50 protein-coding genes and 1 pseudogene are annotated in these 57,091 nt (G+C 71.6%); 33 read left to right on the top strand and 18 right to left on the bottom strand.

The genetic code is table 11. From position 1 onward, the window contains the following. Positions 1-33: 33 nt before the first annotated feature. Positions 34-315 carry a transposase gene (locus AC07AL_RS27335; protein WP_363581173.1) on the bottom strand — a complete coding sequence of 94 codons (282 nt, stop codon included), beginning with the start codon at positions 313-315 and terminating at the stop codon, positions 34-36. Between the two features lie 154 nt (positions 316-469). On the opposite strand from AC07AL_RS27335, the gene AC07AL_RS27330 reads away from it, so the two are divergent. Then, positions 470-1,174, top strand: a complete 705-nt coding sequence (locus AC07AL_RS27330) for a TetR/AcrR family transcriptional regulator (protein WP_363581175.1) — start codon at positions 470-472, stop codon at positions 1,172-1,174. A gap of 199 nt (positions 1,175-1,373) precedes the next feature. Here the strand turns inward: AC07AL_RS27330 and AC07AL_RS27325 are convergent, their stop codons facing one another. The 3 genes from AC07AL_RS27325 to mgtA form a co-directional block, all read right to left on the bottom strand. Beyond that, positions 1,374-3,011, bottom strand: a complete 1,638-nt coding sequence (locus AC07AL_RS27325; RefSeq protein WP_363630815.1) for an amidohydrolase — start codon at positions 3,009-3,011, stop codon at positions 1,374-1,376. Between the two features lie 36 nt (positions 3,012-3,047). Continuing rightward, entirely contained in the window at positions 3,048-4,466 is a 1,419-nt protein-coding gene (locus AC07AL_RS27320) for an APC family permease (RefSeq protein ID WP_363581308.1), read from the bottom strand. Between the two features lie 451 nt (positions 4,467-4,917). Then, complete coding sequence (gene mgtA / locus AC07AL_RS27315) at positions 4,918-7,548, bottom strand: magnesium-translocating P-type ATPase (RefSeq protein ID WP_478318514.1); 2,631 nt, start codon at positions 7,546-7,548, stop codon at positions 4,918-4,920. Between the two features lie 539 nt (positions 7,549-8,087). On the opposite strand from mgtA, the gene AC07AL_RS27310 reads away from it, so the two are divergent. The 3 genes from AC07AL_RS27310 to AC07AL_RS27300 all read left to right on the top strand — a co-directional run bounded on the left by AC07AL_RS27310 (position 8,088) and on the right by AC07AL_RS27300 (position 12,818). Next, on the top strand, positions 8,088-8,804 hold the full coding sequence (locus AC07AL_RS27310) for a VIT1/CCC1 transporter family protein (RefSeq protein ID WP_363581181.1): 717 nt from the start codon (positions 8,088-8,090) through the stop codon (positions 8,802-8,804). A gap of 556 nt (positions 8,805-9,360) precedes the next feature. Continuing rightward, entirely contained in the window at positions 9,361-10,422 is a 1,062-nt protein-coding gene (locus AC07AL_RS27305; RefSeq protein ID WP_363581183.1) for a carbamate kinase, read from the top strand. Continuing rightward, the gene (locus AC07AL_RS27300; RefSeq protein WP_478318512.1) at positions 10,419-12,818 is read left to right on the top strand and encodes a phosphoketolase family protein; all 2,400 of its coding nucleotides are present in this window, start codon (positions 10,419-10,421) and stop codon (positions 12,816-12,818) included. The genes AC07AL_RS27305 and AC07AL_RS27300 overlap by 4 nt, the downstream gene beginning before the upstream one ends. Positions 12,819-12,864: 46 nt before the next feature. Here AC07AL_RS27300 and AC07AL_RS27295 read toward each other — a convergent pair whose 3' ends face one another. Next, on the bottom strand, positions 12,865-13,662 hold the full coding sequence (locus AC07AL_RS27295) for a GAF and ANTAR domain-containing protein (RefSeq protein ID WP_363581187.1): 798 nt from the start codon (positions 13,660-13,662) through the stop codon (positions 12,865-12,867). A gap of 604 nt (positions 13,663-14,266) precedes the next feature. Between AC07AL_RS27295 and AC07AL_RS27290 the strand changes: the two genes are divergently transcribed. The 3 genes from AC07AL_RS27290 to AC07AL_RS27280 all read left to right on the top strand — a co-directional run bounded on the left by AC07AL_RS27290 (position 14,267) and on the right by AC07AL_RS27280 (position 16,846). Beyond that, positions 14,267-15,193, top strand: coding sequence for a slipin family protein (locus AC07AL_RS27290; RefSeq protein WP_363581189.1), 927 nt, complete (start codon positions 14,267-14,269; stop codon positions 15,191-15,193). A gap of 420 nt (positions 15,194-15,613) precedes the next feature. Continuing rightward, positions 15,614-15,775 carry a YqaE/Pmp3 family membrane protein gene (locus AC07AL_RS27285; protein ID WP_363581191.1) on the top strand — a complete coding sequence of 54 codons (162 nt, stop codon included), beginning with the start codon at positions 15,614-15,616 and terminating at the stop codon, positions 15,773-15,775. A gap of 39 nt (positions 15,776-15,814) precedes the next feature. After that, entirely contained in the window at positions 15,815-16,846 is a 1,032-nt protein-coding gene (locus AC07AL_RS27280) for a YihY/virulence factor BrkB family protein (RefSeq protein WP_363581193.1), read from the top strand. A 292-nt stretch (positions 16,847-17,138) separates the two neighbouring features. Here the strand turns inward: AC07AL_RS27280 and AC07AL_RS27275 are convergent, their stop codons facing one another. Together AC07AL_RS27275 and AC07AL_RS27270 are read right to left on the bottom strand one after the other, a co-directional pair. Then, positions 17,139-17,873 (bottom strand): Type 1 glutamine amidotransferase-like domain-containing protein, encoded by a 735-nt coding sequence (locus tag AC07AL_RS27275; RefSeq protein WP_363581195.1) that lies wholly within the window; start codon positions 17,871-17,873, stop codon positions 17,139-17,141. A gap of 390 nt (positions 17,874-18,263) precedes the next feature. Then, positions 18,264-18,911 (bottom strand): TetR/AcrR family transcriptional regulator, encoded by a 648-nt coding sequence (locus tag AC07AL_RS27270; RefSeq protein WP_400989133.1) that lies wholly within the window; start codon positions 18,909-18,911, stop codon positions 18,264-18,266. 109 nt (positions 18,912-19,020) lie between these two features. On the opposite strand from AC07AL_RS27270, the gene AC07AL_RS27265 reads away from it, so the two are divergent. Next, positions 19,021-19,548, top strand: a complete 528-nt coding sequence (locus AC07AL_RS27265; RefSeq protein ID WP_478318508.1) for a hypothetical protein — start codon at positions 19,021-19,023, stop codon at positions 19,546-19,548. 234 nt (positions 19,549-19,782) lie between these two features. Continuing rightward, positions 19,783-20,948, top strand: a pseudogene (locus tag AC07AL_RS27260) (nitric oxide synthase oxygenase). 442 nt (positions 20,949-21,390) lie between these two features. Here AC07AL_RS27260 and AC07AL_RS27255 read toward each other — a convergent pair. The 5 genes from AC07AL_RS27255 to AC07AL_RS27235 form a co-directional block, all read right to left on the bottom strand. After that, positions 21,391-22,428: a sugar ABC transporter substrate-binding protein gene (locus AC07AL_RS27255; protein ID WP_363581203.1), complete on the bottom strand. Its 1,038-nt coding sequence runs from the start codon at positions 22,426-22,428 to the stop codon at positions 21,391-21,393. Positions 22,429-22,508: 80 nt separating this feature from the next. Next, complete coding sequence (locus AC07AL_RS27250) at positions 22,509-23,222, bottom strand: FadR/GntR family transcriptional regulator (RefSeq protein ID WP_363581205.1); 714 nt, start codon at positions 23,220-23,222, stop codon at positions 22,509-22,511. A 135-nt stretch (positions 23,223-23,357) separates the two neighbouring features. Continuing rightward, the gene (locus tag AC07AL_RS27245; protein ID WP_363581207.1) at positions 23,358-24,389 is read right to left on the bottom strand and encodes an ABC transporter permease; all 1,032 of its coding nucleotides are present in this window, start codon (positions 24,387-24,389) and stop codon (positions 23,358-23,360) included. After that, positions 24,373-25,929 (bottom strand): sugar ABC transporter ATP-binding protein, encoded by a 1,557-nt coding sequence (locus AC07AL_RS27240; RefSeq protein ID WP_363581209.1) that lies wholly within the window; start codon positions 25,927-25,929, stop codon positions 24,373-24,375. The genes AC07AL_RS27245 and AC07AL_RS27240 overlap by 17 nt, the downstream gene beginning before the upstream one ends. Positions 25,930-26,054: 125 nt before the next feature. Next, positions 26,055-27,101, bottom strand: a complete 1,047-nt coding sequence (locus AC07AL_RS27235; protein ID WP_363581211.1) for a sugar ABC transporter substrate-binding protein — start codon at positions 27,099-27,101, stop codon at positions 26,055-26,057. Between the two features lie 516 nt (positions 27,102-27,617). Here AC07AL_RS27235 and AC07AL_RS27230 point away from each other — a divergent pair. The 10 genes from AC07AL_RS27230 (at position 27,618) to AC07AL_RS27185 (ending at position 36,384) form a co-directional block, all read left to right on the top strand. After that, entirely contained in the window at positions 27,618-28,469 is an 852-nt protein-coding gene (locus AC07AL_RS27230) for a fumarylacetoacetate hydrolase family protein (RefSeq protein ID WP_363581213.1), read from the top strand. Between the two features lie 11 nt (positions 28,470-28,480). Further along, complete coding sequence (locus tag AC07AL_RS27225; RefSeq protein ID WP_400809272.1) at positions 28,481-29,821, top strand: L-fuconate dehydratase; 1,341 nt, start codon at positions 28,481-28,483, stop codon at positions 29,819-29,821. After that, positions 29,818-30,579 (top strand): SDR family NAD(P)-dependent oxidoreductase, encoded by a 762-nt coding sequence (locus AC07AL_RS27220; RefSeq protein ID WP_363619843.1) that lies wholly within the window; start codon positions 29,818-29,820, stop codon positions 30,577-30,579. The genes AC07AL_RS27225 and AC07AL_RS27220 overlap by 4 nt, the downstream gene beginning before the upstream one ends. Beyond that, entirely contained in the window at positions 30,576-31,574 is a 999-nt protein-coding gene (locus AC07AL_RS27215) for an aldo/keto reductase (protein ID WP_400809269.1), read from the top strand. Before AC07AL_RS27220 ends, AC07AL_RS27215 begins: the two co-directional genes overlap by 4 nt. Then, on the top strand, positions 31,574-32,314 hold the full coding sequence (locus tag AC07AL_RS27210) for a (Fe-S)-binding protein (RefSeq protein ID WP_363581221.1): 741 nt from the start codon (positions 31,574-31,576) through the stop codon (positions 32,312-32,314). Before AC07AL_RS27215 ends, AC07AL_RS27210 begins: the two co-directional genes overlap by 1 nt. After that, entirely contained in the window at positions 32,311-33,762 is a 1,452-nt protein-coding gene (locus tag AC07AL_RS27205) for a LutB/LldF family L-lactate oxidation iron-sulfur protein (protein ID WP_363581223.1), read from the top strand. Before AC07AL_RS27210 ends, AC07AL_RS27205 begins: the two co-directional genes overlap by 4 nt. After that, entirely contained in the window at positions 33,759-34,412 is a 654-nt protein-coding gene (locus AC07AL_RS27200; RefSeq protein WP_400809266.1) for a LutC/YkgG family protein, read from the top strand. Before AC07AL_RS27205 ends, AC07AL_RS27200 begins: the two co-directional genes overlap by 4 nt. After that, entirely contained in the window at positions 34,409-34,720 is a 312-nt protein-coding gene (locus AC07AL_RS27195) for an L-rhamnose mutarotase (RefSeq protein WP_363581227.1), read from the top strand. The genes AC07AL_RS27200 and AC07AL_RS27195 overlap by 4 nt, the downstream gene beginning before the upstream one ends. After that, on the top strand, positions 34,717-35,610 hold the full coding sequence (locus AC07AL_RS27190) for an amidohydrolase family protein (RefSeq protein WP_363630790.1): 894 nt from the start codon (positions 34,717-34,719) through the stop codon (positions 35,608-35,610). The genes AC07AL_RS27195 and AC07AL_RS27190 overlap by 4 nt, the downstream gene beginning before the upstream one ends. 78 nt (positions 35,611-35,688) lie before the next feature. Then, positions 35,689-36,384 carry a FadR/GntR family transcriptional regulator gene (locus AC07AL_RS27185; RefSeq protein ID WP_363581231.1) on the top strand — a complete coding sequence of 232 codons (696 nt, stop codon included), beginning with the start codon at positions 35,689-35,691 and terminating at the stop codon, positions 36,382-36,384. Positions 36,385-36,442: 58 nt separating this feature from the next. Here the strand turns inward: AC07AL_RS27185 and AC07AL_RS27180 are convergent, their stop codons facing one another. Further along, complete coding sequence (locus AC07AL_RS27180) at positions 36,443-37,069, bottom strand: hypothetical protein (RefSeq protein WP_478318505.1); 627 nt, start codon at positions 37,067-37,069, stop codon at positions 36,443-36,445. Positions 37,070-38,030: 961 nt separating this feature from the next. Here AC07AL_RS27180 and AC07AL_RS27175 point away from each other — a divergent pair. Together AC07AL_RS27175 and AC07AL_RS27170 are read left to right on the top strand one after the other, a co-directional pair. Next, the gene (locus AC07AL_RS27175; RefSeq protein WP_363581235.1) at positions 38,031-38,507 is read left to right on the top strand and encodes a DUF5994 family protein; all 477 of its coding nucleotides are present in this window, start codon (positions 38,031-38,033) and stop codon (positions 38,505-38,507) included. A gap of 186 nt (positions 38,508-38,693) precedes the next feature. Continuing rightward, positions 38,694-39,725 (top strand): zinc-dependent alcohol dehydrogenase family protein, encoded by a 1,032-nt coding sequence (locus tag AC07AL_RS27170; RefSeq protein WP_478318503.1) that lies wholly within the window; start codon positions 38,694-38,696, stop codon positions 39,723-39,725. 233 nt (positions 39,726-39,958) lie between these two features. Here the strand turns inward: AC07AL_RS27170 and AC07AL_RS27165 are convergent, their stop codons facing one another. Genes AC07AL_RS27165 through AC07AL_RS27145 form a run of 5 tightly spaced genes read right to left on the bottom strand, consistent with a single transcriptional unit; the run spans position 39,959 to position 45,011 of the window. Further along, the gene (locus AC07AL_RS27165) at positions 39,959-41,503 is read right to left on the bottom strand and encodes an MFS transporter (protein WP_363581239.1); all 1,545 of its coding nucleotides are present in this window, start codon (positions 41,501-41,503) and stop codon (positions 39,959-39,961) included. Continuing rightward, positions 41,500-42,795 (bottom strand): ATP-grasp domain-containing protein, encoded by a 1,296-nt coding sequence (locus AC07AL_RS27160; RefSeq protein WP_400327603.1) that lies wholly within the window; start codon positions 42,793-42,795, stop codon positions 41,500-41,502. The genes AC07AL_RS27165 and AC07AL_RS27160 overlap by 4 nt, the downstream gene beginning before the upstream one ends. After that, positions 42,792-43,583 (bottom strand): creatininase family protein, encoded by a 792-nt coding sequence (locus AC07AL_RS27155; protein ID WP_478318501.1) that lies wholly within the window; start codon positions 43,581-43,583, stop codon positions 42,792-42,794. The genes AC07AL_RS27160 and AC07AL_RS27155 overlap by 4 nt, the downstream gene beginning before the upstream one ends. Next, complete coding sequence (locus AC07AL_RS27150; RefSeq protein ID WP_478318499.1) at positions 43,580-44,494, bottom strand: beta/alpha barrel domain-containing protein; 915 nt, start codon at positions 44,492-44,494, stop codon at positions 43,580-43,582. The genes AC07AL_RS27155 and AC07AL_RS27150 overlap by 4 nt, the downstream gene beginning before the upstream one ends. 1 nt (position 44,495) lies before the next feature. Next, positions 44,496-45,011, bottom strand: coding sequence for a hypothetical protein (locus AC07AL_RS27145; RefSeq protein ID WP_363581246.1), 516 nt, complete (start codon positions 45,009-45,011; stop codon positions 44,496-44,498). Positions 45,012-45,648: 637 nt separating this feature from the next. Between AC07AL_RS27145 and AC07AL_RS27140 the strand changes: the two genes are divergently transcribed. The 12 genes from AC07AL_RS27140 (at position 45,649) to AC07AL_RS27085 (ending at position 56,926) form a co-directional block, all read left to right on the top strand. Then, positions 45,649-45,918 (top strand): acyl carrier protein, encoded by a 270-nt coding sequence (locus AC07AL_RS27140; RefSeq protein ID WP_363630781.1) that lies wholly within the window; start codon positions 45,649-45,651, stop codon positions 45,916-45,918. Beyond that, positions 45,915-47,300: an aminotransferase class III-fold pyridoxal phosphate-dependent enzyme gene (locus AC07AL_RS27135; RefSeq protein ID WP_478318497.1), complete on the top strand. Its 1,386-nt coding sequence runs from the start codon at positions 45,915-45,917 to the stop codon at positions 47,298-47,300. Before AC07AL_RS27140 ends, AC07AL_RS27135 begins: the two co-directional genes overlap by 4 nt. Beyond that, positions 47,297-47,845, top strand: a complete 549-nt coding sequence (locus AC07AL_RS27130; protein ID WP_363581252.1) for an acyl-CoA thioesterase — start codon at positions 47,297-47,299, stop codon at positions 47,843-47,845. Before AC07AL_RS27135 ends, AC07AL_RS27130 begins: the two co-directional genes overlap by 4 nt. Before the next feature lie 7 nt (positions 47,846-47,852). Then, positions 47,853-48,236 carry a 3-hydroxyacyl-ACP dehydratase FabZ family protein gene (locus tag AC07AL_RS27125; protein WP_350876226.1) on the top strand — a complete coding sequence of 128 codons (384 nt, stop codon included), beginning with the start codon at positions 47,853-47,855 and terminating at the stop codon, positions 48,234-48,236. 5 nt (positions 48,237-48,241) lie between these two features. After that, complete coding sequence (locus tag AC07AL_RS27120; protein WP_363581254.1) at positions 48,242-49,339, top strand: beta-ketoacyl synthase N-terminal-like domain-containing protein; 1,098 nt, start codon at positions 48,242-48,244, stop codon at positions 49,337-49,339. After that, entirely contained in the window at positions 49,336-49,854 is a 519-nt protein-coding gene (locus AC07AL_RS27115; protein WP_363581256.1) for a beta-ketoacyl-[acyl-carrier-protein] synthase family protein, read from the top strand. Before AC07AL_RS27120 ends, AC07AL_RS27115 begins: the two co-directional genes overlap by 4 nt. Beyond that, a complete protein-coding gene (locus tag AC07AL_RS27110) occupies positions 49,851-51,209 on the top strand; it encodes a class I adenylate-forming enzyme family protein (RefSeq protein WP_478318494.1) in 1,359 nt (452 codons plus the stop codon). The genes AC07AL_RS27115 and AC07AL_RS27110 overlap by 4 nt, the downstream gene beginning before the upstream one ends. Next, positions 51,206-52,018 (top strand): TIGR03619 family F420-dependent LLM class oxidoreductase, encoded by an 813-nt coding sequence (locus tag AC07AL_RS27105; protein WP_363630776.1) that lies wholly within the window; start codon positions 51,206-51,208, stop codon positions 52,016-52,018. Before AC07AL_RS27110 ends, AC07AL_RS27105 begins: the two co-directional genes overlap by 4 nt. A gap of 439 nt (positions 52,019-52,457) precedes the next feature. Beyond that, on the top strand, positions 52,458-53,030 hold the full coding sequence (locus tag AC07AL_RS27100) for a hypothetical protein (protein ID WP_478318492.1): 573 nt from the start codon (positions 52,458-52,460) through the stop codon (positions 53,028-53,030). 277 nt (positions 53,031-53,307) lie between these two features. Beyond that, entirely contained in the window at positions 53,308-54,513 is a 1,206-nt protein-coding gene (locus tag AC07AL_RS27095; RefSeq protein ID WP_478318490.1) for a serine hydrolase domain-containing protein, read from the top strand. Between the two features lie 140 nt (positions 54,514-54,653). Then, positions 54,654-56,438 carry an FAD-binding oxidoreductase gene (locus AC07AL_RS27090; protein WP_478318488.1) on the top strand — a complete coding sequence of 595 codons (1,785 nt, stop codon included), beginning with the start codon at positions 54,654-54,656 and terminating at the stop codon, positions 56,436-56,438. Positions 56,439-56,563: 125 nt separating this feature from the next. Beyond that, entirely contained in the window at positions 56,564-56,926 is a 363-nt protein-coding gene (locus AC07AL_RS27085; protein WP_363581267.1) for a hypothetical protein, read from the top strand. Positions 56,927-57,091 lie beyond the last annotated feature (165 nt).

Genomic DNA, 57,091 nt, shown 5'->3' with positions numbered 1-57,091 from the left:
CCGCCAGTGGTCCGGTTGTGACAGAGCCGAGCATCAGAGTCTGGGAGGACTCGGACACTCAGCTCGTCGGGGACTACCAGGTGACGATGACGTACCCGTGGCCGCCCGCGACCCCCGTCGCTCCGCCATCACCGGCGGGACCCAGGACCGCAAGGCCTCCTTGTGGATGCCGAGATCGCGAGCCACATGGGCGACGGGGCGGCCGGTCGAGCGGACCTCGCGCACGGCGCGTTCACGGAGTTCATCGGGGTACTTGCGTGGTGCTGGCACTGCTCGTGGTTCTCCTTGCGCCTGGATCGTAACAAACCCAGACATCAGGGACTCCAAGAAGGCCGGAGCAGCTCAGTCGGGGGTGCCGGGGCAACCGGAGGGCGGCGGCCAGGACGCAGTCGGCGTGCTCGCGCCGGACCGGGCGGAAATGCGGGCCTTCCCTGGCCTAAGTCAAGCCTGTTGACCTACGCTGCCAGGCATGAGCGAACGGGTAGTCCCCGAGCCCCGGCGGCAGCGTCGGCGGCCCACCAAGCAAGGCGTCATCCTGTCGAGGGAACTGATCGTCGACACCGCGTTGCGGCTCATCGAGCAGCACGGCGCCGACGCGCTCACCGTACGGCGGCTCGGTACCGCGCTCGGCGCCGATCCGAGCGCTGTCTACCGCTACTTCCGCAGCACCGACGACCTGCTGCTCGCCGTCGCCGACGAGCTCATCGGCCGCGCCCAGCACGGTTGGCAGGCCACTGGTGACTGGCGCGCCGACCTGCGTGCCATCGGCCTGCGAATCCACGCCGCCTACCAGGCCCACCCCCAGGCCGCGCTGCTCGCCGCCCACCGCACCACCGGCCGAACCTACGAGATCGCCGCCGTCGAGGCCATCCTCGGCGTCCTGCGCGGGGCGGGCTTCCCCGACCGTGAGGCCGTCCGGATCTACCACGCCTTCGTCGACCAGAGCCTCGGCTTCGCCGCGCTCGACGCCGCCGCCCTCGCCCTGCCCGCCGCTGCCCAGGCCGCCGACCTGGAGGTCTGGCAGGCCTCCTACGCCCGGCTCGACGCCACCACGTACCCGCACATCGCCGCCACCGCCCGCCTCCTCACCAGCGACATGCGCCGCAGCGGCTATCCCTACGCCCTCGACCTCCTCCTCGACGCCGCCGAGGCCCGCCTCCCGGCCACGGGCTGAGTGCGGGCGACGGACTGAGCGCTGCCGGATCCGAAGCGGCCCTCGGAACCGGGCCGATCGCTCCTGGCCGCGTCGGCGACCGTCACGGTGCCGACGCAGCCCTCGGGCCTACGCGTTCCTGGGTACGTTTCATCACTTCGTGCGGGGGATCCTGGCAGTGCCCTGAGACCGCCGGGGCACCGACTCACCCCCGGGCGGCTCAGTCCGCCGCGTGGACGAGCCGGCCGCCGACGTAGGTGCGCAGGACGCGGGCGTCGGCGATCTCCTCGGCGGGGGCGGTGAAGAGGTCGCGGTCCAGGACGACGAGGTCGGCGAGGTGGCCCGTCGTGAGGGTGCCGGCGTCGTCATGGCCGTTGACGTGGGCGGTTCCGGCCGTGTACGCGGCGAGGGCGGAGGCCAGGTCGAGGCGCTGCTCGGGGAGGAAGACCCGGCCGTCGGTGGCCCCCGGCTCGCTCCGGTTGACGGCCACGTGGATGCCGGCGAGCGGGTCCGGGCTGCTCACCGGCCAGTCGCTGCCGGCCGCCAGGGTGGCGCCCGCGCGCTGGAGGGCGCCGAAGGGGTACTGCCAGGCGGCGCGCTCCGGGCCGAGGAACGGGATCGTCAGCTCGTCCATCTGAGGCTCGTGCGCGGCCCAGAGCGGCTGGATGTTGGCGATCGCGCCGAGCCGGGCGAAGCGGTCGAGGTCATCCGGGTGAACCACCTGGAGGTGGGCGAGGTGGTGGCGGGTGTCGCGTCGCCCGTTGGCGGCGCGGGCCGCCTCGACCGCGTCCAGCGCCTCGCGGACGGCCCGGTCGCCGAGGGCGTGGAAGTGCACCTGGAAGCCGAGCGCGTCCAGCTCGGTGACGTACCCGCGCAGCGCGGCCGGGTCGACGAAGCTGAGGCCGGAGTTGGCGGTGGCGCAGCCGCAGCCGTCCAGGTACGGGCTGGTCATAGCGGCGGTGAAGTTCTCGGCGATGCCGTCCTGCATGATCTTCACCGAGCCGGCCCGGAACCGCCCGTGGCTCAACCCTGCACGCCGCCCGACCAGTTCGGGGATCTGCTCGGCCCCTCGGTCGCGGTCCCACCAGAGCGCGCCGGTCACCCGGGCGGTCAGCGCGCCGGAGCGCGCGGCGGCCAGGTAGGCGTCGGACGGATCCGGCTGGCCGTTGAACTCGCCGAGCAGCGCGTCCTGCCAGCCGGTGATGCCGAGCGAGTGCAGCAGCCGCTGGGCGCGCAGCAGCCCGTCCAGCCGGTCGGCGGCGGTGGAGGGCGGGATCAGCCGGGCGACCAGGCCGGTGGCGCCCTCCTGGAGCGTGCCGCCCGGGGTGCCGTCCGGCTCGCGCTCGATCCGGCCGTCCGCCGGATCGGGGGTGTCCCGGGTGAGGCCGGCGAGCTCCAGGGCCCGGGTGTTGGCCCAGGCGCCGTGGTGGTCGCGGTTGGTCAGGTACACCGGGCGGTCCGGGACGACGGAGTCCAGCAGCTGCCGGGTCGGCAGCCCGCCCTCGAAGCTCTCCATCGACCAGCCGCTGCCGGTGATCCACGCCTGGCCGGGGTTGGCGTCGGCGTACGCGCGGATCCGCTCCAGGTAGTCGGCGACGCCGACCGTGCCGGTGAGGTCGCAGACCGCCAACTCGGTGCCGCCGAAGACCGCGTGGACGTGAGCGTCCTGGAATCCGGGCAGCAGCAGCTTGCCGGTGAGGTCCACGACCTCCGTCCCCGGCCCGATCAGCTCCCGGACCTCGTCGTGGCCGACGGCGGTGATCCGCTCGCCGGTCACGGCCAGGCTGGTCGCCCGGGTGCGGGCGGCGTCACCGGTGTGGACCGGGCCGCGGGTGAAGACCAGATCGGCCTCGGGCATGGGGGTGCTCCGTTCTCTCGTGGCTTCCACGGGCTGTCAGTCGGTGTCGGGTAGGAAGTAGGGCGAACGCCGCCGCCAGCGGGCCCAGGCGGCCGCAGGCAGTCCGGTGACGATCATCATCACCGTCACGGTCAGCTCGAACCACCCGTTGTCGGCGGCCAGTTCGAAGTGGTCGGCGGAGTCGTAGAACGACCAGGCGAGATAGCCGCCGACGGCGAGCAGCGCGGCCGCGCCCAGCAGCGGGCCGACCACCGCGCGCAGTCCCTCCAGCGGGTCGCTGCGCAGCAGGTGCCGGAACCGGACGGCCGCCGCGACGGCCGTCAGCGCGTAGTACAGCGCGACGATGATGCCGATCGCGTTGACGGAGGCGGAGATCAGGTCGTTGACGGTGGGGATGGCGATCGAGGCCAGCGCGAGGGCCATCGCGATGCCGGTGATCAGGAGCGTGCCGACGGCGGGCGTCGTGTGCTTCGGGTGCAGCCGGGTCCAGACCGGGCCGAGCACGCCGTCGCGCCCCATCGCGTACATTCCGCGCGCTGTCGGGATCACGGACGACTGCAGGGAGGCCACCGCGGAGAACATGAGCGCGATCAACGGCAGGGCGGCCAGCGGCTGGTGGGCGAGCGTCGTGCCGAAGTAGGCGAGCCCGTGCGCGCCGTTGTCGGCCAACTCGTCGATCGGCAGCACCCGTTGGAAGGCCGTGCCGGCGAGCAGGAAGAGCAGCAGCATCACCACCAGGGCGAGCATGCCGCCCCGCGAGGCGTCCCGGGGGCTGCGCACCTCCTCGCCGACGCTGAACACCGACTCGAAGCCCCAGTAGCAGAACACCGCCAGCACCATGCCCTGGGCGAGCGCGTCGAAGGACGGGATGTCGAACGGGTTGAACCACTGCAGCGAGAACGGCTGGTCGCCGGCGAACAGCCCGTAGCCGCAGAAGCCGAGCAGCACCGCGTACTCGAACACCAGCAGCGCCTTCTGCAGCCGGGCGGCCAGGTCCAGGCCGCGCACCGCCACCAGCGCCGCGCCGACCAGGACCACCAGGCCGAGCAGGGTGCACTGGACGGTCGAGTCGGCGTCGAGGCGGAGGCCCGCGACGCTGCGCACGTGGGCCAGGTCGAGGAGCTGGATGATGGAGGACCCGGTGACCGTGGTGGTGTAGGCCATGAAGACCACGGTGCCGACGGTGTTCACCCAGCCGGTGAGGAAGCCCAGCCAGGGGTTGAGTATTCGGCCCACCCAGCGATAGCTGCTGCCGGCGTCCGGCTCGACGGCGTTCAGTCGCCCGTACCCGCCCGCGATGGCGAGCACGGGCAGGAAGGCCAGCAGCATGATCGCGGGCAGGTGCAGGCCGACGACTCCGGCCATCAGGCCCAGGCCGATGCCGATGCTGCTGGTGGCCGCCGTACTGGAGGCGGCGATCGTCGCCCCGTCCAGCAGGCCGATGGACTTGTGCATGGTGACGTGGGGGCTGCTCGCGTCCGGTCTCGGAGCGTTGCCCGTGGCCTTCACCGTCGGTGTCAACGGATCACCGCCTTGCTCGTGTGGGGGAGGGGTGCGAGACATGAAACCGGTGGCGCCCTTACACGTCAATGCTGTTGTCATAAGAGCTGGGGCGTGGGAGTGGGAGTGGGGCGAGGCAGCCGCAGGGGCGGGTGCGGCGGGTGCGGCGGGTGCGGCGGGTGAGGGGCGGAGACGGGCCCTCCCCTCACCGGGGAGCGGCGGCTGCCCCCATGCGCGCCCGAGGGCATCGATTCGCGGCTCGCCAGGTGAGCGACCCTGCTGGTCGGGCAGGGTGCTGGAGCGTTCCGCGGACCCGGCCGGGTGGCAACTCGCCTGTGACGAAGAAGGTCGTCATCGAGCGGCTCCACGCGTGCTCGTCGATCCTCGACTCCGAGGGCCGGCAGTCCTACTGCGGCCGTCCCGGCGGCCGACTGCCCGCCGGCGGCGAGGACGGCGCGAAGCGCTGCGCGACGTTGCGCGGGGAAGCGGGTCGTGGCGTGCCGGACGCGGCCGCGCGCTGGCGGGCCGCGGTGCTGAAGTACGCGGCGCGCCGCCGCAGGTGGCGCAGGGCGCCGTAGCGCGGCGGGGCCGGGACGGTGCTGGCGGCTGCGCCGTAGAAGAGGCGTTTGCCGACCTCGATCAGGACGAGGTAGGCGATGATCATGCCGACCAGGGTGGCGAAGAACGCCCCTGGTAGCGGCTGGAAGCCGAGGGTGTCGGCCAGTGGCGTGGCGGGCAGCAGGGTGCCGACGGTGACGACGCCGAGGGCCGACAGCGTCAGTGGCAGGCTGGGGTGACTGCGGAAGAACGGGATGCGCCGGGTGCGGATCGCGAAGATCACCAGGGTCTGGGTGGCCAGCGACTCCACGAACCAGCCCGAGCGGAACTGCGCCGGGCCGGAATGGAAGACCCAGAGCATGACGCCGAAGGTGATGAAGTCGAAGACCGAGCTGAGCGGGCCGAAGCAGATCATGAAGCGCCGGATGAAGGCGATGTCCCAGTGCGAGGGCTTGTGCAGCTGTTCCTCGTCCACGTTGTCGGTGGGGATGGCCAGTTGGCTGGTGTCGTAGAGCAGGTTGTTCAGCAGGATCTGCGAGGGCAGCATCGGCAGAAACGACAGGAACAGCGAGGCGCTGGCCGCACTGAACATGTTGCCGAAGTTGCTGGAGGTGCCCATCAGCACGTACTTGATGGTGTTGGCGAAGATCCGCCGGCCTTCGGCCACGCCGTCGGCCAACACGTCCAGGTCCTTCTCCAGCAGGATCACGTCCGCGGCGTCCTTGGCGACGTCGGTGGCCGATTCGACGGAGATGCCCACGTCGGCCGCGTGCAGGGCCAGGGCGTCGTTGACGCCGTCGCCGAGGAACGAGACCCCACCGCCGCTGCGCCGCTGGGCGTGCACGATGCGGGCCTTGGCTTCGGGGCTGACCCGGGCGAAGACGGTGGTGCTCGTGATCGCCTCGGCCAGCCGGGTGTCGTCCAGGGCGTCCACCTCGGCGCCGGTCATGGCCTCGCCCCCACCCAGTCCGAGGTCGTGGCAGACCTTGGCGGCGACTGCGGCGTTGTCGCCGGTGACGACCTTCACGGAGATGCCTAGCGCGGCCAGCCTGCTGAGTGCGGCGGCCGCGTCCGGTTTGGGCGGGTCGAGGAAGACGAGCAGCCCGGCCAGCTGAAGACCGTTCTCGTCCGCCGGCCGGATCTGCCCCGATCCGGCGACGCCGGGCCGGGTGGCGACCGCGATCACCCGGTTGCCGGCGGCGAACTCCGCCGCCAGCGCGTCACGGGCTGCGGCGGGCACGTCGGCGCAGCGTTCCAGGATGCTTTCCGGAGCACCCTTGGTGACCAGGGTCGATACGCCGGCCGTGTCCCGCACGAGGACGGAGACCATGCGGCGCTCGTGGTCGAAGGGGAGCACCGCGAGCGAGGTGTAGCCCGCCAGCGCGGCCCGCTCGCCCGCGGCGGCGGGCGAGCGCCACAGGGCCTGGTCGAGCGGGTTCCCGCCCACGTCCTGCTCGTCCCGCGCCGCGTTCTCGGTGCACAGCAGCCCCCATCGCAGCACCGTGTCGGGACCGTCGGCGCCGACGGGCACGGCGCGCATGTAGTCGATCCGGCCGAGGGTGAGGGTGCCGGTCTTGTCGGTGAACAGGACGTCGACGTCGCCGAGGTCCTCGATGCAGACAAGCCGTTTGACCAGGACCTTGCGGCGGCTCATCCGCCGCGAGCCCGCGGCCAGGCTGGTGGAGACGACGGCGGGCAGCAGCTGCGGGGTGATGCCGACCGCGATGGCCAGCGAGAACAGCAGGGCATCGATGATCGGTTTGTGCAGCGCCACGTTGATCACGAAGATCGAGGTGGTCAGCGCGCCCGCGACGTAGACCAGCAGCAGGGAGAAGCGGCGCAGGCCGACCTGGAACTCGGTGTCGAGCTGGTGGGTGCCGAGCCCGGCGGCGATCTTGCCGAACTCGGTGCGGGCCCCGGTGGACACCACGACCCCCCGGGCGCCGCCGGTGCGCACCACCGTGCCCATCAGGGCGCAGCCGGACAGCTCGGCCAGCGGTGTCCCGGCCGGGACGGCGGCGGTGCCCTTGTCCACGGGCAGCGACTCGCCGGTCAGGAGCGACTCGTCGCACTCCAGTCCCGTGACCTCCAGCAGCCGCAGGTCGGCCGGGACGATGTCGCCCAGGTGCAGCTCGACCAGATCGCCGGGAACCAGCGCGGTGACATCCACCGACACCGCCCGTCCGTCGCGCACCGCCACCGTCGTGTGGCGGATCTGCGAGTGCAGCGCCTCGGCGGCCTTCTCGGCCCGGTACTCGTTGACGAAGCCCAGCCCCACGGACACCGCCACGATCACCCCGATGATCACGGCGTCACTGCGCTCGCCGACCAGGAACGATGCCACGGCGGCGCCCAACAGCAACCCGAGCAGTGGCGAGCGCAACTGGTGCCACAGCACGGGGAAGAACCGGGCCCGGTGCGAGGAGACCGCATTGGGCCCGAACCGGGCCCGGCGCCTGGCCGCTTCACCGGAGCTCAACCCCGCCTCGGCATTGACGTCGAGCCCGCGCAGAACCTGTTCCCCAAGCAGTGCCGCCGAGGCTGCCACCCCGTCCGCGGGCCCGGCCGACCGCACGGGAGCCGCGGCGCTCATCGCGGGTGGTCCCCGGTCCCGCCCGTCACCGTTCTCGGCATGCGACGGCACGCCGACAGGATGCGGGGGAGTGGTGCTGTGTCATACGGATCGCCGCCTCTGGGCACGTGCCACGCCCGGCGAGGGCACGGAGTCCGAACAGACCCGGGCGCGCTACGTTTCTCCAGGGTCGCATGGGTCGATCGCTTCTTCCCTCCGGTGCCTGGCTCGGCGCTCACCGGGACGCCTCCTCGGCGCGGCCTCTGGTGGCCGACGCGTCGCTGCGGGACCAGAGTGGAGCAGACGGGGTTCGCGAGGGTTCTCCGCACACGGGGCGGGCGATCCCGGAGCCCGGTGGGACCGTTCCGCCGACGGCGCGGTGCCGGCTCGCGTCGAGGCCGCGCCCGGGTCGGCCGGTGCCGCCGGCGCGGGAGGAGGTACCGACGGTGGCAGGACAGGCCGGCAAGCAGGACGAGCCGCACGGTCGTGCCCTGGGACGCCGTCTGAACTGGCTGCGGGCCGGGGTGCTCGGAGCCAACGACGGGGTCGTCTCCACGGCGGGCCTCGTGATCGGTGTGGCCGGTGCGACCACCTCCCACATCGCGCTGCTGACGGCCGGGCTGGCCGGGCTGCTGGCGGGATCGATGTCGATGGCGGTGGGCGAGTACGTTTCGGTCAGCAGCCAGCGGGACTCCGAACGGGCCGCGCTGCTGGTGGAGCAGGGTGAACTGGCGGAGGCGCCGGAGGCGGAACTGGACGAGTTGACCGGTCTCTACGAAGCCAAGGGGCTGCCTCCGGCACTGGCGCGGGATGTGGCCGAGCAGCTGACCGAGAGAGACCCGCTGGCCGCGCACGCGGACGCGGAGCTGAAGCTCGATCCGGACGCCTTGACGAGCGCCTGGCAGGCGGCAGGAGCGAGCTTCGTGTCCTTCACCGCCGGCTCGCTGCTGCCTCTGCTGGTCATCCTGCTGCTGCCGGTGTCGTCCCGGGTCCCGGTCACGGCTGCTGCCGTCCTCGCGGCCCTCTGGGCCACCGGGGCTGTCAGCGCCCGCCTCGGAGGGGCGCCCCCCGGGCGGGCCATCCTGCGCAACGTTCTCGGCGGAGGGCTGGCGATGGCCGTCACCTACGGGGTGGGGGTGGCCCTCGGCGTTACCGGTGTCTGAAACGTTCCCGCATCCGGCGCTCCCGGCCCGGGCGAAGGCCCTGTTCCTGTCGGCGGCGTCCTTCGCACCGGGGGCGTGGGCGCAACCGCTGGCGTGGACAGCACCCACAAGCCGCGGGTAGCGTCGAAGCAGCGGGTCGGTCGTCGCCCCCCGGGCCCTCCGCCATCACGCCGACTCGCAGTGGCCCCGCTCGCAGCCGGGCAGGGCCCGGTGAGTGGCGGACACCGTGGTCACGTCGGACAGCCGGGTACATCGGACCAGTCGGCTGGCCGGTCACTTCTCAGGAGGCGGCCGTCGGCGCGTTCGCGTTGACTCGGCCGGCTCGCCGCCCGGGCTGCGCCGTGATCAGATCCACCGGGCAGCCCCACTCATCCGGGATCGGCACCGGACATCAACGGCATCGGGAATCTGGACGCCGTGCGGAGGAGCCTCGTGAGTAGCCAAGCCCGACAGTTGGTCACCGACACCGCTCCCGCGCTGGGCCGGCGGTGCGGCGCCGTGACGGACGCCCGGTGTGCGCCCGAGGCCGTGGGCGCGTATGTGACGGTGCCCTGACATGCGTATCGTGGCCGCGCTCGGTGGCAATGCGCTGCTTCGCCGTGGTGAGAGGCCTGATGCCCGCGTCCAGTTGGGGCACGTGCGCACCGCCGCGCGGGCTCTCGGTCCGCTGGCCGCCCGGCACGAGCTGGTGATCTGCCACGGCAACGGCCCGCAGATCGGCATGCTCTCCCTCGAAAGCGAGAGCGACCCGGCGCTGTCCCGTCCCTACCCGTTGGATGCGCTCGTCGCCCAGACCCAGGGCATGATCGGTTACTGGCTCACGCAGTGCCTGGGCAACGACGGCCTGGCCAAGCCTGTCCTCAGCCTCGTCACCCAGACGCTCGTCGACCCGGGCGACCCGGCGTTCGCCGAGCCGACGAAGTTCGTCGGCCCCGTCTACGACCACCGGCGCGCCCGACAGTTGGCCGACCTGCACGGCTGGACCATCGCCGCGGACGGTGACCGGTGGCGCAGGGTCGTGCCCTCGCCCGAGCCGCAGCGGATCATCGAGCAGGACTCGATCACCCACCTGCTGGATACCGGTTCGGTCGTCATCTGCGGCGGAGGCGGCGGAGCCCCGGTCGCCGATGACGGCTCCGGCCGGCTCCACGGCGTGGAAGCCGTCGTCGACAAGGACTCCACCGCGGCCCTGCTCGCCACCACCCTCCACGCCGACCGGCTCCTCGTCCTCACCGACGTACCCGCCGTGATGGCACACTTCGGCACCCCGCAGGCCACCGCGCTGCGCCACCTCGACCTGGACGACCTGGCGGGCATGGAGTTTCCCGCCGGGTCGATGGGCCCCAAGATCGCGGCCTGTCGGCACTTCGTGGCGGCCACGGGCCACCCGGCGGCCATCGGGCAGCTGCCCGATGCGAGCGCGATCCTCGCCGGTGCCGCCGGCACCACCATCACCACCGCCCACGCACACGAGCCGGGCAGCCGTCCGCGCCGGCAGCAGCCGGGCGAGGGTGGCTCGTCGCCGGATGGTCGGCCGAACACCGGCCCCAGCCGTACGCACGACCTCAGCACCGGCGGGACACGGCCGCGTCCGACCGACGGGAGCCCCGAGCCATGACCGGACCAGCGCTGTCACCGGAGCTGCTCCACCGGATGGACGCCTACTGGCGGGCCGCCAACTACCTGTCGGTGGGTCAGATCTACCTCTACGACAACCCGCTGCTGAAGACACCGCTGGAACTGTCGCATGTGAAGCCGCTGGTCGTCGGCCACTGGGGCACCACGCCGGGGCAGAACTTCATCTACACGCACCTGAACCGGGTCATCAAGAAGTACGACCTGGACATGGTCTACGTCGCGGGGCCCGGCCACGGCGGGCCGGCACTGGTGAGCCACACCTACCTGGAGGGCACGTACAGCGAGGTCTATCCGGACGTCAGCCAGGACGAGCCGGGGATGAGGAAGCTGTTCACCCAGTTCTCCTTCCCCGGCGGGATCTCCAGCCACGTCGCGCCGACCACGCCCGGGTCCATCCACGAGGGCGGCGAACTCGGCTACTCGCTCAGCCACTCCTTCGGCGCCGTGTTCGACAACCCCGGCCTGATCGCGGCCTGCGTCATCGGTGACGGCGAGGCCGAGACCGGGCCGCTGGCGACAGCGTGGCAGTCCACCAGGTTCCTCGACCCGGTCGGTGACGGGGCGGTGCTGCCGATCCTGCACCTCAACGGCTACAAGATCAGCAACCCCACCGTGCTGGCGCGCATCGAGGAGGAGGAGCTGACGCAGTTCCTGCGCGGCTGCGGCTGGGAGCCCCACATCGTGGCGGGCGACGAACCCGAGGCGATGCACCAGCTCATGGCCCGGACCATGGATACGGCCGTCGAGGAGATCCGGGAGATCCAGGACACCGCGCGCGCCTGCACGGACGCCGGCCGCCCGCGCTGGCCGGTGATCGTCCTGCGCTCGCCCAAGGGCTGGACCGGGCCGAAGACCGTCGACGGCCTGCAGGTCGAGGGCACGTTCCGCTCGCACCAGGTACCGCTGCTGGTGGACGCCGACCACCCCGAGCACGTCGGGCAGCTGGAGCACTGGATGCGGAGCTACCGGGCGCAGGAGCTGTTCGACGACAACGGCCGCTTCCTGCCGGAGCTGGCCGGCCTCGCTCCGGTGGGCGAGCGGCGGATGGGCGCGAACCCGCATGCCAACGGCGGGATGCTGCTGCGGGACCTGCGGATGCCGGACTTCCGAGTCCACGCCGTGGACGTCCGCGCGCCCGGAGAGGTCAGCGGCAAGGACACCCTCGTTCTGGGACGGTTCCTGAGAGACGTGGTCGCCGTCAACGGGGAGCGCCGCAACTTCCGGATCTTCGGCCCCGACGAGACGCTCTCCAACATGCTGGGCGCGGTCTTCGAGGAGACCGACCGCCAGTGGGACGCCCGCACCATGGAGGGCGACGAGTTCCTCGCCCCTTCGGGCCGGGTGCTGGACTCGATGCTCAGCGAGCACCAGTGCGAGGGCTGGCTGGAGGGCTACCTGCTCACCGGACGGCACGGGCTGTTCAACTGCTACGAGGCGTTCATCCACATCGTCGACTCGATGTTCAACCAGCACGCCAAGTGGTTGAAGGTCACCAAGCAGCTGCCCTGGCGCCGCGACATCGCCTCCCTCAACTACCTCCTCGCGTCCCACGTATGGCAGCAGGACCACAACGGCTTCACCCACCAGGACCCCGGCTTCCTGGACCACGTCGCCAACAAGAAGGCCGACGTGGTGCGGATCTACCTCCCGCCGGACGCCAACTGCCTGCTGTCCGTGATGGACCACTGCCTGCGCAGCCGGCACTACGTGAACGTCGTGGTGGCGGGCAAGCGCGCGATGCCGCAGTGGCTGTCCATGGAGGACGCCGTCGTGCACTGCACCCAGGGTGTGGGCATCTGGCCGTGGGCGAGCAACGACGAGGGCGGGGAGCCGGACGTCGTGCTGGCCTGCTGCGGCGACACCCCCACCCTGGAGGTCCTGGCCGCGGTGTCCATCCTGCGCGAGCACCTGCCCGAGGTGAGGGTGCGGGTGGTCAACGTCGTCGACCTGATGAAGCTGGAGCCCGACACGGTGCACCCGCACGGGCTCAGTGACCGGGACTACGACTCGCTCTTCACCAGGGACAGGCACATCGTCTTCGCCTTCCACGGCTACCCCTCGCTGATCCACCGGCTCACCTACCGCCGCACCAACCGAAACCTGCACGTGCGCGGATACAACGAGGAGGGCACCATCACCACCGCCTTCGACATGCGGGTGCAGAACCGCCTGGACCGCTTCCACCTCGTCCAGGACGTCATCGACCGGCTGCCCCGACTCGGTGCACGGGGCGACTACGTGAAGCAGCGGATGCGCGACAGGCTGGTCGAGCACAAGCTGTACATCGACCGGCACGGAACGGACCTGCCGGAAATCCGGGACTGGACCTGGGTCGGCACCACCAGCAGCGTTCCCCGCCCGGCAGAGGACGGCTGACTCGGGTCACCACCCTTCGACGCCTCCACGGTGCCTCTCGATGTCCTCAGCCGGGACTGCGGCGTGCCCGGGCGCGGGCCACCGCCTCGTCGAGCAGCTGTTGGGCCACTGCGGACGCCTTCCGGTTCTGTGCCTGGCTCATCGCGCGGAGCTTGTCGAAGGCCTCGGCGGGGGTGCAGCCGCTGCGGCTCATCAGGACGCCCAGGGCCTGGTCGATCGCCGAGCGGTGGGTCAGCGCGGACTGCAGCTGTGCGGCCAATCGTGTTGTCCGGGCGAGGGCCTGGGCGTTCTGTACGGAGATCGCGGCCGGCACGGCGAACAGCTCGCCGAGTTCCACGGCCCAGGCGTCGAAGACGTCCTCGGCGTGGGCGTAGACGTTCATCGCGCCCAGGACCCGGTCGTCGGTCAGCAGCGGCAGCGAGAGCACGCTGTGCACGCCCAGCCGGCCGACCCGCGGTCCGAAGCGCGGCCACGACGGGTCCTTGCCCAGCGAGGCCGAGCGGACGGTGCGTCGTTCGGCCGCAGCGGTGATGCACGGCCCCTCACCGATCCGGTACTGGATCGCATCGACGGTTCGAACGAAGGCCGCGCTGGACACGATCGTGTCGGCCCGGCCGTCCTCCACGAGGGTCAGGCCCACTCCGTCCGCGCCGGGGATCGCGTGCGCCGCGAAGTCGGCGACGTGGACCAGCAGGGCCGGCAGGTCCAAGCGCCCGCTGGCCAACCTCGACAGGCCGGCCAGGCTCTCCCGCAGGTCCGCGTCGTCGGCCGGGCTCCGGCCAGGAGCGGCACCCGACACCGGGGTGTCGCTGGACTCCGACGCTCCCGGGGCCGACTCCGCCATGGTGGATCTCCTCAGCCTCACCGACAACCGACCGACCGCACTGAGGGTCGGACAGACCGAACCGCGCCCCCTGCCGCCCATTGTCCGCCCGGCCGTACTCGAACGAGCGGCGTGCTCCGTGCGCGCCGCGTGGCCGGAGATCGGAGAGTACCGTCGGAGGTGGTTGAGTCAGCAGCCAGTCCGGAGACGAAGGCCCACCTCGCGTCGGCCTCGGGAGCGACCAGCTCACAACCGGGCCCATCCGGTGACCTCATCATGCGAGGCTCACCATGCCCATGCAGTCGCCCACCCGCGCCGACGGCCCGGCCCCTGTGGCGCGCCCGCCCTCCCCCCTCGGCAGGGCCGGCGAAGAGCCCCCCGCAGCGGCGTCGGCGACCGAGGCCCGGCCCGCTCCGGCGGGGCGGTCCGCTGCGTCGGCCGGTCGCCCTCCTCGCCGGGGGCCACGCAGATACCCTGCCGAGACGGAGCCTCCCACGTGCTGCGTGCCGCCTCGCAGCGGCCGGCGGGCCGATCCCGGCCGAACAGGCGGCCCCGCGTCCCGGGCCGAGTGGTCCCTGTCGCCGGGGCCGGACGCACTCTCCCGACAACTGAACAGAGGCACGCCATGAAGATCCTGATCGTCGCCGTCGTCATCGTCGTCCTGCTGGTCCTGGTGGGCCTCCTGCTCTCCGTGAGGATCGTCAAGCAGTACGAGCAGGGCGTGCTGTTCCGGCTGGGCCGGGTGCGCGGCCCGAAGAAACCCGGCTTCACCCTGATCGTCCCGATCGTCGACGTCCTGCACCGGGTGTCGCTGCGGATCGTGACAATGCCCATCCAGTCCCAGGGCATCATCACCCGCGACAACGTCAGCGTCGACGTCTCGGCGGTCGCCTACTTCCGGGTGGTCGACGCGGTCAAGTCGGTCGTCGCGATCGAGAACGTCTACTCCGCCATCGACCAGATCGCCCAGACCACGCTGCGCAAGGTGGTCGGGCAGCACACGCTGGACGAGACGCTGTCCGAGACCGACACCATCAACCTCGACATCCGCGAGATCCTGGACGTGACCACAGTCGAGTGGGGCGTCCAGGTGACGCTGGTGGAGCTGAAGGACATCCAGCTGCCCGAGAGCATGAAGCGGGCGATGGCCCGCCAGGCCGAGGCGGAGCGGGAGAAGAGAGCCAAGATCATCAATGCGCAGGGCGAGTCGCTGGCCGCGGCGGCACTGGGCGAGGCCTCGGACACCATGATGGCCCACCCGCTGGCCCTGCAACTGAGGAATCTGCAGAGCCTGGTGGAGATCGGTGTGGACAAGAACACCACCGTCGTCTTCCCCGCCCCGCTGATGAGCACCATCGGCGAACTCGGCTCCTTCCTGGCCCGCGAGAAAGCCGCGGCTGCCGCCGGACCGCCCGTCCCGGTGTCGCTGGAAAAGCCTCCGGCGGCCACCACGCCACTGCTCGTCCAGCAGCCGGCCCGCGGGCTGCTGGTCGAACAGCTGCCGGACGGCGAGGTGCAGGCCAACGGAGGACCTGTCGTCCTGCGGAAGTAACGCGGCACGGGCGGGCACGGAACGGTCCGTGCCCGCCCGAGAAACCGAGGCGAAGTCATGATCGAGAGCATGCCGGGCACGCTGTGTGGAACGGGGCGAGACGGAGGTTCGTGATGGTTCTCTTCCTGCTGGTCGTCATCGTGGCGATCGTGCTCGCATCATCGGCATCGTCGTCCATGGACTGCTCCACCTGACCGCCATCGCCGTCCTCCTGCTCATCGCCGCCGCCGTGTACCTGGCCGTATGCCCGGCACGGAACCGGCGCTCTCGACGGTGACACGCGGGCGGACATGCAGCGCGGACGGAGACGATGCCTCCGATGCGGTCCGGCCGACTGCCCGCCGGGCGGCCGACGGTGAGACGATGAGGAGGCGGGTCACCGTGCCGTCGGCCACCGCACCTTCGGAACGAGGGGTGATCATGGGCAAGGTCCTTCTGGTGCTGTTGTGCCTGGTCCTGCCGTTCCTGGCGGTACTGATCAAGGACGGGCCGAGCATGAAGGTGCTCTGGGCCTTCCTCCTCCAGCTCTGCGGCCATGTGCCCGGAGTCATCTACGGCATCTACCAGGTGGTCAAGGACTGAGACCCCGAAACAGACACCCGACACGCCGGGTTGGCACCCATGTCACGACACGAGAACGAACACCGGCACACCAGCACGGCCGACGGGGCCGGGCCCGCCACCAACGGAGCCGGGCCCACCGAGAGCCCGACCGACCTGTCCAAGAAGTCGTGGTGGGGCGTCCTGAAACGCACCACCAAGCAGTTCAAGGCCGACAGCCTCAGCGACGCGGCGGCCGCGCTCACCTACTACGGGCTGCTGGCGATCTTCCCCGCCCTGCTCGCGCTGGTGTCGATCCTGGGACTGGCCGGCAGCTCCGCCACCAAGCCGCTGCTCGACCGCCTCCGCGACCTCGGCCCCGGATCCGTCCGCCAGCTCCTCACCACCGTGGTGCAGCAACTCCAGACCGACCAGGGCAGGGCGGGTTTCGCACTGGCCATCGGGATCGTCCTGGCCCTGTGGTCCGCCTCCGGCTACGTCGCGGCGTTCATGCGCGCCGCCAACCGGGTCCACGACACCGCTGAGGGCCGGCCACTCTGGAAGACCCTGCCCACGCGCCTCGCCCTGACCGTCGTCATCATCGCGCTCCTCGCCCTGACCGCCACCGGTGTCGTCTTCACCGGCGCACTGGCCACCCGGACGGGGAAGATCCTCGGAGTCAGCGAGAACGCCGTACAGGTGTGGGACATCGCCAAATGGCCCGTCCTCGTCATCATCGTCATCGCGATGGTCACCCTGCTCTACTGGGCCGCTCCCAGCGCCGAAGCGCCCAAGCTGCGCTGGATCCTCCCCGGAAGCCTGGTCGCCGTCGCGCTCTGGGTCACCGCGTCCGGCGCGTTCGCCCTCTACGTCGCCAACTTCAACAGCCTCAACAGCACCTACGGCAGCATCGGCGCCGTGATCCTCTTCCTCCTCTGGCTCTGGGTCTCCAACGTCGCGATCCTGCTGGGCCTGGAGTTCAACGTCGAACTGGAACGCGGACGAGCCATCGAAGCCGGCCACCCGCCCGAGGACAAGCCCCACCCCGAACCCCGCGACACCCGCACACCACCACCCGACACCCCGCAGGACCACGACGGACCCGGTCGCTGACTCCCGGTTGTGCTCTCACCACTTCGCCTCTCAACCCGCCCAGTGGCACACCAGCCGACCGCGCACCACCTCGGCCCCGTGTCCAAGAGTCAGCTGGCGTCGGCATGCAGCAAGAAGCACGCGGGTCAGGACAGCCAGGGCGGCAGACCTGGACCTCACCCCGATGGGGTTCCCGCACTCGGTCCGTCGCAGCCCGTTCACCAGCGCGGCGGCCAGTGACCAGGCCGGCTGGGCCCGTCCCCGGCCGGGAAACGACCCGACCGACGTTCCCTTCAGGAACTACCCGGTGCCGTCAGGGCTGGAACAGTTTCCACTGCCCCTCGGAGACGACCTGGGCGGTGCCGTCGACCACCTTGATGGCGGTCTCGTCGTCGATCGCATACGTCGGCGCGGGAATCCGTGCCGCCCACCTCTCCGCGTTGGCCAAGGAGGCGTCGGGGTGGTCCGGGTGCTCCAGGTGCGGGATCACCGCGAAGTCGACGAGTCCTGCTCCCTGTCCCGTGACCAGGATTCTGTCGACGTCGCCCTGAGGCGTGGCGAAGACGATGTCTTCCGACCTCAACGGTCCATCGTTCCCGCGGGGCGGTTCGCGGTAGGTCTCGACAAAGGTGGAGGCAACAGCCATGCTCCCGGCGCTCACCCCCACGTAGACCGCCTCGGAGCGCAGCGTCGGCAGTAGGCCGGTCAAACCGGAGCGCCGCATCCAGTTGGCGAGGAACAGGGGGTCGCCGCCCCATACCAGCAGTGCGTCGGCGGCCTGGACCGTTGGCACCCAAGCAGCCTCTTCGATGCTCGACAGCGCCGTCAGCTCCAGGATCCCCAACGATTTCCAACCCAATCCACACAACGGCGATGGACCCTCACCAGAGATCGCCCGCCACGCCATGCCGGGCCCGCCAGGGAAGGGGTAGATGGCGGTGGGGACGAACAGGGCGTTGGACTCGGCGATCGATTTGCCCAGCAGGTCGACCAGCGCGTCGTGGATGCTGCTGTTCTTGATCCCGGACGACGTGAGGAGTGCTCTCATGTGCCTACCTCCCTGAGTTGCCTGCTGCGGAGCGCTCGCTGCGCCCCGGACCTCGCTGGACCTGCGCTCGGGTCGGACACGGACCGATCCGGGCGGTGCGATGCACCACCCGAACGCCGGTCCGATCACGACAACGAGACACTCCGACACCATAGAACGCGGGTACGACACAACCCGGCCGCCGTAACCGGTCAGAGCACTCGGTGACGACGTGACGTGCGTCGGTGGCCCGAACGGTGCCCTCTCAGACCGCTACTCGACGGCCACGCCGGCCAGTTGTCTCCCAGCCATCGGGGAGCGCTGGATCAGCGGCGCGTGAGTCGCCGGCCTCCACCGCCGCGGCGCCGACGCGGGCGTCACTCGAATCGGCTGGTCCGTGGCAGGTGATGCTCAGCCTTCCGTGTCGCCCTCCGGCCGCCGTGGCGGGGCGAGGAGTTCGTGGAGGGCGGGGGCGATGACGGTCGCGATGTGTTCGGGGGAGGCTTCCTCCAGGGGCGGGAAGCGAAGGACGTGGCGGCCGATGCCGATGCCGAGGACGATCGAGCCGAGCAGGGCCGCCTTCAACTGGGCTTCCTCGCCCGGGATCGCGACCACCATGGGGTCGCGGTCCGGGTCGGCGAGGAAGGCGGCCCGCAGCGTGGACCACGCCTGTTCGTGGGTGAGCATCGCGCGGACGACGTGGAGCGCGCTGCCGCCGGTGTCCTCCAGGGCGTGAAGGAAGTCGAGCAGCATCCGCTCCCCGAGTCCCTCGCCCGTGTCGCCGCCCGTGCCGCCCTCGTCCTGCCACTGGACGCCGCGCAGTTGGAACTGCTCGATGACCGCGCGGGTGAACAGCGACTCCTTGGACGTGAACCAGCGCATCACCAGTGACGCGTCGACGCCCGCCCGTGTGGCGATGGCGCGCACGGTGGTCGCGTCGTAGCCGTCCCGGCGGAAGAGTTCCCGGGCGGCGGACAGCACCGCCTGCTCTCCGCGCCTGCGGCGCTCTGCTCTGGAGGCGGCGAGTGGTGTGCCGGCCGGTTCGGCTGATGTCGACATGGCTGGATCCTACCCGATTTGATCAACGCTGTTGACCGAAGTGGGGTTGAGGGCTAGCTTGAGTCAACGCCGATGACCCAATCTTCAACCGATCTGTGAGCAGGGGAACATGACGATGGACCTGGTACGGGCACGAGTCGACGCCCGGTGGTGGATCTGGGGGCTGCCGCTCTCCTTCGCGGTGCACGACGGGGAGGAGGCCGTCGCGATCGTGCTCGACGGCGGCCTGGACCAAGGCGGCACACGTTTCACCGTCGCGCAGTCCCTCACCGCGATCCTGGCGGAGTTCGCCGTGGTCTGGGCCCTCACCCTGTTCGCCGACCGCGCCCTGCGGGCCGGACACGCCGGGCGTACCGGTCCCGGCGGTTGGGTGCTCGACGCCTACACCGCCCTGCTGGGCGGCTGGACCCTGCACGGGCTCCACCACGTCTACCTCGGGCTCAGCGGCAGCGGCTACCCGCTCGGGGTGATCACCGCCCTGCCCGCAGTGGTGCTCTACGGCGCACTGACCTACGCGGCACTGCTGCGCGCCGGGCTGCTCGACAGGCGGCGGACGGTGCTCAGTCTGATCGCCGGGGCGCCCGCCGCCGTCCTGCTCATCGCCGCCGCCCTCACCTTCGGCCGCCTCACCTCCTGAGCGCGGGCAGCCCTCGCGGGAGCCCCGTGAGGGCCACTCCGACCCCCACCCCGGCCCGCTCTGCGCGACCCGGGTCCCGCAGGGCTTTTCATCACCGAGTGCACGCAAGGGTTTCGTCAAAACGACCTCGGCTGGGTCCGCGCGTTCGCTTCCCCGGCGTAGTCTCCGGCTGCGTCCGTGTGTTTCGTGCAAGTTGAATCGGCTCCTTTCCCTCGCTGTTGACAGGGGATCAGCATGATGAGCTCTCGGGTGTGCGTAACCCCGTCCACGCCTGCTGCTCCGCTCGCGGAGGCAGTAGCGTTGATACGTCAACTCACCGTGGAGGGACATCTTCCGGTCGGCGGCGCGCAGCGGCGGGTAGCGGAGATCACGGAGGAGCTGGCGACGACGGGAAGTTACTCCCAGACCCAGCAGGAGTTGTTGGTCGGCTCCCGGATCGCGTGGCGGAACAATCCGCAGTGCATAGGCAAGTTCTACTGGAAAGCACTGGAGATCCGGGACTGCCGTGCGATCGGCACCGGCGCCGATGGCGGTGACGAGGGAGCGGTGTTCGAGGCACTCGTCGAGCATTTGCGGCAGGCGTGGAACGGGGGCAAGGTGCGCCTGCTGCTGAGCGTCTTCGCGCCGAGCACACCCGAGCGGCCCGGACCCCGGCTGTGGAACGGCCAGTTGATTCGCTACGCCGGCTACCGGCAGTACGACGGGTCCGTGATCGGCGACCCCGAGACGGCGGCGCTCACCGAGGCGGTCCAGCGCCTGGGGTGGCGTGGTCAGGGCGGCGAGTTCGACGTGCTGCCGCTGGTCATCCAGTGGCCCGGGCGTGAACCTCGGTGGTTCGACCTGCCCGCGGACGCGGTCCCGGAGGTGCGGATCAGCCATCCCGAGTACCGGTGGTTCGAAGAACTCGGCCTGCGCTGGCACGCCTTTCCCACGATCTCCAACCAGGTCCTCGAACTCGGCGGGCTGCGGTACCCGTTGGCACCCTTCAGCGCCTGGTACACGTGCACCGAGATCGGTGCCCGCAACCTGTCCGACACCAACCGATACGACAAGCTGCCTGAGGTCGCCCGGCGGATGGGCCTGGACACGGCCCGGGATCGCACCCTGTGGCGGGACCGCGCGTTGCTTGAGCTCACGGCGGGGGTGCTGCACTCGTACGACCGGGCCGGGATCTCCATCATCGACCACCACTTCGCCACCAAACAGTTCGTGCGACACGAGGGCGCGAGCAGAAGAGCGGGCGCGACTGCCCGGCCGACTGGTCCGCGATCGTGCCGGCCACCAGCGGGTCGACCACTCCGGTCTGGCAGCGCCGCTACGACGCCACTCGGGTGCTGCCCAACTTCTCGCCGCACCCGCCGTCCTGCCCGGCCCAGGGCGCCGAGGGACTCCCGAGCTGACTGGTGCGCCACTGCTGGCACGGTGACGGAAGCCGGACGCTGCCGTCGGCCGCCGGCCGGCTTCGTGGCGGTCTCTCCCACGGGGCCGTCCCGCTGTAGGAGGTGGTCGGCGGGAACCTGGACGGGGGGAGTCGGCTGGTTGACCGGGCGGCGGACTGTTGTACGAGCGGCTGGTTCGCCGTCAGGAAGGCCTTGTCACCGGTGGTGGCGTTGCTGCCGACCGAGGTCTCGGCGAGTGCCGCGACGCTGTGGGAGGTCGCCGCGGCCGGGGTGTGCCCGGACCGGGGTCAGGGCGACTATCGCCCTGACCACCGGTGCACTTCGTACGGTGCGGCCCTTCAGCGGGGGTGGGTGGGGGAGCGATCAGTGGTGGTGCACAGACCGGAGTCCCGTCGTCCCGTTGTTGCGGTGGATGCCGGCCTGGTTCCGGGGCCCGCCTCGGTCAGCCCGCGGCGTGGTTGGCCCAGAGCGACGGGTCGTCGACGTTCTCCTTGGTGACCAGGGGAGCGGGGAGCTGGTCCTCCAGGCCGTTGGGCAGGGTGATGATGGTCGACTGGTGGTCGGTGGGCCCGGGTTGGAATTTCCTGCCTTCGGCAGCGGCCTTGGCGTAGTACAGGGCGTACTTGGCGTAGAGGTCGGCGGGCTGGGAGACGGTCGCGTCGATGTCGCCCTTGCGGATCGCGTCGAACTCCTGCGGGATGCCGTCGTTGGAGACGATGGTGATGTGGCCGGGCTGGCCGGCGGGCTTGAGCAGGCCTTTCTGGCGTAGGAGGTCGAGGGTGGGCTGGAGGAAGACGCCGCCGGCCTGCAGGTAGATGCCGTTCAGGTCCCGGTTGGCGGCGAGGGTGGACTGGAGCTTGGCGGAGGCGATGTCGCCCTTCCAGTCGGTGGGCAGCGCGATCACCTGGATACCGGGGTAGTTGCGTTTCATGCAGGCGGCGAATCCCTCGGAGCGTTCGTATCCGTTGATGGAGGTCAGTGCGCCCTGGAGCTCGGCCACCTTGCCCTTGCCACCGAGCTGCTTGCCGAGGAACTCGCAGGCCTTGGTGCCGTACGTCTTGTTGTCGGTGCGGACCACCATGTAGACGCTGCCGTGCTCCGGTTCGGTGTCCACGCTGATCGTGTGGATGTTGGCACGGAACAACTCGGAGAGTGTCGAATCGGTGGTCATGGTGTTCTGCGGCGCCATGACGATGGACTTGGGGTGTCGGGCGGCCAGCGACTGGACGTTGGCGGTGAACGTCGCGTCGTCGCCGTTCGAACGGGTCGGGGGCAGGACACTCAGCTGCTGGTCGTTGATCTCCTGCTGGAGGTACTTCGCGTACGCCTTCCAGAAGTCGGAGTCGGCGCGGGGGATGTCGATGCCGATCTGGGGGCGGGAGTTGCCGGGGTCATCAGTGCCACCGCAGGCGGTGAGGCAGCCGGCGAGCAACACGGCGATGCAGCCCGTGCAGGTGGTCCGGATGGTTCGGCTCTTCATGTGTCAGACCGTCCTGGGTCGTGGGGGTCTTGCGCGCTGAGGGGGAGGGGAACGGATGTGCGGGATTCGGCACGTCGCCGTCAGGCGATGGCGTCGAGGTCCGGGGGGTCGAGGTCCGGGGGGCCGGTGCCGGCGGCCAGCCAGTCCTCGACGGCGGCGACGTGCACGGTGCTGGCACTGGCGGCCAGGACGGCGTCGTGGTCGACCAGGGCCCGCCAGATGGCCTCGTGTTCGCGGTGGGCCTGCTCGCGGGCAGAGGCGTTGTGCGTACCGCGCACGATGCGCAGCCGCTGGGTGTGGGTGGAGAGGATGCCGAGCAGGGTGGACAGCACGGGGTTGCCGACGGCATCGGCGATGGTGCGGTGGAACTCGATGTCGAGCTCGATGAACTCCTCGATGCCGGCAGCCGCGGCGCTCTGGTCGAGGACGGCCCGCAGCGTTCGCAGGTGGTCGTCGGTGAGCAGGCCGGCGGCGAGGGCGGTGACCTGCGGCTCCAGCAGGCGCCGCACCTGGAGGAGTTGCCGGGCCGTGTGCCCGTGGGAGACGTCGGAGGCGAAGGCCATGGCTTCCAGCAGGAGGTGTGGCTCCAGGCCGGAGACGTAGGTGCCGTCGCCCTGCCGGGGGACGAGGATCCGCATCGCGGTGAGCGCCCGGACGGCCTCGCGCAGCGAGTTGCGGGACAGCCCGAGCTGGTCGGCGAGGTCGGCCTCGTTGGGGAGTCGCGCGCCGGGCAGCAGGGCGCCGGAGACGATCATTTCCTTGATCTTCTCGATGGCCTGGTCGGTCACCGCCATGGTGTTCGCCTCCTGCGTGCGGGCATGGGAGTGCTGGTCGGTCGAGGGGGCGGGGCAGGGGAGGCCGAAGCGGCGCGACCGGTTCCCGCGGAGCTGGTCGCGTCGCTTCGGTGGCTCTCGGGCCGGGGGACCCCGTCACTCCTGTTTCTCGCCCGAGGCGAAGCGGGAGATGATCAGCGCGACGATGATGATCGCGCCGTTGAGGAACTGGTTCCACAGCGGCGGCACGCCCGCGAGGGTCATGACGTTGACCACGAGCTGGAGGGTCAGCACACCGGTCAGGGCGCCGAAGAGGGTGCCGCGGCCGCCGTTGAGGCTGACGCCGCCGATGACGGTGGCGGCGAAGACCTGGAAGATCCACCCGTTGCCCTGGTCGGCGGAGATGGAGCCGTAGTGGCCGGTGTAGAGGACGCCGGCGAAGGCGGCCAGCAGGCCGCCGAGGATCAGCACGGTCCAGGTGATCCGGTCGACCCGGATGCCGGCGGCGCGGGCGGCCTCGGAGTTGCCGCCGATCGCGTACAGGGCGCGGCCGTGGCGGAGCCAGGCGAGGGCACAGCCGCCGGCCAGGAAGAGCAGGGCGCAGATCCAGATCGCCGCGGGGACGCCGAGCCAGCTGGTGCTGCCGAGGTAGGTGAAGGAGCCGGGCAGGTTGACGATCGACTGGCCCTGGGAGATCGCGACCTGGAGGCCGCGGAGCAGGGTGAGCGCGCCGAGGGTGACGATGAAGCCGTTGAGGCGCAGCTTGAGGATCAGGAACCCGTTGATCGCCCCGATCAGCGCGCCGACGGCCAGGCACAGCGGGATGGCCGTCCAGGAGGGCAGGAGCCCGAGGCCGTTGAAGCGCGCGCCGTGGTCGGGGAGGACCAGCCAGACGGCGATGACGGGGGCCACGCCGATCGTGGATTCCAGGGACAGGTCCATCCGGCCGACGATCAGGATCAGCGCCTCGGCCAGCACCAGCAGGCTCAGTTCGGTGGCCTGCTGGCCGACGCCCAGGAGGTTGTCGGAGGTGAGGAAGGCGGGTGAGACGACGAAGCCGATGACGCCGAGGACGAGCAGGACCGGTACGAGCGACAGGTCGCGGTAGCGGGCGAGGTCGAAGCGCCGGCCGGCCGGCGCGGTGCCGGCGGTGGCCGCGCGCGGGCTGACCTCAGTGGTGGGAGACATTGCGTTCCTTCGTGTCGGTCGGGCCGGACATGCCCTCCATGGCTGCGACCAGCTGTTCGTCGCTCCAGCCGTGCTCGAACTCGGCGACGACGCGGCCGTGGAACATGGCCAGGACGCGGTCGCAGACCCGCAGGTCGTCGAGTTCGTCGGACACGATCAGAGCGCTCCTCCCGGCGTCGGCGACCTCGCGGACGGTGCCGAGCAGGGACTCCTTGGATTTGACGTCGACGCCGTTGGTGGGCCGGATGGCCACCAGGACGTGCGGCTCGGTGGCCAGGGCCCGCGCGATGACCACCTTCTGCTGGTTGCCGCCGGACAGCGCGGACACCGGGGCCGAGGGGCCGGGTGTCTTGATGTCGAGGTCGCCGATCATCCGTTCGGCGAAGGCCCGGGTACGGGAGGGCAGCACCGTGCCGAAGGGCCCGAGCTGGTCGGTGACGGTCAGGGTGGCGTTCTCGGCGACACTGCGCTGCGGGATGAGGCCCTGGATGTGCCGGTCCTCGGGCACGAACCCGATGCCGGCCGCGAGAGCGGCGGGAACGCGCCCGGTGCGCACCGGGCGGCCCGCGACGGTGATCGTGCCGGCCTGCGGGCGGTGCAGACCGGCGATGGTCTCGCCGAGCCGGACGTTGCCGCTGGCGGCCGCGCCGGCCAGGCCCACGACCTCGCCGGCGTGCGCGGTCAGGGAGAAGTCCTGGTAGGCGCCGGCCAGGCTCAGGCCCGAGACGTCCAGCAGCGGGGCACCGTCGGGGCGCGTCCGGCCGGTCACCGACCAGGCGGGCCCGCTGTCCCGGGAGCTCTCGCCGGTCATCGCCTCCACCAAGGCCTGCTGGTCGAGTTCGGCGACTGGCGCGGTGATGATGTGCCGGGCGTCGCGGTAGACCGTGACGGTGGTGCAGAGGTCGTAGACCTCCTGCAGGTGATGGGAGATGAACAGGAAGGCGACGCCCTGTTCCTGCAGTGAGCGCAGCTTGTCGAAGAGCCGCTCGATGCCGCGCGCGTCGAGCTTGGCGGTGGGCTCGTCCAGGATGATGAAGCGGGCCCCGAAGGACAGCGCCCGGGCGATCTCGACGAACTGGCGCTGCTCGACACTCAGGTCCTCGGCGCGCGCGGTCGGGGCGACGTCCACGCCGTACTCGGCGAGCAACTCGGTAGCGCGGCCGCGCAGCTGTTTCCAGCTGATCGGGCGCAGGGCGCCTTTGCTCTGCCTGTCCAGGAAGAGGTTCTCGGCGACGGTCAGCGCGGGGATGATGGTGGAGCGCTGGTAGACGCAGGCGACCCTGGACCGCCAGGCGTCGGTGTCACCGGGGGCCGGGGCCTGCTCGCCGTCGAAGCGCAGGGTGCCGGTGTCGGGGTTCTGCAGGCCGGTGAGGATCGACACGAGCGTGGACTTGCCCGCGCCGTTGCGCCCTACCAGGGCGTGCGACTCGCCGGGCGCGACCGAGATGCGGGCGTCGCTGAGGGCGACGGTGGCGCCGAAGCGCTTGCTGATCCCGTCGGCCTCGACGACGGGGCCCCGGACGGGGCTGGGGTCCGCCATGGCGGGGACGTCCTTTCCGCAGGATCCGTGCGTGGGGGGGGGGGGGGGGGGGTGGTTGGGGGGGGGGGGGGGGGGGGGGGGGGGGGGGGGGCTCCCCCCCCCCCCCCCCACGAGGGGTCGGTGGGCTACTTGCCTACGCCGTTGCCCCAGAGGGACTTGTCGTCGACGTTCTCCTTGGTGACCAGGGGAGCGGGGAGCTGGTCCTCCAGGCCGTTGGGCAGGGAGATGATGGTCGACTGGTGGTCGGTGGCACCGGGTTGGAAGGTCTTGCCCTCGGCCGCGGCCTGCGCGTAGAACAGCGCGTACTTGGCGTAGAGATCGGCGGGCTGGGAGACGGTCGCGTCGATGTCGCCCTTGCGGATCGCGTCGAACTCCTGCGGGATGCCGTCGTTGGAGACGATGGCGATGTGACCGGGCTGGCCGGCGGGCTTGAGCAGGCCCTTCTGCTGGAGCAGGGCGATGGTGGGCTGCAGGAAGACACCGCCGGCCTGCAGGTAGACGCCGCCCAGGTCCGGGTTGGCGGCGAGGGTGGACTGGAGCTTGGCGGAGGCGACGTCGCCCTTCCAGTCGGTGGCCAGCTCGATCACCAGGATGTCGGGGAACTTCTCCTTCATGCAGGCGGCGAAGGCCTCGGAGCGGTCGCGGCCGTTGACGGAGCTCAGCGCGCCCTGGAGTTCGGCGACCTTGCCCTTGCCGCCGAGCTGCTGGCCGAGGAACTCACAGGCCTTGGTGCCGTACGCCTTGTTGTCGGCGCGCACCACCATGTAGACGTTCCCCTTGTCGGGGCGGGTGTCGATGCTGACCACGGGGATCTTCTTGGCGGTCAGCTGGTCGAGGGTGGAGGCGATCGCGCCGGTGTCCTGCGGGGCCATGACGACGGCCTTGGCGCCGGTGTTCTGGAAGACCTGGACGTTGGCGACCAGCTTGGTGACGTCGTTCTGCGAGTTGCTCACCGGCAGGGTGTTGAGGCCCTGGGCGGAGGCGTCCTGCTTGATGTACTGCGCGTAGGAGTTCCAGAAGTCGGAGTCCGCACGCGGCAGGTCGATCCCGAGCGCCGGCTTGCCGCCGGCGGCGGAGTCCGTCGTGCTGCCGCGGTTGCAGGCCGTGGCGGCCCCCGCCAGGACGACTACGGCGGCGGCCGTGGCCGCGATTCTGGAGGAGCGAGGCTTCATGGTGCTGATCTCCTTGGCTGGGATGTCCGGGCTCCCCTGCGAGGGTGGGGAGCCGGTGTGGCGGGAGGCGGAGAGGCCTGTCCCCCCGGGAGGTGAAGCGGGGGTGGTTGAGCCGGACCTCCCCTCCCGGCCGTCATCCAGGAGGGAGGCCATGGATGCGGCGGGTCGTGGCAGGCGCGCTGGATCGTGCTCCCCGCAGTCATCGGATGGCTTGCGATCACGAGGACCATACGAGCTTGGCACGTGACTGACAATAGGGAAACCTCGGGCGAATCTCAACCGTAACGTCCGAGCCTCCATGTCGGATGATAACGAGCTGTCATCTCCTCTCTGAGCTGGAGATTTGATGAACAGTTAGGAGATGTTCGGCTCCTGACCCCGACGGGCGCCGACAGACATCGGAGGACTTCTTGCGGTGCGTGGCCGACACTCGTATGGTCAGGGCGTCGAGGATTCATCCGATGTGTCGGCCCGGTGAAGAACCCCGGCCCGCAGACCTATGACAGGAGCCATGGCATGAAGCTCATGCGGATCGGACCGGCGGGAGAAGAGGCTCCGGCAGCCCTCGGCGACGACGGCCGGGTCTTCGCGCTCTCGGGCCTGACCGGTGACATCGACGGGGCGTTCCTCGCCTCGGACGGGATCGACCGCGTTCGCGCCGCCCTGGCCGCCGGAGAACTCCCTGCGATCGACCCGGTCGGCCTGCGGATCGGCGCCCCCGTCGCCCGGCCGGGCAAGGTCGTCTGCATCGGCCTCAACTACCGCGACCACGCCGAGGAGACCGGCGCTGCCGTCCCCGCCCGGCCGGTGGTCTTCATGAAGGACCCGTCCGCCGTGGTCGGTCCCTGTGACCAGGTGCTGATCCCGCGCGGCTCGGCCAAGACCGACTGGGAGGTCGAACTCGCGGTCGTGATCGGCCGCGAGGCCCGCTACCTGGACTCGCCCCGACAGGCCCTCGCCCATGTCGCGGGCTACGCGATCAGCAACGACGTGTCCGAGCGGGAGTTCCAGCTCGAGTACTCCGGGCAGTGGGACCTCGGCAAGTCCTGTGAGACCTTCAACCCGCTCGGCCCCTGGCTGGTCACCCCGGACGAGGCCGGCGACGTGCAGGCCCTCGGCCTTCGTCTGGCCGTCAACGGCGAGCAGCGGCAGAGCGGCAGCACCAAGAACATGATCTTCGACGTCCCGTACCTGGTCTGGTACCTCAGCCAGTACATGGTGCTGCGGCCCGGAGACGTCATCAACACCGGCACCCCGGCCGGCGTGGCCCTGGGGCTGCCCGGCACCCCCTACCTGCGCGCGGGCGACACCGTCGAACTGGCCATCGACGGCCTCGGCACCCAGCGCCAGACCTTCTCCAACGCCTGAAAGGCACCACGTTGTCCGCAACCACAGCGCGGATCACCGCCGTCGACACCTACGACATCCGCTTCCCCACCTCGCGGGAGCTGGACGGGTCCGACGCCATGAATCCCGACCCCGACTACTCCGCCGCCTACGTCGTCCTGCGCGCCTCCGCGGGCGGCCACGAGGGCCACGGGTTCACCTTCACCATCGGTCGCGGCAACGACGTCCAGGTCGCCGCCATCGACGCGCTGCGCCCGCACGTCGTCGGACGGTCCGTCGCCCAGCTGTGCGCCGACCCCGGCTCCCTGTACCGCGACCTGATCGGTGACAGCCAGCTGCGCTGGCTCGGACCCGAGAAGGGCGTGATGCACATGGCGATCGGAGCCGTCGTCAACGCCGTCTGGGACCTCGCCGCCAAGCGTGAGGGCAAGCCGCTGTGGCAGCTGCTGGCCGACGCCGACCCCGCATGGCTGGTGTCCCAGGTCGACTTCCGCTACATCGCCGACGCGCTGACGCCCGATGAGGCCCTCGAACTGCTGCGCAAGGGCAGACAGGGCGCACCCGGGCGGGCCGCCGAACTCCTGCGCCGCGGCTACCCCGCCTACACCACCTCGCCCGGCTGGCTCGGCTACAGCGACGAGAAGCTCACCCGCCTCGCCAAGGAGGCGGTGGCCGACGGCTTCACCCAGATCAAGCTGAAGGTCGGCGCGGACCTGGAGGACGACATCCGCCGCTGCCGCGCAGCCCGCGAGGCCATCGGTCCGGACATCCGGATGGCGATCGACGCCAACCAGCGCTGGAACGTCGCCGAGGCGATCGAGTGGACGAACCAGCTCGCCGAGTTCGACCCCTACTGGATCGAGGAGCCGACCAGCCCGGACGACGTGCTCGGCCACGCCACCGTCCGGCGCGGTGTCCACCCCGTCAAGGTCGCCACCGGCGAGCACGTGCAGAACCGCATCGTCTTCAAACAGCTGCTCCAGGCCGGCGCCATCGACGTCCTCCAACTGGACTCGGCCCGGGTGGCCGGCGTGAACGAGAACCTCGCCATCCTGCTGCTCGCCGCCAGGTTCGGCGTCCCCGTGTGCCCGCACGCCGGCGGCGTGGGCCTGTGCGAACTCGTCCAGCACCTGTCGATGTTCGACTACGTCGCGCTCTCCGGCACCACCGAGGACCGCGTCATCGAGTACGTCGACCACCTCCACCAGCACTTCCTCGACCCCGTGGTCATCGACGGCGGCCGCTACCGGGCACCCACCGTGCCCGGGTTCTCCGCCACCATGCACCAGGCCGCCATCGACACCTACACCTACCCCGACGGCACGTTCTGGGCAGCCGACCTGGCCGGCGGCGACAAGGAGGAGCGCTCATGACGACCGACCTCGACGGGCTCACCGCACTGGTCACCGGCGGTGCCTCCGGCATCGGACTGGCCACCGCCCGGTTGCTCGGCGCACGCGGAGCGGACGTCGCCGTCCTCGACCTCGACCCGAGCGGCGTCCGCGCCCCGCTGCGCGGCTTCACCGCCGACGTCGCCGATGACCGCTCCGTACGCGAGGCCGTCCAGGCGGCGGCCGAGGCGCTCGGCGGGATCGACATCCTGGTCAACAACGCCGGCATCGGCGCCGCCGGAACCGTGGAGGACAACTCGGACGAGCAGTGGCACCACGTCCTGGACGTCAACGTGCTCGGCATCGTCCGCACCACCCGCGCCGCCCTGCCCCACCTGCGCCGCTCCGCCTCCGCCTCGGTGGTCAACACCTGCTCCATCGCCGCCACGGCCGGACTGCCCCAGCGCGCGCTGTACTCGGCGAGCAAGGGCGCCGTCCACTCGCTCACCCTGGCCATGGCAGCCGACCACGTCCGCGAAGGCATCCGGGTCAACTGCGTCAACCCGGGCACCGTCGACACCCCGTGGGTCGGCCGGCTGCTCGACGCGGCCGACGATCCGGCCGCCGAGCGCTCCGCACTGAACGCCCGCCAGCCCACCGGCCGACTGGTCACCGCCGAGGAGGTCGCCGCCGCCATCGCCTACCTCGCCTCCCCGGCCGCCGCCAGCGTCACGGGCACCGCGCTCGCCGTCGACGGCGGCATGGCCGGCCTGCGCCTGCGACCGGAGCCACGCCCGTGAAGCCGCGCCACCACCCCCTCGGCCGCAGCAGGGCCCAGGTGACCGAACTCGCCTTCGGCGCCGCCGGCATCGGCAACCTGTTCGCCCCGGTCACCGACGAGCAGGCCGAACAGGCCGTCACCGCCGCCTGGGAGTCCGGCGTACGGTACTTCGACACCGCCCCGCACTACGGTCTGGGCCTGTCCGAGCGGCGGCTCGGCGCCGCCCTGCGCGCGTTCCCCCGGGACCAGTACACGATCTCCACAAAGGTCGGACGCCTGCTGGAACCGGCCCCCTCCGGCGACGGCGACGACCTGGCCAACGGCTTCGCCGTGCCCGCCACCCACCACCGCGTCTGGGACTTCAGCGCCCGGGGCGTGCGCCGCTCCATCGAGGACAGCCTGGACCGGCTCGGCCTCGACCGGATCGACATCGCGTACCTGCACGACCCCGACGACCACGCCGAACAGGCACTCACCGAGGCCTACCCGGAACTCGAACGCCTGCGCGCCGAAGGCGTCCTGGGAGCGATCGGCGTCGGCATGAACCAGGCCGGGCTGCCCGCCCGGTTCATCCGCGAGACCGACCTCGACGCCGTCCTGCTCGCCGGCCGCTACAGCCTCCTCGACCAGCAAGGCCTTGCGGAACTGCTGCCCCTGGCCCACCGGCGCGGCGTCGGCGTCGTGATCGGCGGCGTCTTCAACTCCGGCCTGCTCGCCGACCCGCGGCCCGGCGCCACCTTCGACTACACCGCGGCCCCCGCAGACCTGCTCACCAGGGCCACCGACCTCAAGGTCGTCTGCGAGCGGCACGGCGTCCCGCTGCGCGCCGCCGCCCTGAAGTTCCCGTTCGGGCATCCGGCGGTGGCGAGCGTGCTGGTCGGCACCCGCAGCGCCGGCGAGGCCCGGGACGCCGCCGCCATGCTCGACCACCCCGTTCCGGCGGCGCTCTGGGCCGAGCTCAAGCACCGCGGACTGCTTCCCACGGACGTCCCGACCCCCGGGGAGGTGAGCTGATGCGCATCGCCCTGTTCATCACCTGCTTCAACGACACCCTCTTCCCCGACACCGGCCGCGCGGTGGTGACGGTGCTGGAGCGGCTCGGCCACCGTGTCGAGTTCCCCCAGGAACAGACCTGCTGCGGCCAGATGCACTTCAATACCGGCTACCGCCCCGACGCCGTCCCGCTGGTGACCCGCTTCGTCCGGGCCTTCGCCGACTACGACGCCGTGGTCACGCCGTCCGCCTCCTGCGCCGGGATGGTCCGTGACAACCACCCCCTGCTCGCCGAACGGCACGGCACCGCCTCGCTCCTCCGACAGGTCACCGAACTGGTGCCCCGGGTGCACGAGTTCACCGAGTTCCTGACCGACGTGCTCGGCGTCACGGACGTCGGTGCCCGCTTCCCGCACCGAGTCGCCTACCACCCCACCTGCCACTCCCTGCGCGGCCTGCGTCTCGGCGACCGCCCGGACCGGCTGCTGCGCGCCGTCGAGGACATCGACCTGGTCGACCTGCCCGCGGCCGACTCCTGCTGCGGCTTCGGCGGCACCTTCGCCGTGAAGAACGCCGACACCTCCGCCGCGATGCTCGCCGACAAGAACGCCGCCGTCCTGGACAGCGGAGCCGAGGTCCTGTGCGCCGCCGACAACTCCTGCCTGATGCACATCGGCGGCGGACTGTCCCGCCGGGGCGCGACCGTGCGGACCCTGCACCTGGCCGAGATCCTCGCCGCCACCGAAGGAACCGCACGATGAGCAAGCCCGGCGGCCGTGGCGTCGTCTGGCTCGGTTCCCCGTCCTTTCCCGACGCCGCCCGCGAGGCGCTCGGCAACACCCGGCTGCGCGCCAATCTGAAACGCGCCACCACCACCATCCGCGACAAGCGGCTGGCCGTCGCCTCCGAGTTGGACGACTGGGAGCACCTGCGGGACGCTGCCGCCGCGATCAAGAACCGCACCTCACGCCACCTCGACCGCTACCTCGTCCAGTTGGAGGCCGCCGTCACCGCCGCGGGCGGCACCGTGCACTGGGCCTCGGACGCCGCCGAGGCCAACCGCATCGTCACCGAACTCGTGCGGGCCACCGGCGAACGCGAGGTCGTGAAGATCAAGTCCATGGCGACCCAGGAGATCGGCCTCAACGAGGCCCTCGCCGAAGCCGGCATCACCGCCTACGAGACGGACCTCGCCGAACTCATCGTCCAACTCGGCGACGACCGCCCCTCCCACATCCTCGTCCCCGCGATCCACCGCAACCGGACCGAGATCCGCGACCTCTTCCTCGCCGAAATGGCCCACTGGGGGAAGCCCGCACCGGAGAACCTCGGCGACGACCCGCGTGAACTCGCCGAAGCCGCCCGCCTGCACCTGAGGGAGAAGTTCCTCACCGCCAAGGTGGCCGTCTCGGGCGCCAACTTCGCCGTCGCCGACACCGGCACGGTCGTCGTCGTGGAGTCCGAGGGCAACGGCCGGATGTGCCTCACCCTGCCCGAAACCCTCATCACCGTCATGGGCATCGAGAAGACCGTCCCGACCTGGCAGGACCTGGAGGTCTTCCTCCAACTGCTGCCCCGCTCCTCCACCGGCGAGCGGATGAACCCCTACACCTCCACCTGGACCGGCACCACCGACGGCGACGGCCCCAGGGAGTTCCACCTGGTGCTGCTCGACAACGGCCGCACCGACACCCTCGCCGACGAGGTCGGACGGCAGGTACTCGGCTGCATCCGCTGCTCGGCCTGCCTCAACGTCTGCCCCGTCTTCGAGCGCACCGGCGGCCACGCCTACGGCTCGGTCTACCCAGGACCGATCGGCGCCGTCCTCACCCCGCAACTGGTCGGCGTGGAGAACGCGGCGTCCCTGCCGTTCGCCTCCACCCTGTGCGGCGCCTGCTACGACGCCTGCCCGGTGAAGATCAACATCCCGGAGGTGCTGGCCCACCTGCGGGCCAAGACCGTCGAGAGCAAGCCTCGGGGAGCCGAGGCGCTGGCCATGAAGGCCGCTGCCACCGTCCTCGACTCCCCGCGCCTGCTCTCCGCGGCCCAGAAGGCCGCCGCGCTCGGCGGCAGGGCCCTCGCCAGGGAGGGGCGGATCGGCCGGCTGCCGGGCCCTTTGCACGGCTGGTCCGACACCCGCGACACCCCCGCACCTCCGGCAGAGTCCTTCCGCACCTGGTGGCGCAAGAACAGGGAAGGTGAACGATGAGCAGCCGTGAGGCGGTTCTCGGCCGTATCCGGGCGGCGCTCGCCGACGTCCCCGCCGACGAACGGCCCGACGACGTCCCCGTACCCCGGACCTACCGCCGCAGCCACACCGAGCCGGGCGAGGACACCGTCGCCCTGTTCGCCGAGCGGGTCGCCGACTACCGCGCGGACGTCACCCGCACCGACCAGGCGGGCCTGCCGGCCGCCATCGCCGCCGCGCTCACCGCAGCCGGGGCGAGCAACCTGGCACTGCCCAGCGGCTTTCCCGTCGAGCTGCTGCCGCCCGGCGACTGGCAGTGGCACCCGGAACCGCTGGACGTCCAGGCCCTGAACGCCCTGGACGGCGCCTGCACCCTCGCCGCCGCCGGCATCGCCGTCACCGGGACCATCGTCCTCGACACCGGCCCGGGCCAGGGCCGCCGCGCCCTCACCCTCGTCCCCGACTACCATCTGTGCGTCATCCGCGCCGGACAGATCGCCGCCGACGTCCCCGACGCCCTCGCCCGCCTCGACCCCGCGCTGCCGCTGACCTTCATCTCGGGCCCTTCTGCCACCAGCGACATCGAACTCGACCGCGTCGAGGGCGTGCACGGCCCCCGCACCCTGCACGTCGTCATCGTCGACCACCCCACCCACCCGGAGCAGCCATGAGAGTCGCCCTGCACACCCGCCTCCGCCCGGACCGGATCGCCGAGTACGAGGCCGCCCACCGGGACGTGCCCGCCGAACTCGTCGCAGCCATCCGGGCTGCCGGCGCCACCTCGTGGACGATCTGGCGCAGCGGTTGCGAGCTGTTCCACCTGCTGGAGTGCGAGGACTACGCCCGGCTCCTCGCCGAACTGGAGCACCTCCCGGCCAACACCGCCTGGCAGGAGAGGATGGGCGAACTGCTCGACATCAGCCACGACTACTCGAACGCCGGCGCCGGGGCCGGGCTCCCGGCCGTGTGGGAACTGTGACCGGACGTCAGATCGTCGACGCGCACCACCACGTCTGGGACCTCGGCGCGCGGCCGCAGCCCTGGATCAGCGGCGAGGCCCTCGCTCCCCTGGCCCGCTCCTTCACCGCCGCCGACCTCGCCCCCGAAGCCGCGGCGGCCGGAGTGGTCGCCACGGTCGTCGTGCAGACCGTCTGCGTCCCCGAGGAGACCCCCGAACTGCTGGCGCTGGCCGACGGCAGCGACCTGATCGCCGGCGTCGTCGGCTGGACCGACCTCACCGCCCCCGGCGTTGCCGACGCGATCGCCGCCCTGCGTGAACTCCCCGGCGGGGAACGGCTGGTGGGCATCAGGCACCAGGTCCAGGAGGAGCCCGACCCCGAGTGGCTGCTGCGCCCCGACGTCCAGCGCGGCCTGCTCGCCGTCGCCGAGGCCGGTCTCGCCTACGACCTCGTCGTCAAGCCGCACCAGCTGCCCGCCGCCGCCCTCGCGGCCGCCCGGCACACCGGCCTGACGTTCGTCCTCGACCACCTCGGCAAGCCCCCGATCGCCGACGGCGCGCTCGACCCCTGGGCAGCGGACCTGCGCCGCCTGGCCGCGCTTCCCAACACCGTGGGAAAGCTTTCCGGCCTGGTGACCGAGGCCGCCCCCGGCCGGTGGCGGACGGCGGACCTCAGGCCCTACGCCGACACCGCCCTGGAGGCCTTCGGCCCGGAACGGCTCCTCTTCGGTTCCGACTGGCCGGTGTGCACCCTGGAGGCCGGCTACGCCGAGGTCGCCCGGATCACCCGGCACCTCGCGGACGGGCTCAGCGCGGGGGAGGAGGACGCGGTGTTCCGGCACAACGCGGTCCGCGTGTACGGGCTCGGCGCCCCGTGCCAGCCCGCGGAGGGACGTGCCGGATGGTCTTGACCTGTCGCGATCAAGGCCAGCTCCGGGTGGGTGTCGGGGAGACTATGCTGCAGGGATCAGGACCAGGGAGGCATCGGCGTGCCAGTCACCGACTCGGCGATCGAGAAGATCAAAGCCATGATCGTCAGTGGTGAGCTGCGCCCCGGTTCGCGACTCCCCAAGGAGGCCGACCTGGCCGAGCGGCTCGGTCTGTCGCGCAACTCCCTGCGTGAGGCGGTGAAAGCTCTCTCGCTCATCCGGGTGCTCGACGTACGCCAGGGAGACGGCACGTACGTGACGAGTCTGGAGCCCAACCTGCTGCTGGACGCGCTGGGCTTCGTCGTCGACTTCCACCAGGACGACTCGGTGCTGGAGTTCCTGGAGGTCCGCCGCATCCTGGAGCCCGCCGCCGCGGCCATGGCCGCCCGAGTGATGCCGGACGAGGACATCGCCGCGCTCGGAGAGGTCCTGGAGAGCCTGCGTGACGACGCCCCCCTGCAAGAGCTGATCGACAACGACCTGGAGTTCCACCACAGGATCGCGGCCGGTTCGGGCAACACCGTCCTGTGCTCGCTCGTCGACGGTCTGTCCGGCCCGACCGCCCGGGCGAGGATCTGGCGCGGGCTGACCGAGGAAGGCGCGGTCGAGCGGACCCGCCAGCAGCACCGCGCCATCCTCGACGCCATCGCCCACCGCCGCCCCGACGTCGCGCACGCCTGGGCGACGGTGCACGTGGCAGGCGTCGAGCAGTGGCTGCGGGACACCCTCGGCGCAGCCGGATCCTCGCTCGGCTGACCCGGGGCGGGTGCTTCAAGGGGCGCGGCCTCCGCGGGCCGCCCAGACCGCGTCCGCCCTACAGGCCGGTGCTGAGTCCGGTGAGTCCCTGGAGGACGTCGAAGCTGAGGGTGGCGGAGAAGAGCTGTTCCCCGGTGGCGAGCGGACTGGTGCCGAACTCCTGGGAGAGGGCGTTCGCGGCCGGCGCGGCCAGGCTGACGGGGGTGTTCTCGGCGCTGACCTTGGTCAGGGAGAGCCTGATGCCCTCGTCGGTGACGGTGAGCGTGTCGATGCGCCGGCCGAGGTGCTCGGTGGTGATGACGCTGGTGCGGTCGAGCTTCATCGCCAGCTCCAGGTTTGCGAACTCGGAGCGCTGCCCGTCGCGTTGGAAGGCGAAGCCGCCTCGGGCCCGGCCGGTGAGGCCGGACAGGTCGGTGTTGATCTCGCCGCTGTCGAGCATCGAGTGCATGCACTGGTGGCCGTTCAGGGTGACCAATGTCGCGGGTGCGACCGCGTCGAAGGTGACGCCGGCGTTGGAGAGGGCCTTGGCGGCGGTATCGGTCAGGCAGTAGTCGAAGGGCGTCCCGCCGCGCAGTTGGAGCGGCGGGAGCAGCGCACCGGGCGCCTGGGCCGAGGCCGAGGAGGGGGCCAGCGCCGCGAACGCCAGGACGGCGACGGCGGCAAGGCGCACGGGGGACTTCTTCACAGCGCACTCCAGAGTCAGGGGCCGGCCACGGCTGCCGACACGCGGATACGCCCGTCCAACGCACAGGCGACGGCGTCGGCACGCCCGGCAGATCCGGATCACCCGAAGAGCGCCGCGGCAGACCGCCCGGACACCTTCCGGCGATGGCCCACCCGCCGTGCGAACCGGTGGCGGCCGGGCGGCGGTGTGTAACGTCTGCGCCTGCCGGGTCTGGTGGGCAGTCCATTGGCGAGGCGACGGTACCGACCAGTGAGATGGCGTTCTCCACTACGGCCTACTCCCGGTCCGCGCCGAGTCCGTAGGGGGTCGCCTCCAACTCCGTGACCAGGTTCCCCAGGAGCGGCAGCGGACTGTCGCGGAACTGGAGGTGGACGGTGGCGACGGGCCCCTGGGCCGTGGGAGGGCTGAGCTGCGCGCCACGTCCTCGTCCTTGAGCCTGCGGGTGCGTACCGTGCCGGGCTTCCATTCGTCGCCCGCGCCCAGGCAGAACCATCCGTCCGGGTAGGGCGGGGCCTGTGGGCGGGAACGGGGGAGAGGGTGCGGGAACCTCCCACCCGCGGCCGGGCCAGGTGAATCGTCGCGGTGGAGGGCGTGGACTTCTCGATCGGCGAGGGCCTGAGCCCGGCTGTCGTCGACGCGGTGCCGCGCGTCGTCGCCGAGGTCCGCCGGGCGGTGGAAGGGCACCGGGCGGGGGCGTCATGACACCGAACCGCGGACGGTCGAGGCCTGCGGCTCGCGAGCAGCAGCCGCCCGCCGTCACCGAAACCGAGCGCACCTGATCGGGCGGGGTGCCTCCCCGCGCCCGGTCGGCCCATCCGCCCGCCGCTCCTCTTCCCCCGGGGCGCCGCCGGCGTCCGGAGTACGGTGGAAGAGCCACTGTCCGCGGCCTGCGGGTTCGGTCCGTGGTGCCCCGGCGACAGCGTCAGGCCGACCCAGGCGAGCCAAGGGCAGGTGTTCCGACATGACCGCAACCTCCGAGCCCGGCGGCGCCCGGGCGTCCCACCCGGAGCCGCCCGCGCGGCTCTCGCTGGTCCCCGAGGGCGTCGCCCCGGGGCGGCTGGGCGGGGCCTGGTGGCCCCGTTCCCACGACCTCCTTCGTGAACTCCCCCCGCTGGCGGCGACGCTGGCCCCGTCGTGGGGAGAGATCCTCCGCGTCACCGTGAACCCGGCGCACTGGCCGGTCATCCCCCGGCGCGTCCCGGTCACCGGCCATGTCATCCACGTCGGCTGGTTCGAACAGGAACAGGACGCGGAGGAGGTGGTGGTGTGCTCCTTCGTGCCCCGGCGACTGGACCTCCTGGTGATTCCCCCCGAGACCGAGGCCCCGACCGCCGAGTGGCTGATGACGGCGGCATGCGAACCGGCCAACACCCGCACCGCCACCGAGCTCCTGGCCGCCGCGGGCGCCCCGACGGAAGGCGCACGGACAGGCGGGTGACCACGGTCAGTGGCGGACGGCGCTCCGCTCCCGACCGGCCGACCCCTCCTGTGACGTCCCGCGATCGGCTCCCGCTCCGGACCGCTCGGGGCGGCACGCGTTCGCACCGCGCTCAACGCGGTCGGCCTCGACCGAGGTGTGAGCAGGCGGCGCCGACCGCGGAAGACCCCTGTCGGAGGAATGGCCATGACAGCAGCCGAAAGTGCAGGGCAGCGCACCACGGCCTGGGTGGTGGAGCGCCCCGGCCCGATGTGCTCGTCCCCGCTGCGCCGGGTGGAGCGGATGCTGGAACCGCCCGGACCCCAGGAGTTGTTGATCGAGGTCGGGGCCTGTGGAGTGTGCCGCACCGATCTGCACCTGGCCGAGGGCGACCTTCCGCCGCACCGGCCCGCCTGCACACCGGGGCACGAGATCGTCGGCCGGGTGCTGAGCACGGGCCGGGAGGTGCGGGACTTCTCTCCCGGCGACCGGGTCGGCGCGGCCTGGCTCGCGAGCACCTGCGGCGACTGCCGGTACTGCCGGGCCGGCCGCGAGAACCTCTGCCCGAACTCCCGGTACACCGGTTGGGACGTCCAGGGCGGCTACGCCGGACACACCCTCGTGGACGCCGGGTACGCCTACCCGCTCCCCGAGGGGCCGCCCGACGAGGACCTCGCCCCGCTGCTGTGCGCCGGCATCATCGGCTACCGCGCCCTGGAACGCGCGCAGCTGCCGCCCGGCGGACGGCTGGGCATCTACGGCCTCGGCGCCTCCGGGCACCTCACCGCGCAGCTCGCGCTCGCCCGGGGCGCCACCGTGCACGTCCTCACCCGGGCCGCGAGCGCCCGGCGCCTGGCCCTGGAGCTGGGCGCGTCCTCCGTCGGCGACGCCTACGACACACCGCCCGAACCCCTCGACTCGGCGATCCTGTTCGCCCCGGTCGGCGACCTGGTACCGGTCGCGCTCGCCGCGCTGGACCGCGGCGGCACGCTGGCGGTGGCCGGGATCCACCTCACCGACGTACCCGCCCTCGACTACCAGCGGCACCTCTTCCAGGAGCGCAGTCTGCGCAGCGTCACCGCCAACACCCGTGAGGACGGCCTCGCCTACCTCGCGGAAGTCGCCCGGCACCACCCGGCGGTGCACGTGCAGCGCTACCCCATGAACCGTGCCGACGCCGCGCTGGCCGACCTCGCGGCGGACCGGATCACCGGAGCCGCCGTCCTCATCACGCAGTGAAGGCTCCGGCCCCGGGACTGGTAGGCCCGCAGGTCGAGGTGCCGCGTATTCAAGCGCGGTCGACATGACGGACACGAAGAGCCATGGCTCGGGCGCCGCGAGGGCTGCCGTCCACACCGACCACGACGTAGGGCGGGTCCTGGGTGACGTGCTCGGGATCGCGGACGGCCTCAACGCTACCGGCATCCGGGCAGCAGTAGTGAGGGCGCCGTCGGGGTCTGCTTGACGGGCTTTCAGGTCCGTTCGTTCGGCTGTTTCCTGCTCGGCGTGCTGCTCGTCCCCGAAGTGCTGCTCGTCCCCGGACTCGACGGGATCGGGGAAGTCGAGGCGTTCGTGGCTGCGCCGGGTGTTCCGGACCGCGCCGACGCCCTCCTCGCGGTGGCCGGGAGGATCGTGGCCAGGGTGAGGGCGGCAGCCAGCCAGGTGGTGGAGTGGAAGGCCTCGGTGAAGGCCCGGGCGGTTTCCGGGGAGGCGCCCGCGTCCAGCGGGGACGATGACGTGCCCGGGGGGAGGAGCAGTCGGTAGGCCACCGTGGTGACCGTGCCGAAGACGGCGATCCCCAGGCCGGCGCCGGCCTCGTAGGCGACGGACTCGATGCCCGCCGCCGCGCCTGCCAGGGAGGACGGCGCGGTGGTCATGATCAGGTTCGAGGCGACCATCTGGACCAGGCCGTGGCCGAACCCGATCAGGGCCAGCCCGAGCGGGGCCACCGTGCCGGAGGCGACCAGGACGTATCCGGTCGCCGCGAGCAGCAGGCCGGCGGGCACGCCCGCGCGCGGTTGTCCCAGGCGGGAGAGGAGCAGTCCGCCCACCGGCCCCGCGACCGTCGCGGCCAACGGCATCGGGATCAGGTACAGCGCGGCGGCCTCCGCCGACAGTCCCTTGGCGATCTGCAGGTACTGCACCAGTTGGAGTTCGAAGCCGACCATCACCAGCACCGGCAGTACCGAGGCCACCACTCCGGCGCGCAGCCCGGGCAGCCGGAACAGGGACAGGTCCAGCATCGGGTGCGGCATCCGCTGCTGCCGTCGCACGAACAGCACCAGCGCGGTCAGGCCCGCCGCCGCCGGCAGCACCACCTCCGGGATGCCGACGCCGTCGTGGGTGAAGGCGATGATGGCGTAGGCGCAGCCCAGGAACCCCACCATCGAGAGCAGGGGCGAGGTGGCCTCCCACGGTTGCCGCTCGGACTCGACCTCGTTGCGCAGCAGCAGTGCCACGGCGGGTACGGCCAGTGCCACGATCGGCAGGTTGACCAGGAAGATCGAGCCCCACCAGAAGTGCTGGAGCAGGAAGCCGCCGGCCACCGGTCCCAGCGCCGAGGCGCCGGCGGCGACCGCGCTCCACGCCCCGATGGCCACCGCGTGGTCGCGGCCGTCGCCGAAGGTCTGCCGGATCAGCGCCAGCGTGGCCGGGATGATCATCGACGCGCCGATCGCCAGCAGTGCCCGGGCGCCGATCAGGGCCGGCGGGTTCGGTGCCGCCGCGCACAGTGCCGAGGCCGCGCTGAAGACGGCCAGTCCGGCCAGCAGCAGCCGCTTGTGCCCGATCCGGTCGCCCAACGGCCCGCTGACCAGCACCAGTCCGACCATCAGGAGCGAGTACACGTCGACCGCCCACAGCAGTTCGGTCGGGGACGCCCGCAGTTCGTGGGCGAGGGTCGGGACGGTGATGGTGAGGATGGTGACGTCCACGGCGGCGGGCAGGAAGCACAGCAGCACCACGGTCAGCACCAGCCAGCGCCGGGCCGTCCCGACCACGGGCAGCGGGCTGCTCACCGGCCGAGGTCCAGAGCCGTCCTGGCTCGGTCGATCAGGTCGTGCAGCTCGGCGAGGCTGGGGGCGTAGAACATGCAGCTCAGTCTGCCAGTTTGAAGGTCCGTCAGCTCGGTCGGGACCACACCCCGGTCGGCGTGTCGGGGCGAGGCCACGAGCGGTCCGAGCAGGCGCAGCACTTCCGGCAGGTACAGCCCGGTCGGAAGGCCGTAGAAGTCGTAGTTGCCGACCGCGTGGGTGTCGAGGTAGCCGGGGCCGATGAGGTGCTCGCCGAATTCGTGCACGTGGCTCGACCCGGTGCGGCGGGCGTTAAGGTCGTGCAGGTAGACGACGCCGTCGCGGGCGATCGCGTCGATGCCGAAGCGCCCGCGGTAGCCGCGCCGTTGCATCTCCTCGGCCAGCCGGAGCCCGCCCTCGGTCAGCGGGCGGTACCACCATGCGCGGCGCAGCTCGCGCGCGGTGACGTTGCCGCGCAGGTGCGTGGCGCCCTCGAACAGCATGTCGGTCGTGTAGCAGAGGTGGGGCGGGGCGTCCGCGGGCACCATGTACTCCACGGACGGGAAGGTGATGTCGCCGTCGAGGAACTCCTCGACGACCACCGGGTCCTCGTCGTAGAAGGTGCTCCCGGCCAGGCGTTCGGCGATGTCGTCGTCGCCGGGCCGGAAGATCAGCAGGCCGAGGCTCGCCTCGCCGCGGTCCGCCTTGACGATGCACGGTGTGCCGGTCGCGAGCATGTCCCGGACCGCGGCCGGCACGTCCTGTTTCCCGGCGCAGTGAGTACCGGGCGGGATGCGGCAGGGTCCGTCGGTCATGCCGAGGTCGGCGGCCAGGTCGCGCAGGCCGGTCTTGGTGTCCAGCAGGTCCCGGAGGGCCTGCTGCGGCGGGCTCTCCGGCAGTTCGGTCAGCACGTCGTACCGGGTGCGCAGGGCCTCGGTGAACCGCCACAGGTCGGCGGTGGTGGTGTGCGGGATCAGCCGGAGTCTGCGGCCCGGTCCGGCGTGGGCGGCCACGGCGGCCATCAGCTCGGGATCGGCGAGCATGTCGGCGAACAGCGAGCCGGTGCGGCCCGCCGGGCTGAGGTTCACCACACCGTCGATCTCCAGGAACTTCCGCTGCCAGTCCAGGTCTCCGATCGGCTCGTAGGTGATGAGCATCTTGTCCAGCGGCCCCCAGAACAGCGCCTGGTCCTGCTGGGCGTAGCACTCCGAGAGCAGCTCGTCGACGTCGTCGGCGCGGACGGCGAAGTCGCGCAGGGTGTCGACGGCGTTGCTCACGCAGAGGGTGGGTACGGTCAAGGCTTCTCCTCGTGCAGATCGTGCAGAAGTCCGTCGCCCCGGGACACCAGGTCGACCGCGGCCGCGACCACGTGCCAGAAGAGTTCCTTGCCCAGGGCGACGGTGGCGCCCGAAGTGCTGGACAGGACGCCTTGGTTGGTCGTGCGGTTCACGTCGGCGGGGTGCAGGTAGATCCCCGGGCGGGGTGGGTCGGCGTGGTCGGGCCGGGCGGTCGAGACCAGGTCCGGGCGGAGGTAGAGCATCAGGCTGGTCTCGGTGATCCCCGCGTGCTCGGCGTGCCACCCCGGAAAGAGCGGTACCCGCCCGGCCAGCCAGTCCTGGTCGACCAGGCTCCACCAGCTCAGCGCGATGAACTCCTTGCCCGCGGCCGCCGGCCGTCGGCCCACCTCGTCGAGGGCCTCGAAGAGGAACGGCTCGTTCTCGAAGTGGCCGTTGACGACCAGCAGTCGGCGCCAGGGCAGGGCGCACAACGACTCCAGCACGTCCTCCAGGAAGGCCAGCAGGGACCGACCGCGCACGTAGACGGTGCCGGGGAAGGCCAGGCCGCCGCCGCTCTGCGGCAGCGACCGCGCCGCGATGGACTGCGCCGGCAGGGTCAGGGCGTTCAGCTCGTAGGCGATCTGCCGGGCGAACGCGTCGGCGAGCACGGTGTCCACGGACAGCGGCAGGTGCGGACCGTGCTGTTCGGTGGCCCCCACCGGCCACACCACGGTCCGCCCGGCGGTGGCCGCCAGGACGTCGGCGCTGCTCAGGTCGCACAGCTGCGGCCCGGAGCTGCGGGGGGTCACGGCTGCACCTGCTCGGACCGGTCCGCTCCGGTGACGGGTGCGAGGCCGTGGCCGGTGTTCCCCGTTCCGGTGTTCCCCGTCCCGGTGGTCTCGGTCACGATCCGGGCGAGCGTGTGGTACATGTCGGTGTGCAGCGCGGTGTACACCTGGGCCGCCACCGCGCCGACCGCCAGGTAGTCGTGCACGTCCCGGCCCGACTGCACGCCGCCGGAGGCCAGCACGGGAAGGGTGAACCCGGCTCGGCGCAGCTTCCACAGGGAGGCCAGTACGAGCGGCTTGATGCCCGGTCCGGAGTAGCCGAACACGCCGCCGAGTTGGAGGTCGCCGGTCTCCGGGTGCACGGCGGCGGCGGGCAGGGTGTCGCTGATGGTCACCGCGTCGGCGCCGGCGCGGGCGGCGGCGAACGCCCGGGCGTGCAGGCCTTCGCCGCTGGCCAGCTTGACCGAGAAGGGCACCCGCGTCGCGGCGCGGGTGGCCGCGGTGTAGGCGTGCACCCGCTCGGGAGTGTCGTCGAGGCCGTCCTCCTCGTTGAGGCAGGAGATGCCCAGTTCCAGCGCCGGGCAGCCCGTCGCCTCCACCCGGGCCGCCAACTCGGCGAGTTCCGCCGGGCTGTCGGCGTGCAGCGACGCGATGACCGGCAGCCCGTCCCGGGTCAGGTCGCGCAGGATGTGCACCCAGTGATCGACGGACCGTTTGGAGTAGGTGGTGCTGTTGATCATTCCGGTGGGCAGTCTGACGAGGCGCTCGTCCAGGCCGATCGGCGGGTTGGGGTGGATGGTCTTGGTGACCACCGCGCCCGCGCCGGCGTCCAGCAGCCTGCGGATGTTGCGTTCCTGGTCGGTGAGCAGGCCGGAGCCGACCACGACAGGGTTGGCCAGGTGCATTCCCAGCAGGTGGGTCGGGGCCGCCATGTCAGGCCGCCGCCCTGGTCCGGCCCAGCGCCGCGAGCACGCCGTCGACCAGCAGCGCCGGGTCCTTGGCGATCTCCTTGGCGGACAGGAACGTTGCGGACGCGACCTGGGCGAGCCCCTTGAGCAGGTGGCTGGCCGACTCGGCGAAGGGCTGGTCGGTGATGCCCACGATGGGGCGGCCCAGCGCGCTGGCCCACCCCAGTTCGATGTGTGTGCCGTCCGTGCGCAGCAAGGTGCCGTCGAGCACCGGCAGTACCGGCACGAACACATCGCATTCGCGCATCCACGCGTAGTCGCGCACGGACACCTCCTCGGGGGTGAACGAAGCGGTGTCGGCACCGAATCGTTCGGCCACGTGCGCGGACAGCACGGTGGCGCCGGCCTGCTGCGACTGGTCGATGGTCAGTCTCAGGAAATCGTGGATCGGCGCCGCCATCCCGCCGGGCACCAAGGCGTGCTGGATCGGGCCGCCAACGAACACGGTGACGCCGCGCAGGGCGTCCGGGGTGACACTCATGACTTTCGAAGCTCCTTCGAAGGAGTCTGCCGACGGCCGTGCAAGGGGCGTGGACTTCGGTCGGCAGGAAGCAGAAGTAGTCAGCGTCATCAGATGGTGCGCTTGCAGTGAACTGGGAGGGAGCCGGGTGCGAGGCCTGACGCCGCCGGGGGCCCGATGGCGTACCCGTTCCCGCGCTGTACGTCCATCCAGACAAATGGACGACCTCAGGCTAGTTCGGGACGATTCACCAGGACAAGAAGCATATGCGCCAGGCGGAGATGTGTCTCAAATAGTGTAAAAGGTGCATAACTATCACCTGGCCATCGATGCCGGCCCGCCCGGGACGCGCTGCGGGCTGGTTTTCGCAGGTAAATGGACCGTGTGCTCGTGAATGGCCGAATCGCCGTCGAACTAACGTGCAAAAGAATCGTCGATTCCGGAGCTCGAAGCCGCATGGCGGGTAAATCGGGGACCATTGACAGGTGATAAAGCCTCGGCTAGCTTCGATAAAGCGCGAATGGCTGACACCGCCTCAATTTCGATCAGCGTCGGCCCACTTTCGGCCCGACCGTTTCCGCGATCTCGCTCGCCTTTCCGCGCGCCGGACGTCCGGTCGCAGCCTGTTCGAATGAACCCACCCAGAGGGGAAGTTCTGGTGAATCCTTTGCAGACCATCAAGCGAATTCTGCACTCCGAGGTGTTGGTGGAGGTGCCGATCGACCGGATGCGACTCGACGACAGGCTGCGCGAGAATTACGGCATGGACTCGCTCGGTTTCGTGGAACTGCGCGTGCAGTGTGAAGAGGCGTTCGACATCAGCATCCCCGACGAGGCCATCGCGGCGGGGGAGTTGTCCACCCTCGGTGATGTGCTGGCACTGGTCGAGCGGCTGGCGGGGGCCGACCGCCCCCCGGCCACCGCGTGAGCACGGCCCCGGTCGCCGGTGACGACCACACTGGGGACCGGACCGGTGTGCTGTTGCGCGGCGCGGACCTGCACCTCAACCACTACGGGGCGGCCCGGCTCCCGTTCGCCTGCGTGGGCGGGCGCGGCCTGCACCTCGACGTGGTCGATCTGAGCCCGGAACGCCGGGGCAGGCGGCTGAGGTTGCTGGACGCCAGCGGCGGCTACGCCAGCGCGACCCTCGGCGGCGACCACCCCGTCGTACGGGCGGCGCTGGCGCGCGGCACCGGAGTCGGCAACGTCACCGACGAACTGGGCTCGCTGGAACGGGCGGAGCTCCTCGACCGGCTCTTCGGCCCCGGCGGGTTGTGGACCGACCACTTCCCCGCAGGGCGGTACCACGTCAGCGGACGCAGCTCCGGCTCGGAGGGCAACGAGTTGGCGCTGCGGCTGGTGCTGGAGTCCCGCTTCGACGGCCGGCGGCTGTGCCACCGCCCGGGCAAGGAGCGGCGCGACACCATCCTCGCCTTCCACGGCGCCTGGCACGGCTGGACCAGTGGGCTGGTGCAACTGCTCAACCGCAGGTACTACCGGGCCGGGCTGCCCGGCGCGGACACCGCCGGCCCGTACGGAGTCCGGGTCCACCACATCCCGTTCGGCGACCTCGACGCCCTGACGGAGTACTTCGCCGAGTCCGCCGACCGGCTGCTGGCCGTCGTGGTCGAACCGATCCAGGGCGACGCGGGCATCCTCCCGCCTCCGCCCGGATACCTGCGCGAACTCGCGCGGCGGTGCGCGGCCGACGACGTGCTGCTGGTGGCCGACGAGGTGCTGACGTTCGCCAAGACCGGCAGTTGGTTCGCCATGCGCGACGCGGACGGACCGGTGCCCACCGACATCACCGTCATCGGCAAGTTCCTGGGCATGGGCACGGTGTCCACCTCGATGGTGATCGCCCGCGAGGAGCTCGCCGTCCGCTCCTCCGGCGCCGTGACCACCTCCGACCTGCGACCACCGAACTGTGCGGTGATCCGCGACGGCATCGAGCACATCGAGACCGAAGGGCTGCTGAGAGGCTCGGCCGACGTCGGCGTGAACCTGGCCAAGCATCTCGACGACGCCCTGGTGGGCCGCCACCCGGACGTGTTCACCGAGGTCCGCGGGAGCGGGGTCATGTTCGGCGTGGAACTGACCGCCGCGGCGGCGGACCGGATCGGCGCGCTGCGCCGGGAGTTGATCGAAGCGGGCGTGTACGCGGAGTTCATGGCGGGCGCGGGCAAACGCTCCGGCGGCCGGCGCTACGTCCACCCCACCCTGCGGATCGTGCTGCCGCTGATCACCACCGGGACGCAGGCCGACGAGATCGTGGACCGGGTGGCGGCGGGCGCCCGGGCCCTGTGGTGAGCGCGGGGTTCCGCACCCGGGTCGAGCACGTCGACACCGACGCGACCGGGATCGTGCACTTCTCCCGCTACACCTCGTTGATGGAGACCGCTGGCACCGAACACCTCGAAGCGCACGACGCGGGTCTGACCGCCTTCAGTGCGGCGAACGTCGACCTGGTGGTCGCCGACCTGCGGGTGGCCTACCTCAACAGCGCCGTGTACCGCGACGTGATCATCGGGGACACCCGGGTCGACCACGTCGGCGCGGCCTGGTTCGCCCTCGCGGTACGTCTGCTGCGGGAGGAGGAAGACGGCACCCGCACCCCGTTGGTGACCGGCGACCTCGTCTTCGCCGCCGTCGCCCCCGACACCCGGCGCGCGGTGCCCCTGCCGGCACCGCTGCGACAGGCCCTGAGAGGAATCGTCCCGGATGCGACACCCGAACGAATCGGCACCCCCTCCCGTCACGGTCCGCGAGGCGCGTCCGCTGGGCACCTCGGCCATCGCGGCCCTGGTGCGCGGACGCCACCCCCGCCTGTTCATCGACCGGGTTCTGGACCATGAGCCCGGCGTGTTCCTGCGCAGCATGTTCGCCGTCTCGGCGGAGATGGGCGCGCTGTCCGGGCACCTGCCCGAGCGCGGCCTGACCCCGGGGCTGATCCTGCCCGGCAGCCACACCATGCAGGCCTTCGCCCAGTCCGGCGTCCTGCTCTACCAGTTGAGCAGCGATCCGCTCGCCGACGACGAGGTCACCCTGGTCGGCACGGTCAAGTCCCGATTCCTCGCCCCGGTCGTGCCCGGCGACCAGGTCGTGCTCGACGTCCGCGCGGACCGGCTGTCCGGCCCCACCTTCGCCTTCTCCGCCGTGGTGACCGTGGAGGGCCGGTCGGTCGCCGGGTTCCGCGGCGCGATGAGCCGGACGAAGGTCGATCCCGCGGCGGCCCGGCCGTGGTGACCCCGGTGATCACCGGACTGGCCTGGGACACTCCGCTGGGCCGGGACCAGGAGGCGGTGTGGGAACGGCTGTGCGCGGGCGATTCGGCGCTGGCGCCCGTCCACTCGCCGCACTCCTTGCGCAACACCGCCGCCGCCGTCATCGCGTCGGTGCCGTACGGGACCAGGGCGGGCGAGCGCCAGCGCGCGCTCGCCGGGCGGACGCTGTCCGCCGCGTTCGCGGATGCCGGCCTGTCCACCACCGACCCCGAGGTCGGCCTCGTCCTGGGCACCAGCTTCGGCGCCTGCCTGGACGAGGCGGAGCCGACGCTGCACGCCTGGGCCGACGACGCGGCGGCGGGCATCGGGCACCCGGGCACGCCGGTCTGCGTCATGACCGCCTGTTCCGCGGGGTCGGACGCGATCGCCGTCGCGCGCGCCCTGGTGCGCTCGGGCGAGCGGCGGGTCTGCGTGGCGGGCGGGGTGGACGTGGTCACCGAGGCCAAGCGGCTCGGGCACTCCGCGCTGGGCACGATGAGCCCCACCGGCCTGCGGGCCTTCGACCGGGCGCGCGACGGGATGCTGCTCGGCGAGGGCGCGGCCTTCGTGGTGGTCGAACACCCCGACTCCGCCCGGGAACGCGGCGCCCGGGTGCACGCCCGGCTGCGCGGGGCCGGCGCGGCCAACGACGCCGCCGGGCTCACCGCACCGGACCCGTCCGGACGCGCCGTGCTGCGCGCCGTCGAACGCTGCCTGGCCTCCGCGGGCCTGGCACCCGCGGACATCGCGGTGGTCAACGCCCACGGCACCGGCACACCGCTCAACGACGAGGTCGAGGCGCGCAGCCTGCTGGAACTGTTCGGAGCCGACGGCCCGTTGGTGTTCGCCACCAAGGGGGCGTTCGGGCACAGCCTGGGCGCGACCGGGGCCATCGAGGCCGTGGCGACGGTCCTGGCACTGCGCCATCGACAGGTCCCACCGGTCCTCGGGCTGCGCGATCCGGTGGCCCCGCTGCGGCTGGCCACGGAATCGGCGCAACCCGTCGGCCCCGGCGCCGGACTGAGCCTGACGCTGGGGTTCGGCGGGTTCAACACGTGCCTGCTGTTCGAAGGGGTGAGGGCGTGACACACGTGCCGACGGGCACCCGGATGCTGGGTTCGGCGACGGTCGTCGCCGACGACCCGGACGAGTACGCGGTGAACAAACCGTCCTTCTACGCCGACCCGGCGGCCTGGCTGGTCGCCGAGACCGTGGACCGGGCACTGGCGGACTGCGCCGAACCCGTGCTCGACGCCGCCGCCGACACCGGGATCCTGGTCATGAGCGCGACCGGGAGCGAGCGGACGATGCGCCGCATCGCCGACTCGGTGCCGAGGTCCCGGGTGTCGCCACTGCGCTTCGCCGGAGCGAACCCGGGCGTGCTGGCCGGGCTGCCCGCCCTGCGCCACGGGTTGCGCGGGCCGTCCCTGCTGCTGGCGGCGCACCCCGACCGGGCCACCCCCGTCGCGTTCACGGTGCTCGGCGGCTGGCTCGCGGACGGCCACGCCCGGCACGTGCTCCTGGTCGGCCTGCAACCCGCCGCGGGAGAGGGGAAGTTGTGTCGCTGCCTGGTCCTGACCAGCGCCCGGGACGACCGGTGAACAGCCTCACCCGGTCCGAGGTGGCCGACTTCCTGACCCGGGTCGAGGCAACCCCGGCCAGTACGGGCGGCGGCGCCCCGGCCGGGGTGGACGACGTGCTGGCGGACCTGGCCGGGCTGGGCCTGGCACCGGGCGACGCGGTCGTGCTCTGCCTCACCAACGGAGTCGAACTGCTGCGCGTGCTGCTCTCGTCGCTGCTGCTGGGCCTGGTGCCGCTGGCCGTGCCGCCGAGCACGCCGTGGCAGCGGGTGCGCGCGCTGGCCGGGCATGTCGGGGCCGGCGTCGTGGTGACCACCCGGCTGGCCGGCGCGGGGCCGCAGCTGCCGGTGGGCGGCGCGTTGGCCGTGCCGACCGGGCACCTCACCACCCCGTACCGGCCGGGCGAGATCCTGCTGTCCACCTCCGGCACCTCCGGGATGTTCAGCGCGTGCGTGCACCGGGTGGCCTCGCTCCTGCACAACGCCCGCCTGCACGCCGGGGCCACGGGCATCACCCCGGCCGACACCCTGCTGGTGAACCTGCCGCTGTACTACTCCTACGCCCTCGTGGCGCAGGCGTTCGCCGCGTACGTGACCAAGGCGCGGCTGGTGCTCGACGGGCCGCCGTTCTCGCCGGCCGCGTACCGCGACGCGGTCACCGCGCGCGGGGTCACCCACTCGGCGGTGACCCCGACGATCGCCCGCCAACTGCTGGCCGACCCCGGGCTCGTGCCACGCGGCCTGCGGGCACTGGCGGTCGGCGGGGACCGGCTCACACCCGCGGAGGTGGCCGACCTGCTGGCCGCGCGGCCCTCCGCGGAGCTGTACCTGACCTACGGGCTCACCGAGGCCGGACCACGCGTGTCGACCCTGGCCGCGCACGCCGAGCCCGCGCACCGGTACGGCTCGGTCGGCCGCCCGCTGCCGGGAGTGCGCGCGTCACTGCGCGGGGTGCAGGACGACGTGGGAGAACTGCTGGTCGAATCCGGCACCGTCCTGCTGCGACGGGTCGGGCAGCACAGCGGCAGAGTCCTGCTGGGGCCGCGGACCATCGCCACCGGGGACGCCTTCTCGATCGACGACGGCTATCTGACCTTCCACGGACGCCTGTCGGACTTCGTGGTGCTGCGCGGCGAGAAGGTCTCACTGAACACCGTCCGGCAGGCCGCGCACGCCATCCCGGGGGTCGTGCACTGCGTGCCCGAGGTGGTGAACGAGGACGGCACGCAAGTCCTCCACGTCCACCTGTCGGTCACCGGCACCCTCCCCGGCGGCGAGAAAGCGCTACGCCACCTCCTCAACTCCCAGCTGCTGCCCGCCGAACGCCCGCGCGCGGTGTTCGTCTCCACCGCCGACCCGGAGGCCTTCCGCAAATGACCCTCCGCCTCGGCTGGACCGTCCCGACGACCCTCTCACCCGCCGGACTCCGCGCGTTCGCGGTGACCGCGGAGAGCCTCGGGTACGACCACCTGTCCGTCCCCGAACACCTGGTGTCCGACGTTCCCGCGTACGAGAGCCTGACGCTGGTGGCGTTCCTGGCAGCCGTCACCACCCGGATCGAGCTGGCCACCGCGATGACGATCCTGCCGCACCGCCCGGTGGTGCTCGCCGCCAAGCAGGCCGCGCAACTGGCCCACCTCAGCGGCGACCGGCTGCGGCTGGGCGTCGCCATCGGATCCGACCCCGCCGAGTCCGCCGCCCTCGGCGTCGCCCCGGGCACCCGTGCGGCACTGTTCGAGGAACAGGTCCAGGCGCTGCGCCTGCTGTGGACGCGGCCGGACGCGGACTTCGCCGGCGAGCACGTCGCGTTCTCCGGCGTCACCCTCACCCCCCGGCCGCGTCCCGTACCCCTCTGGATGGGCGGCGGTACCCTGCGCACCGGAGGAAGACCGGGCTCACTGCGCCGGATCGCCACCCTCGCCGACGGCTTCACCATGTCCGGCCTGCTCGCCAACCGGGTCGACCGCGGTGCCGCACTCATCGCCGAACTGCGGACGGCGGTGACCGAAGCCGGCCGCGACTGGAGCGCCTTCGGCGTCGAGGCCCGCCTGCGCCCCGCCCCCGGCCGGCCGGACACCTGGCGCTCCCTCGCCGAGGCCTGGCGGTCCGCCGGCGCCACCCACCTCACCGTCACCACCGACGACCTCTCCCTACTGGGCCCCCTGCACACGGCGCTGACCGGGTAGCGCGCCGGCTCAGGACACGGAACCGCCGATCAGGCCATCGCGCGACCTCCGGAGGCCCGCGTACGGCCCGGCGGCCGTTGCTGGAGGGGACATACGCTCAGTCGACGAGGATCCGCTCCGCCTGGCCCTCCGGGGCGAAGAACCGCTCGTGCGGTGCTTCACCCGGGTGTCGGGGGATGTCCCGGCCTTCAGCCCGGGGAGGAATCCGGTTTTCCGCGTGGCGGGTCAGGGTCGGCCGTTCTGCCGCCAGGTGGACCGGTGTCCACCAACTCGATCGCGAACACTTTTTGTCAGACCGTCAGGCTATGGTGCCGGGCATGGCGATCACAGCGCAGAACACCGGCCCGGCATCCGGCCGGCATCCCGAGACCGACATCCGCCTGCCGTACTCTGCGCAGTGATCGACAAGTACTCACACGCGAGATCTAGGGGCGAGAACATGTCACGGACCGAACTCCACCGACGACGTGTCGTCATCGGGCTCATAACCGGTGCGACGCTGATATCCCTCGCCGGATGCGGATCGTCGAGCTCGGCGAAGAGCGCCACCGCACCTGGGGCCGCGGTCTCGACGTCCGCAGGTGCGGCGACGGCTGACGCGGCAGCGCCCCCGGCGGCGGGCGCCCCCACCGGCGCGCCGGGGAAGGCCGGCAAGGGCAGCGCCGACGTGACCTTCAGCGGCGTGGAGTCGGGCTCCATCAAGGCCGCCGACAGCACCTGCACCGTCATCAAGGGCGAGTTGGAGTCCTTCCAGGCGCCGTCGGACCAGAACGCCGGCGGCCCGAGCGTCGCCGGCGTCCAGTCGGGCACCGGCTGGATGATGCCGGTCAGCACCGCCGCCCACGTCGGCGGCTACGTGAAGAACAACGCGACCGGCGTCAAGGCGACGAAGACCGGCGACAGCTGGACGGTCACGCTGACGAACACGGAGGTGGCCGCCACCTACGACCTCGGTCAAACGGTCACGCTCAACGGAACGATCGTCTGCGGCCAGGTCGTCAGCGCCGGCTGACCGGCTGACCGGCCGAAGCGCGGGACCTTGTGCCGACGCCGGCGGGAGCCACCAGACCAGAGGCTCCCCCCGGCCACAACTCGCCGGGCGTGCGGGCGCATCCCCGGATGCGACCGCCGGACGACCCCTCACGTACCTCTTTGGTGTCCTAAGGTGTCGATTTCGTAAGCCTGTTGAAGGATGGACGGGTCCTCATCCGGAGTGATGCTCCCTCGGTGGCGGCGCTGACAGGCTGACTCGTGGCGAACTCCTGTTCGCCCGAGTGAAGGGAAGCCCCATGTCTCGTCGTCTGACCAGTGCCCTGATCGCAGCCTTCTGCCTGGCGGTGTCCGCGTCACCCGCCTCCGCCGCTGTGGCGGGAGCCGAGGACTCCGCAGCTTCGTCGGTCCGCCCGCGTGGCGGTCCGCTGCAACTCGCCCTCAACGGGCTGACCGACGCCAAGGCGGTGTCCGCGATCGCCGAGGTGCGTGACGGTGACCAGCGGTGGCGCGGCACCACGGGGGTGACCGACCTGGTCGGTCAGGCACCCGTCCGTGGTGACGGCCGGTTCCGGATCGGCAGCGTCACCAAGACGTTCGTCGCCACCACGGTGCTGCAACTGGTCGGCGAGCACCGGCTCGGCCTGGAGGACTCGGTGTCGAGCCACCTGCCGGGGCTGGTCCCCAACGGGCAGAACATCACCGTCCGCCAGCTGCTCAACCAGCGCACGGGCCTGTTCGACGTCACCAACGAGGGCACCGACGTCTTTCCCGACCTCAACGACCCGGCCGTCTTCCGGACGTGGCTGGCCCAGGGCGGGTTGAACCGTACGTTCACCGCGCGCCAGCTGGTGACCGCCTCCGTCTCCCACGCCCCGTACTTCGCGCCCGGCACCCAATGGGGTTACTCCAACACCAACTTCGACGTCCTCGGCCTGATCATCGAGCAGGTCACCGGGCACCCCTACGGACAGGAGGTCGGTCAGCGCATCCTGCGCCCGCTCGGGATGACGAAGACCACGGTCCCCGGCCGCTCCACCACGATCCCCGGCCCGCACGCCCACAGTTACTGGACCACCGTGGACGGCGCCGGCACCGGAAACGTCAAGAAGACCGACATCGACGTCACCGACCAGAACCCCTCCTGGGCGGGCGCCGCCGGAGAGATCATCTCCACCACCGATGACCTGATCCGGTTCCAGCAGGCCCTGTTGAACGGGAAGTTGCTGCGTCCGGCGGAGCAGCGCGAGATGACCACGATGCTCGAGACCGTGCCGGGCTCGCACGAGATCGACTACGGGATGGGGCTGGCGCGGGCGCAGCTCTCCTGCACCACCGTGCTGGGCCACAACGGCGGCACCTTCGGCTTCAGCACCCAGCTGTGGGGCACCGCCGACCGCCAGGTCGCCGTCTCCTACACCCCGCGGGGCGATGACGCCGAGCAGACGGCGCAGAACCAGGCGGGCATCAAGTTCCTCGACGCCGTCTTCTGCGGCGCCCGCTGAACGTCCGCCGGGGGCGGGCTGGGCGTGTCGGCGATCAGCGTTGCTGATTCTACGTCAATTGTCGTTACGGTAAGCATATTTGGATGCCGTGAGCGCCGGTAGCATGCGCTGACGGATGGTCGTGGTGAACGGAGGAAGAGATGGACTGGTCGGCGGACGAACGGCTGGGGCGTCGCCACCTGCTCGCTCGGGCCGGTGCGGTGGCGGTCGGCGGTGCGGTCGCCGGCCTGGCCGTCGGGCCCGCCGAGGCGGCGGGCCGCCAAGGCCCGGGGCCGGCGGGAGCGGGAGGTGGTCCGGCGGGAGGTGGGGGCGGGCCGGAGGGCCGGCCGTTCGGGCCGGTCACGGTCCGCCCCGATGACTCCCGCTACGACAGCCTGCTGCGGGGCGACAACTACCGTTTCGTCGGCCGGCCGGAGGAGATCCGCCTGGCCGGCTCCACCGAGCAGGTGGTGCGGGCCGTCGCCGACGCCGTCCGCTCCGGGCGCCGGATCGCCGTGCGCAGCGGTGGCCACTGTTTCGAGAACTTCACCGGCGACCCGGCGGTGCAGCTCCTGCTGGACCTCTCTCCCATGGACGCCGTCGGCTTCGACCCCGTGATGGGTGCCTTCGCGGTGCAGCCGGGAGCGACCCTCGGGCGCGTGTACCGGGCCTTGTTCAAGGGCTGGGGTGTGACGATCCCGGCCGGCGGCTGCCCCGAGGTGGGCGCGGGCGGGCATCTGGCCGGCGGCGGGTACGGTCCACTGTCCCGCGCCTACGGCTCGGTCGTGGACTACCTGCACGCCGTGGAGGTGGTGGTGGCCGACCGGGACGGGACCGTCCGGGCGGTGGTCGCCACCCGGGACCCGGACGATCCGAACCACGACCTGTGGTGGGCCCACACCGGCGGCGGTGGTGGCAACTTCGGCGTCGTGACCCGCTACTGGCTCCGCTCCCACGACACCCCCGACGCCCCCGGCCCCGACACCCCCGGCCCCGACACCCCCGGCCCCGACACCCCCGGCCCCGACGCCCCCGGCCCCGGCACCCGCTCCCACGGCGACCCCGCGGCACTCCTGCCGCGCGCCCCGGGCGAGCTGCGGAGGTGCCTGGTCGCCTGGACCTGGGACGAGAAGATGACGGAACGGGCGTTCACCACCCTGTTGCGCAACTACGGCGCCTGGCACGAGCGCAACAGCGAACCGGGCACCCCCGCGGCGAACCTGTATGCCGTCCTCATCGCCGGACACCGCAAGTCCGGCACCCTTGAGCTGGTCGTGCAGATCGACGCGGGTGTTCCGGGTTCCGACGCGGTGCTCACCGACTTCGTGCGCGCGGTGACCGCCGACGTGGGTGCCACCGAACCCGCCACCCTCCGGGGCACCATGCCCTGGCTGCCCACCAGCACCTGGCCGGGGACCGGCGAGGCCGGCAACTCGATCACCCGGCGCTACAAGGACAAGGCCGGCTACCTGCGCCGCTCCCTCACCGACCCCCAACTCGCGACCGCCTACCGGTACCTGACGGACGGCACGGGCGGTGCGGAGTGCGGCCTGCTCCTCGTCGGCTACGGCGGCCAGGTCAACGCGGTGCCCCCGTACGCCACCGCCGTCGCCCAGCGCGACTCGGTCATGAAGGCCGTCTACTACACCGTCTGGGCCGACGAGTCGGACGACGCGGCCCACCTGGCCTGGGTCCGCGGCTTCTACCGCGATGTGTACCGCGACACCGGAGGCGTCCCCGTCCCCGGCGAGGTCAGTGACGGCTCCTACATCAACTACGCGGACACCGACCTCGCCGACCCGGCGTGGAACACCTCCGGCACCCCGTGGCACGCCCTGTACTACAAGGACAACTACCCCCGCCTGCAACAGATCAAGGCCCGCTGGGACCCGTGCAACATCTTCCGGCACGCCCTCGCCATCGAACCGCCCGACCAGAGGCCGTAACGAAAGTACCGGGGGAGGCGCGCCGGAGGTTCACTCGCACGAGTGATTGTTACGCTGTGCACATTACTGGACACTCTAAGTATCGGGGAGCTCATGGGAGCTCTCCCGGCGCGAGGGGAGCCGTCATGGCCGCAGCCGAATCTTCCTCCATCGAGGTGCCGCGGATCGCGAGCAGTTCGCAGCCCGCAGACCGGGACCAGGGCCTCGCGGCGATCGGCGGCAACGTCGGCGCCGTGTGGCGGGGGTGGTGGACGTGGACCCCGGGGAACGGGACGTTCAACCTCCAGATCGCCTGGAACGTCATCGGGATCGACTCGACGGTCGTCATCACGGCCTCCGAGATCGACGGCAACGGGAACCGGTTCGTCGGCGCGGCACCCTTCCAGGTGTCGAGCATCGCCCCCGGCAACGGGCTGGTGACGTTCAAGATCAATATCGGCTGGGGCAGCGCGCTGCCGATGCGCACCGACGTCCTGGTCTTCAACTGAGCACGCCTCTCCTGAGCACACCTCTTCGGCCGCCCGGGTCGCCCCGGACGCGCAGGCCGGGGACCGTGCCGCTCCGGTGACGACAGGCACGGCCCGGGGCGGGGGGGGGGGGGGGTCTTCCCGGACCCCCACGGGGGATCCTTTTTTCTCGGGGGGGAGGGTTTT

Source organism: Kitasatospora sp. NPDC043949, assembly GCF_056435365.1.
Note: the sequence above shows the minus strand (reverse complement) of the source record. Positions and strands in the feature narration are given on the sequence as shown.

What these genes read in the sequence shown, in the direction of transcription:
- AC07AL_RS27335 (WP_363581173.1), bottom strand. Translation starts at nt 315, where the DNA reads ATGTCTGGGTTTGTTACGATCCAGGCGCAAGGAGAACCACGAGCAGTG.
- AC07AL_RS27330 (WP_363581175.1), top strand. Translation starts at nt 470, where the DNA reads ATGAGCGAACGGGTAGTCCCCGAGCCCCGGCGGCAGCGTCGGCGGCCC.
- AC07AL_RS27325 (WP_363630815.1), bottom strand. Translation starts at nt 3,011, where the DNA reads ATGCCCGAGGCCGATCTGGTCTTCACCCGCGGCCCGGTCCACACCGGT.
- AC07AL_RS27320 (WP_363581308.1), bottom strand. Translation starts at nt 4,466, where the DNA reads ATGCACAAGTCCATCGGCCTGCTGGACGGGGCGACGATCGCCGCCTCC.
- AC07AL_RS27305 (WP_363581183.1), top strand. Translation starts at nt 9,361, where the DNA reads ATGCGTATCGTGGCCGCGCTCGGTGGCAATGCGCTGCTTCGCCGTGGT.
- AC07AL_RS27300 (WP_478318512.1), top strand. Translation starts at nt 10,419, where the DNA reads ATGACCGGACCAGCGCTGTCACCGGAGCTGCTCCACCGGATGGACGCC.
- AC07AL_RS27295 (WP_363581187.1), bottom strand. Translation starts at nt 13,662, where the DNA reads ATGGCGGAGTCGGCCCCGGGAGCGTCGGAGTCCAGCGACACCCCGGTG.
- AC07AL_RS27290 (WP_363581189.1), top strand. Translation starts at nt 14,267, where the DNA reads ATGAAGATCCTGATCGTCGCCGTCGTCATCGTCGTCCTGCTGGTCCTG.
- AC07AL_RS27285 (WP_363581191.1), top strand. Translation starts at nt 15,614, where the DNA reads ATGGGCAAGGTCCTTCTGGTGCTGTTGTGCCTGGTCCTGCCGTTCCTG.
- AC07AL_RS27280 (WP_363581193.1), top strand. Translation starts at nt 15,815, where the DNA reads ATGTCACGACACGAGAACGAACACCGGCACACCAGCACGGCCGACGGG.
- AC07AL_RS27275 (WP_363581195.1), bottom strand. Translation starts at nt 17,873, where the DNA reads ATGAGAGCACTCCTCACGTCGTCCGGGATCAAGAACAGCAGCATCCAC.
- AC07AL_RS27270 (WP_400989133.1), bottom strand. Translation starts at nt 18,911, where the DNA reads ATGTCGACATCAGCCGAACCGGCCGGCACACCACTCGCCGCCTCCAGA.
- AC07AL_RS27265 (WP_478318508.1), top strand. Translation starts at nt 19,021, where the DNA reads ATGACGATGGACCTGGTACGGGCACGAGTCGACGCCCGGTGGTGGATC.
- AC07AL_RS27255 (WP_363581203.1), bottom strand. Translation starts at nt 22,428, where the DNA reads ATGAAGAGCCGAACCATCCGGACCACCTGCACGGGCTGCATCGCCGTG.
- AC07AL_RS27250 (WP_363581205.1), bottom strand. Translation starts at nt 23,222, where the DNA reads ATGGCGGTGACCGACCAGGCCATCGAGAAGATCAAGGAAATGATCGTC.
- AC07AL_RS27245 (WP_363581207.1), bottom strand. Translation starts at nt 24,389, where the DNA reads ATGTCTCCCACCACTGAGGTCAGCCCGCGCGCGGCCACCGCCGGCACC.
- AC07AL_RS27240 (WP_363581209.1), bottom strand. Translation starts at nt 25,929, where the DNA reads ATGGCGGACCCCAGCCCCGTCCGGGGCCCCGTCGTCGAGGCCGACGGG.
- AC07AL_RS27235 (WP_363581211.1), bottom strand. Translation starts at nt 27,101, where the DNA reads ATGAAGCCTCGCTCCTCCAGAATCGCGGCCACGGCCGCCGCCGTAGTC.
- AC07AL_RS27230 (WP_363581213.1), top strand. Translation starts at nt 27,618, where the DNA reads ATGAAGCTCATGCGGATCGGACCGGCGGGAGAAGAGGCTCCGGCAGCC.
- AC07AL_RS27220 (WP_363619843.1), top strand. Translation starts at nt 29,818, where the DNA reads ATGACGACCGACCTCGACGGGCTCACCGCACTGGTCACCGGCGGTGCC.
- AC07AL_RS27210 (WP_363581221.1), top strand. Translation starts at nt 31,574, where the DNA reads ATGCGCATCGCCCTGTTCATCACCTGCTTCAACGACACCCTCTTCCCC.
- AC07AL_RS27205 (WP_363581223.1), top strand. Translation starts at nt 32,311, where the DNA reads ATGAGCAAGCCCGGCGGCCGTGGCGTCGTCTGGCTCGGTTCCCCGTCC.
- AC07AL_RS27200 (WP_400809266.1), top strand. Translation starts at nt 33,759, where the DNA reads ATGAGCAGCCGTGAGGCGGTTCTCGGCCGTATCCGGGCGGCGCTCGCC.
- AC07AL_RS27195 (WP_363581227.1), top strand. Translation starts at nt 34,409, where the DNA reads ATGAGAGTCGCCCTGCACACCCGCCTCCGCCCGGACCGGATCGCCGAG.
- AC07AL_RS27175 (WP_363581235.1), top strand. Translation starts at nt 38,031, where the DNA reads ATGACCGCAACCTCCGAGCCCGGCGGCGCCCGGGCGTCCCACCCGGAG.
- AC07AL_RS27170 (WP_478318503.1), top strand. Translation starts at nt 38,694, where the DNA reads ATGACAGCAGCCGAAAGTGCAGGGCAGCGCACCACGGCCTGGGTGGTG.
- AC07AL_RS27150 (WP_478318499.1), bottom strand. Translation starts at nt 44,494, where the DNA reads ATGGCGGCCCCGACCCACCTGCTGGGAATGCACCTGGCCAACCCTGTC.
- AC07AL_RS27145 (WP_363581246.1), bottom strand. Translation starts at nt 45,011, where the DNA reads ATGAGTGTCACCCCGGACGCCCTGCGCGGCGTCACCGTGTTCGTTGGC.
- AC07AL_RS27105 (WP_363630776.1), top strand. Translation starts at nt 51,206, where the DNA reads ATGACCCTCCGCCTCGGCTGGACCGTCCCGACGACCCTCTCACCCGCC.
- AC07AL_RS27100 (WP_478318492.1), top strand. Translation starts at nt 52,458, where the DNA reads ATGTCACGGACCGAACTCCACCGACGACGTGTCGTCATCGGGCTCATA.
- AC07AL_RS27095 (WP_478318490.1), top strand. Translation starts at nt 53,308, where the DNA reads ATGTCTCGTCGTCTGACCAGTGCCCTGATCGCAGCCTTCTGCCTGGCG.
- AC07AL_RS27090 (WP_478318488.1), top strand. Translation starts at nt 54,654, where the DNA reads ATGGACTGGTCGGCGGACGAACGGCTGGGGCGTCGCCACCTGCTCGCT.
- AC07AL_RS27085 (WP_363581267.1), top strand. Translation starts at nt 56,564, where the DNA reads ATGGCCGCAGCCGAATCTTCCTCCATCGAGGTGCCGCGGATCGCGAGC.